At 72.0% G+C, this 55651-nt stretch carries 53 protein-coding genes, 2 pseudogenes and 1 riboswitch (1 of these 56 running past the window's edge); of the genes and pseudogenes, 22 read left to right on the plus strand and 33 right to left on the minus strand.

Translation table 11 applies throughout. From position 1 onward, the window contains the following. Both OG753_RS10050 and OG753_RS10055 read right to left on the minus strand, forming a co-directional pair. A protein-coding gene (locus OG753_RS10050) for an amidohydrolase (protein ID WP_405788160.1) crosses the window boundary here: on the minus strand, nt 1-1391 show its 5' portion. 238 nt of this gene lie to the left of the window's left edge; only the first 1391 of its 1629 coding nucleotides appear in the window; the start codon lies at nt 1389-1391; its stop codon lies off the left edge, out of view. 51 nt (nt 1392-1442) lie between these two features. Then, nucleotides 1443-1883, minus strand: a complete 441-nt coding sequence (locus OG753_RS10055; protein ID WP_030011705.1) for an Lrp/AsnC family transcriptional regulator — start codon at nt 1881-1883, stop codon at nt 1443-1445. 217 nt (nt 1884-2100) lie between these two features. On the opposite strand from OG753_RS10055, the gene OG753_RS10060 reads away from it, so the two are divergent. Continuing rightward, on the plus strand, nt 2101-2574 hold the full coding sequence (locus OG753_RS10060; RefSeq protein WP_327261471.1) for a hypothetical protein: 474 nt from the start codon (nt 2101-2103) through the stop codon (nt 2572-2574). Between the two features lie 64 nt (nt 2575-2638). Here the strand turns inward: OG753_RS10060 and OG753_RS10065 are convergent, their stop codons facing one another. From OG753_RS10065 to OG753_RS10095, 7 genes are all read right to left on the minus strand, one after another. After that, nucleotides 2639-3730: a phosphotransferase family protein gene (locus OG753_RS10065; RefSeq protein WP_405788161.1), complete on the minus strand. Its 1092-nt coding sequence runs from the start codon at nt 3728-3730 to the stop codon at nt 2639-2641. A gap of 43 nt (nt 3731-3773) precedes the next feature. Next, nucleotides 3774-4907 carry a hypothetical protein gene (locus OG753_RS10070; protein ID WP_405788162.1) on the minus strand — a complete coding sequence of 378 codons (1134 nt, stop codon included), beginning with the start codon at nt 4905-4907 and terminating at the stop codon, nt 3774-3776. Nucleotides 4908-6652: 1745 nt separating this feature from the next. Then, nucleotides 6653-7825: an acyl-CoA dehydrogenase gene (locus tag OG753_RS10075; RefSeq protein ID WP_327261474.1), complete on the minus strand. Its 1173-nt coding sequence runs from the start codon at nt 7823-7825 to the stop codon at nt 6653-6655. A gap of 147 nt (nt 7826-7972) precedes the next feature. Beyond that, nucleotides 7973-8662, minus strand: a complete 690-nt coding sequence (locus OG753_RS10080; RefSeq protein WP_327261475.1) for a TetR/AcrR family transcriptional regulator — start codon at nt 8660-8662, stop codon at nt 7973-7975. A 149-nt stretch (nt 8663-8811) separates the two neighbouring features. Continuing rightward, entirely contained in the window at nt 8812-8964 is a 153-nt protein-coding gene (locus tag OG753_RS10085; RefSeq protein WP_327261476.1) for an SCO1431 family membrane protein, read from the minus strand. A 211-nt stretch (nt 8965-9175) separates the two neighbouring features. Continuing rightward, a complete protein-coding gene (locus OG753_RS10090; RefSeq protein WP_327261477.1) occupies nt 9176-9607 on the minus strand; it encodes an SPW repeat protein in 432 nt (143 codons plus the stop codon). A gap of 98 nt (nt 9608-9705) precedes the next feature. Then, entirely contained in the window at nt 9706-11085 is a 1380-nt protein-coding gene (locus tag OG753_RS10095) for a peptidase C39 family protein (protein ID WP_405788165.1), read from the minus strand. Between the two features lie 119 nt (nt 11086-11204). On the opposite strand from OG753_RS10095, the gene OG753_RS10100 reads away from it, so the two are divergent. Together OG753_RS10100 and OG753_RS10105 are read left to right on the plus strand one after the other, a co-directional pair. Next, entirely contained in the window at nt 11205-11837 is a 633-nt protein-coding gene (locus OG753_RS10100; RefSeq protein ID WP_327261479.1) for a hypothetical protein, read from the plus strand. Nucleotides 11838-12217: 380 nt separating this feature from the next. Further along, the gene (locus OG753_RS10105) at nt 12218-14137 is read left to right on the plus strand and encodes an AAA family ATPase (protein WP_327261480.1); all 1920 of its coding nucleotides are present in this window, start codon (nt 12218-12220) and stop codon (nt 14135-14137) included. A gap of 70 nt (nt 14138-14207) precedes the next feature. Here the strand turns inward: OG753_RS10105 and OG753_RS10110 are convergent, their stop codons facing one another. The 10 genes from OG753_RS10110 to ribD all read right to left on the minus strand — a co-directional run bounded on the left by OG753_RS10110 (nt 14208) and on the right by ribD (nt 22862). Next, nucleotides 14208-15251: a hemolysin family protein gene (locus OG753_RS10110; RefSeq protein WP_405788166.1), complete on the minus strand. Its 1044-nt coding sequence runs from the start codon at nt 15249-15251 to the stop codon at nt 14208-14210. Beyond that, nucleotides 15248-16654 (minus strand): hemolysin family protein, encoded by a 1407-nt coding sequence (locus tag OG753_RS10115; RefSeq protein WP_405788167.1) that lies wholly within the window; start codon nt 16652-16654, stop codon nt 15248-15250. The genes OG753_RS10110 and OG753_RS10115 overlap by 4 nt, the downstream gene beginning before the upstream one ends. A 200-nt stretch (nt 16655-16854) precedes the next feature. Next, nucleotides 16855-17319, minus strand: a complete 465-nt coding sequence (locus OG753_RS10120; protein ID WP_401284365.1) for a PH domain-containing protein — start codon at nt 17317-17319, stop codon at nt 16855-16857. Nucleotides 17320-17385: 66 nt separating this feature from the next. Then, a complete protein-coding gene (gene hisG, locus OG753_RS10125; RefSeq protein ID WP_327261484.1) occupies nt 17386-18234 on the minus strand; it encodes an ATP phosphoribosyltransferase in 849 nt (282 codons plus the stop codon). A 56-nt stretch (nt 18235-18290) separates the two neighbouring features. After that, nucleotides 18291-18572 carry a phosphoribosyl-ATP diphosphatase gene (locus tag OG753_RS10130; RefSeq protein WP_327261486.1) on the minus strand — a complete coding sequence of 94 codons (282 nt, stop codon included), beginning with the start codon at nt 18570-18572 and terminating at the stop codon, nt 18291-18293. Between the two features lie 35 nt (nt 18573-18607). Then, nucleotides 18608-19093 carry a 6,7-dimethyl-8-ribityllumazine synthase gene (ribH, locus tag OG753_RS10135; protein WP_007262951.1) on the minus strand — a complete coding sequence of 162 codons (486 nt, stop codon included), beginning with the start codon at nt 19091-19093 and terminating at the stop codon, nt 18608-18610. 69 nt (nt 19094-19162) lie between these two features. Further along, on the minus strand, nt 19163-20452 hold the full coding sequence (locus OG753_RS10140) for a bifunctional 3,4-dihydroxy-2-butanone-4-phosphate synthase/GTP cyclohydrolase II (protein ID WP_405788168.1): 1290 nt from the start codon (nt 20450-20452) through the stop codon (nt 19163-19165). Beyond that, complete coding sequence (locus OG753_RS10145) at nt 20449-21102, minus strand: nicotinamide riboside transporter PnuC (protein WP_405788169.1); 654 nt, start codon at nt 21100-21102, stop codon at nt 20449-20451. Before OG753_RS10145 ends, OG753_RS10140 begins: the two co-directional genes overlap by 4 nt. Then, the gene (locus tag OG753_RS10150; RefSeq protein WP_327261489.1) at nt 21099-21722 is read right to left on the minus strand and encodes a riboflavin synthase; all 624 of its coding nucleotides are present in this window, start codon (nt 21720-21722) and stop codon (nt 21099-21101) included. Before OG753_RS10150 ends, OG753_RS10145 begins: the two co-directional genes overlap by 4 nt. Then, the gene (gene ribD / locus OG753_RS10155) at nt 21723-22862 is read right to left on the minus strand and encodes a bifunctional diaminohydroxyphosphoribosylaminopyrimidine deaminase/5-amino-6-(5-phosphoribosylamino)uracil reductase RibD (protein ID WP_405788171.1); all 1140 of its coding nucleotides are present in this window, start codon (nt 22860-22862) and stop codon (nt 21723-21725) included. 148 nt (nt 22863-23010) lie between these two features. Continuing rightward, a riboswitch (FMN riboswitch) is annotated at nt 23011-23141 on the minus strand. 287 nt (nt 23142-23428) lie between these two features. Here ribD and OG753_RS10160 point away from each other — a divergent pair. From OG753_RS10160 to OG753_RS10170, 3 genes are all read left to right on the plus strand, one after another. After that, nucleotides 23429-25795, plus strand: coding sequence for a chitinase C-terminal domain-containing protein (locus OG753_RS10160; protein ID WP_405788172.1), 2367 nt, complete (start codon nt 23429-23431; stop codon nt 25793-25795). Nucleotides 25796-25897: 102 nt separating this feature from the next. After that, the gene (locus OG753_RS10165; RefSeq protein WP_405788174.1) at nt 25898-26797 is read left to right on the plus strand and encodes an RNA polymerase sigma-70 factor; all 900 of its coding nucleotides are present in this window, start codon (nt 25898-25900) and stop codon (nt 26795-26797) included. A gap of 49 nt (nt 26798-26846) precedes the next feature. Next, nucleotides 26847-27605, plus strand: a complete 759-nt coding sequence (locus OG753_RS10170; RefSeq protein ID WP_405788176.1) for an SDR family oxidoreductase — start codon at nt 26847-26849, stop codon at nt 27603-27605. Nucleotides 27606-27634: 29 nt separating this feature from the next. On the opposite strand, the gene OG753_RS10175 is transcribed toward OG753_RS10170, so the two are convergent. Continuing rightward, nucleotides 27635-28786, minus strand: coding sequence for an ROK family transcriptional regulator (locus OG753_RS10175; protein WP_327261495.1), 1152 nt, complete (start codon nt 28784-28786; stop codon nt 27635-27637). Nucleotides 28787-28839: 53 nt separating this feature from the next. On the opposite strand from OG753_RS10175, the gene OG753_RS10180 reads away from it, so the two are divergent. The 4 genes and pseudogenes from OG753_RS10180 to OG753_RS10195 all read left to right on the plus strand — a co-directional run bounded on the left by OG753_RS10180 (nt 28840) and on the right by OG753_RS10195 (nt 32688). Next, nucleotides 28840-30087: an MFS transporter gene (locus tag OG753_RS10180; protein ID WP_405788178.1), complete on the plus strand. Its 1248-nt coding sequence runs from the start codon at nt 28840-28842 to the stop codon at nt 30085-30087. Nucleotides 30088-30187: 100 nt separating this feature from the next. Next, nucleotides 30188-31582, plus strand: coding sequence for a uracil-xanthine permease family protein (locus OG753_RS10185; RefSeq protein WP_383196162.1), 1395 nt, complete (start codon nt 30188-30190; stop codon nt 31580-31582). Nucleotides 31583-31657: 75 nt separating this feature from the next. After that, a pseudogene (locus OG753_RS10190) lies at nt 31658-32290 on the plus strand (DUF5995 family protein); the annotation flags it as partial. A 113-nt stretch (nt 32291-32403) separates the two neighbouring features. After that, on the plus strand, nt 32404-32688 hold the full coding sequence (locus OG753_RS10195; RefSeq protein ID WP_405788180.1) for a hypothetical protein: 285 nt from the start codon (nt 32404-32406) through the stop codon (nt 32686-32688). A 105-nt stretch (nt 32689-32793) separates the two neighbouring features. Here OG753_RS10195 and OG753_RS10200 read toward each other — a convergent pair whose 3' ends face one another. From OG753_RS10200 to OG753_RS10215, 4 genes are all read right to left on the minus strand, one after another. After that, complete coding sequence (locus OG753_RS10200; protein ID WP_327261499.1) at nt 32794-34491, minus strand: NAD(P)/FAD-dependent oxidoreductase; 1698 nt, start codon at nt 34489-34491, stop codon at nt 32794-32796. A gap of 42 nt (nt 34492-34533) precedes the next feature. Then, complete coding sequence (locus OG753_RS10205) at nt 34534-35334, minus strand: carbon-nitrogen hydrolase family protein (protein WP_327261500.1); 801 nt, start codon at nt 35332-35334, stop codon at nt 34534-34536. Nucleotides 35335-35500: 166 nt separating this feature from the next. Next, nucleotides 35501-35899, minus strand: coding sequence for a hypothetical protein (locus OG753_RS10210; RefSeq protein WP_405788183.1), 399 nt, complete (start codon nt 35897-35899; stop codon nt 35501-35503). An 85-nt stretch (nt 35900-35984) separates the two neighbouring features. Then, nucleotides 35985-36119 carry a hypothetical protein gene (locus OG753_RS10215; RefSeq protein WP_405788184.1) on the minus strand — a complete coding sequence of 45 codons (135 nt, stop codon included), beginning with the start codon at nt 36117-36119 and terminating at the stop codon, nt 35985-35987. A gap of 175 nt (nt 36120-36294) precedes the next feature. Between OG753_RS10215 and OG753_RS10220 the strand changes: the two genes are divergently transcribed. After that, nucleotides 36295-36999, plus strand: coding sequence for a GNAT family N-acetyltransferase (locus tag OG753_RS10220; RefSeq protein WP_327261502.1), 705 nt, complete (start codon nt 36295-36297; stop codon nt 36997-36999). Nucleotides 37000-37013: 14 nt separating this feature from the next. Here OG753_RS10220 and OG753_RS10225 read toward each other — a convergent pair whose 3' ends face one another. Then, on the minus strand, nt 37014-37469 hold the full coding sequence (locus OG753_RS10225) for an Lrp/AsnC family transcriptional regulator (RefSeq protein ID WP_030027017.1): 456 nt from the start codon (nt 37467-37469) through the stop codon (nt 37014-37016). Between the two features lie 10 nt (nt 37470-37479). Beyond that, nucleotides 37480-38970, minus strand: coding sequence for an amino acid permease (locus OG753_RS10230; protein WP_327261503.1), 1491 nt, complete (start codon nt 38968-38970; stop codon nt 37480-37482). Nucleotides 38971-39408: 438 nt separating this feature from the next. Between OG753_RS10230 and OG753_RS10235 the strand changes: the two are divergent. The 7 genes and pseudogenes from OG753_RS10235 to OG753_RS10265 all read left to right on the plus strand — a co-directional run. Then, nucleotides 39409-39552 (plus strand): annotated as a pseudogene (locus OG753_RS10235) (short-chain dehydrogenase); the annotation flags it as partial. A gap of 175 nt (nt 39553-39727) precedes the next feature. Next, nucleotides 39728-40741, plus strand: a complete 1014-nt coding sequence (locus tag OG753_RS10240; protein WP_327266693.1) for a GDSL-type esterase/lipase family protein — start codon at nt 39728-39730, stop codon at nt 40739-40741. 116 nt (nt 40742-40857) lie between these two features. Further along, a complete protein-coding gene (locus OG753_RS10245) occupies nt 40858-41883 on the plus strand; it encodes an SCO0930 family lipoprotein (RefSeq protein WP_401686145.1) in 1026 nt (341 codons plus the stop codon). Between the two features lie 119 nt (nt 41884-42002). Then, nucleotides 42003-42779 (plus strand): LytTR family DNA-binding domain-containing protein, encoded by a 777-nt coding sequence (locus tag OG753_RS10250; protein ID WP_327261506.1) that lies wholly within the window; start codon nt 42003-42005, stop codon nt 42777-42779. A gap of 196 nt (nt 42780-42975) precedes the next feature. Further along, nucleotides 42976-43251: a hypothetical protein gene (locus tag OG753_RS10255; protein ID WP_327261507.1), complete on the plus strand. Its 276-nt coding sequence runs from the start codon at nt 42976-42978 to the stop codon at nt 43249-43251. 125 nt (nt 43252-43376) lie between these two features. Beyond that, complete coding sequence (locus OG753_RS10260; protein WP_327261508.1) at nt 43377-45107, plus strand: cation acetate symporter; 1731 nt, start codon at nt 43377-43379, stop codon at nt 45105-45107. Then, a complete protein-coding gene (locus OG753_RS10265) occupies nt 45104-46345 on the plus strand; it encodes a sensor histidine kinase (RefSeq protein WP_405788186.1) in 1242 nt (413 codons plus the stop codon). Before OG753_RS10260 ends, OG753_RS10265 begins: the two co-directional genes overlap by 4 nt. Before the next feature lie 118 nt (nt 46346-46463). Here the strand turns inward: OG753_RS10265 and OG753_RS10270 are convergent, their stop codons facing one another. Both OG753_RS10270 and OG753_RS10275 read right to left on the minus strand, forming a co-directional pair. Beyond that, entirely contained in the window at nt 46464-47906 is a 1443-nt protein-coding gene (locus tag OG753_RS10270; protein WP_405788187.1) for a GuaB1 family IMP dehydrogenase-related protein, read from the minus strand. 291 nt (nt 47907-48197) lie between these two features. Beyond that, on the minus strand, nt 48198-49427 hold the full coding sequence (locus OG753_RS10275; RefSeq protein WP_405788188.1) for an IS701 family transposase: 1230 nt from the start codon (nt 49425-49427) through the stop codon (nt 48198-48200). A 378-nt stretch (nt 49428-49805) separates the two neighbouring features. Here OG753_RS10275 and OG753_RS10280 point away from each other — a divergent pair, with 378 nt between their 5' ends. From OG753_RS10280 to OG753_RS10290, 3 genes are all read left to right on the plus strand, one after another. Continuing rightward, nucleotides 49806-50315, plus strand: a complete 510-nt coding sequence (locus OG753_RS10280) for a hypothetical protein (protein WP_405788189.1) — start codon at nt 49806-49808, stop codon at nt 50313-50315. Nucleotides 50316-50390: 75 nt separating this feature from the next. Beyond that, complete coding sequence (locus OG753_RS10285) at nt 50391-50720, plus strand: antibiotic biosynthesis monooxygenase family protein (RefSeq protein WP_327261513.1); 330 nt, start codon at nt 50391-50393, stop codon at nt 50718-50720. Continuing rightward, nucleotides 50717-51184 (plus strand): group II truncated hemoglobin, encoded by a 468-nt coding sequence (locus tag OG753_RS10290; protein ID WP_383204066.1) that lies wholly within the window; start codon nt 50717-50719, stop codon nt 51182-51184. The genes OG753_RS10285 and OG753_RS10290 overlap by 4 nt, the downstream gene beginning before the upstream one ends. 86 nt (nt 51185-51270) lie before the next feature. Here OG753_RS10290 and OG753_RS10295 read toward each other — a convergent pair whose 3' ends face one another. The 5 genes from OG753_RS10295 to rpe form a co-directional block, all read right to left on the minus strand. Further along, nucleotides 51271-51720: a barstar family protein gene (locus OG753_RS10295; protein ID WP_405788191.1), complete on the minus strand. Its 450-nt coding sequence runs from the start codon at nt 51718-51720 to the stop codon at nt 51271-51273. Beyond that, entirely contained in the window at nt 51717-52163 is a 447-nt protein-coding gene (locus OG753_RS10300) for a ribonuclease domain-containing protein (protein WP_405788192.1), read from the minus strand. The genes OG753_RS10295 and OG753_RS10300 overlap by 4 nt, the downstream gene beginning before the upstream one ends. 49 nt (nt 52164-52212) lie before the next feature. Then, nucleotides 52213-52434 carry a CarD family transcriptional regulator gene (locus OG753_RS10305; RefSeq protein ID WP_189740325.1) on the minus strand — a complete coding sequence of 74 codons (222 nt, stop codon included), beginning with the start codon at nt 52432-52434 and terminating at the stop codon, nt 52213-52215. Between the two features lie 124 nt (nt 52435-52558). Further along, entirely contained in the window at nt 52559-53572 is a 1014-nt protein-coding gene (locus OG753_RS10310) for a sugar-binding transcriptional regulator (protein ID WP_030388458.1), read from the minus strand. A gap of 124 nt (nt 53573-53696) precedes the next feature. After that, nucleotides 53697-54383, minus strand: a complete 687-nt coding sequence (gene rpe / locus OG753_RS10315; protein ID WP_327261517.1) for a ribulose-phosphate 3-epimerase — start codon at nt 54381-54383, stop codon at nt 53697-53699. A 96-nt stretch (nt 54384-54479) separates the two neighbouring features. Between rpe and OG753_RS10320 the strand changes: the two genes are divergently transcribed. After that, nucleotides 54480-55136 carry a hypothetical protein gene (locus OG753_RS10320; protein ID WP_405788195.1) on the plus strand — a complete coding sequence of 219 codons (657 nt, stop codon included), beginning with the start codon at nt 54480-54482 and terminating at the stop codon, nt 55134-55136. The last annotated feature ends 515 nt before the right edge of the window (nt 55137-55651 follow it).

Raw genomic sequence — 55651 nt, forward strand, 5'->3', positions numbered from 1 at the left:
CAGCCGCCCCGCGTGTGGGCGGTGAAGGCGGCCCGTACGGAGATCCGGTGCTCGGGCGTCCGGTGGAAGGCGGCCGCGCGGACCGTGCCCCACGGGTCGAGCGGGGTGACCGGCGCGTCCGAGCCGAAGGCCAGCGGGACACCGGCCTTGAGCATGGCCGCGTACGGGTTCAGGGTGCGGGCGCGCTCGACGCCGAGCCGGTCCGCGTACATGCCGTCCTCGCCGCCCCAGGCCGCGTCGAACGCGGGCTGCACGGAGGCGGTGAGCCCGAGCTCCGCGAAGGCGGCGATGGTGGCGGGGGTCATCATCTCCGCGTGCTCCACACGGTGCCGGGCGGCGCGGACGCGGGCCAGGCCCACCTTCTCCGCGGCCGCCCGGACCCCCTCGACGACGGCGGTGACCGCGGCGTCGCCGATGGCGTGGAAACCGGCCTGCAGGCCCTCCTCCGTGCAGGCGGCCACGTGTTCGGTGACGGCGTGCACGTCGAGGTACTCGGTACCGGTGTGCGCGGCGTCCGCATACGGGGCGTGGAGGCAGGCGGTGTGCGAGCCGAGGGCGCCGTCGACGAACAGGTCGCCGGCCGCTCCGACGGCCCCGAGCTCCCTGGCCAGTGCGAGGTCCCGGTCGGCCCAGTACCCGAAGACGCGCGGCCCGGGCCGCTCGGCGGCCAGGGTCAGCAGCCCCGTGAAGTCCTCGGCGGAGGAGATCTCGGGCCCGCCGCACTCGTGCACGGAGCCGATGCCGAGGGAGGCGGCCCGGTCGAGGGCGGCCCGCTGGGCCTCGGTCCGCTGGGCGGGGGTGACCGCGGCCAGCGCGGCCCGCCGCACGGCGTGGTGGTCGTCGGCGGTCAGCGGCCGGTCGCCGTCGGGCCGTACGCCGGGTACGAGGGCGAGCAGGGCTGTCGTGACCACGGCCGAGTGCACGTCGACGCGGCTGAGGTAGAGCGGGCGGCCGCCGGTGGCCTCGTCGAGCTCGGCGCGGTGCGGCGCGCGGCGCTCGGGCCAGCGGGCCGCGTCCCAGCCGTGCCCGAGGAGCACCCGGTCGGCCGGCCTGCTCGCGGCGTACGCCCGTACGAGGTCCAGCGCGGCGGACAGGGAACGCGCTCCGGTGAGGTCCAGCCCGGTCAGGGCCAGGCCCGCGGAGGTGGTGTGGACGTGGGCGTCGGTGAAGGCGGGCGTGACGAGAGCCCCGCCGAGGTCGACGACCTCGTCCACGCCCTGCGCGAAGGCGTCGGCAGCGCCCTCGGAACCCACCCAGGCGATACGGCCGCGCTCGACCACCATCGCGGTGGCGAAGGGGTCGGCGGGGCTGTGGACCTCGCCCCCGCGGAGGAGGACGGTCCTGGTCGGTGCTCCGGCGGCATCGGCGGAGTGGGCGGTGCGGTCAGTCATGCCGACCAGTGTCCCGCGTCGCCCGCCCCGGCCCGACCACCGGGTCCCCGCTCAGACGCGGGGCGGGCGGGCCTCGTAGGGGGTGGAGAGGACGACCGTCGTGCGCGTCGAGACGTGGGCGAGGGCGCGGAGCCGGCCCAGGAGGTCTTCCAGCTCCAGGGGGGTGGCGACGCGCACCTTCAGGATGTAGTTCTCGTCGCCCGCGACGCTGTGGCAGGCCTCGATCTCGGGAACCCCGGCGAGCCGGTCGGCGATGTCGTCCGGGGCGCTCGGGTCGAAGGGCTTCACCGAGATGAACGCGGTCAGCGGCAGGCCGACGGCCTCCGGATCGACCACGGCCGCGTAGCCGCGGATCACCCCGCGCTGCTCCAGACGTCGTACTCGCTGATGGACTGCCGACGTGGACAGTCCCGTGGCCTTGCCCAGATCCGTGTAGCTCATCCGCCCGTCCCGCACGAGCAGATCAACGATCTGGCGGTCCAGCTCCTCCATTGCGCTCATAGCCGCTCAACTTACGGCCCAAGGGCGCTTCAGGCCCAGTGCTGTCCGCCCACTGGAGGCATCTGCGCCAGGCATGTGACCAAGGCCACAGGGGTATGCAGGTGGAGGCCTGTCTGTTGTGGTTACTCGTGACGCTCGACGGGAATTGGTTGCTGTGGCCGAGGCCGAAGAACCTGCCCGCCCGGCCCATCCAAGGGGGAGTACATCCATGCTGAATACCAAGCGCGCCGGTCGCACCGAACCGGAGCCCCTGGAACTGCACGATCACGGGAACGGCACGTACCCGGACGACGGCGCGGACGGCGAGTACCTCGACGAAGCCGAGGGGTTCGAGATCCACCACGCGATCTGCCCCGACTGCGGCCAGTCGATCGCCCTCGTCGCGGACGAGGAGTACCTGCCGCAGCACGCCCTGTGCCTGACCCCGTGGAACCCCTTCGGCCTCACCGTCTGTGCGGGCACCGGGCGGCCCGCCACCGACGCGCTGCCCACCGTCGGCATGATCCAGCCGGTGGAGGCGCAGGAGCCGGAACCGGTCGTCCTGTCGGCCCTGCCCCAGGGTCTGGACTGGCGGACGCAGCCCTTCTCGCACGTCGGCGGCCCCGGCTCGCGCCCCGTCCGCGTGGTGAGCCCCGTGCTGCCGCGACCGCAGACGCAGCAGCAGCACGCCCAGGCGGCCTGACGGCCGCCTGGCGCCCGGCTCCCCTACCGCTGCACCGGCTCCCCTGCTCCCTCTCCCTGCTCCCCTACCAGTACGTCCCCTGCACCATGGCGGCCAGGCTGGCGTGGTGCAGGATCAGGCTGTCCGGATCCGCCGGGACCTCGACCTCACCGAAGTGCGCCTGCCGGTAGGCGATGCGCAGCATCACGATCCCGTGGCGCAGGGCCGCGTAGAGGGTGTGGAACTCCATGTCCTGCGGGGTGTGCCCGGTGAGTTCGGCGTACCGGCGCTCCAGGTCCTCGCGGCGCAGGAAGTCCGGCAGGCCGGGCTGGCCGAAGCCGACGGTGAGGTCCTGGAAGAACCGGTGCAGGTAGACGGTCCAGCCCAGGTCCACCTCGCGCGGCGCGTACGCCGCCATCTCCCAGTCCAGCACGGCCACCGGCGTGAACCCGTCGTAGATGACATTGCCGATGCGGGCGTCCCCCCAATTGAGGACGGCGGGGCCCTCCTCCCGCGGCCACAGCTCCTCCAGGCGGGCGAACGCCCGCTCGATGAGCGGGGAGGGCGCGAGTCCGCCCACCACCCAGGAGTAGTAGGCGCGTTGGGAGTCCACGTGCCGGCGCAGGGGTGTGCCCTCGCCCTCCGGAAGGAGGAACTCGGCCTCCTTGGCCGGGAACTGGTCGTGCAGGCGCGCGAGCAGCGAGATGCTTGCTTCCTGCAGGACGGCGCGCTCGGCGTCGGTGGCGGCGTGCAGCCAGTTGCCCTCGTAGGTGTAGGGCATCACGTCGGGCGGGACCCGGCCCTCCGCACGGGCCATCACGAAGAACGGTGCCCCCAGCGGCCCCGGGTCCGCCTCCAGCCACTGCACGCGCGGAACGGGCAGGTCCGTGTGCTCGGCGACCAGGCTCATCACGCGGTGCTGGCGCGGCATGTCGTACGTCGGGAAGACGGTGTAGGCGGCCGGGTCGGCGGCGAGCCGCAGCGCGCAGGCGCGGAGCGGGGTGTCGGGGTGTTCTATGTCGAAGAGCAGGGTCTCGCTCGACATCCCGTTGGACCCGGGGACGGAGACGTTGGTGACCTTCGCGCCGGGGAGCCTGGTGTCCAGCCAGGCGGCGAGACGGCGGCCGAGCTCCTCGGGCTCCCGGGTGGAGGTACGCGGACGTGGTGCAGTGGCCATGGGGTGAGCCCCTTTCGTACTGGTCCTGACCGGCTTGACCGGCCTACTGGGCGACGGAGGAGTAGTCGGCGAAGCCGCTCGGGTCGTGGCGGCCGAAGCTGCCGTGCTCGAAGATGCCGTGGCCGATCTGCCCGTCGAGGGTGAAGCGGGCCGAGTGGTCGGTCACCCCGAAGGCGGCCATCGGATGGGCCGCGGGGTCGGAGAGGTCGTAGACGCGACGGTCGGTCCAGCCCCGGCCCTGCCAGGTGCCGTGCTGCCAGTCACCGGCGGGCGGGTAGCCGGCGCCGACGGCGAGCGGGGAGGAGTTGAGGATCTCCACTCCCAGTTCCAGGGGCTTGCGGGAGGGGTCGGTGAGGTGGATGACCGCGCTCTCGGGGTGACGGCCGCCGGGCCGGTAGCGGATCTCGGTGTACGGCCAGCCGAGTTGGACGTCGCCCCGGCCGCTGCCGTCGGGAAAGACCTGCACGGCTTCGTTCAGAGTGCGGTGGCCGTCGGCGTCCTCCTGGGCGATGACCATGAGGAAGCGGTCCTCGAAACGGACCGGGACCCACAGCCAGTGGAAGCCCTCGGGGCGGTGTTCCTCGGCCGCGCGCCCGCCCTCCTCGCCGGGAATCGGCCGCACGCCCCAACTCCGGTCGCGGGTACCGGTCCACTCCCCCGGCGCGAGGGCGAACTCCTCACCCTTGGCCCGTATGGTGCCGGCGACCTGGCCGGCCTGGACGAAGCGGCGCCCTTCCAGCATGAGGCGGTCACCGCGCCGCTGGATGTGGTGCGGCTCCCAGACGGCAGGGAACTCGGCGGTCCAGGTGATGTCGTACGAGAGCCCGTGCGGGTCTGCCGGATCGGGGGCGCAGCGCAGCGTGAGCTTCTTGAGCGGCACGTCGACGGTGATGGACAGGGGCCCGACCGAGAGGTTCATCCGGTCGTCGGTGAGTGCGTCGGAGGCCCGGACGGCGAGGAGCTCGTCGCCGGTGCGGAGGGTGGCGTAGGCGTCGATGACCCCGGCGTTGGGGTAGACGCCGAGGCCGAGGATCAGGACGGCGCGGCCGGCGTGGTCGAAGACGTGGAAGATGCAGCGGTCGTAGGCGTTCCGGTCACCGCTGACGAGGTGCTTCATCGACAAGGGTGCCTGGTGGATGGGGTATTCGTCGAGGGCGACGGGCCGGTCGACGGGCATGGCGGACCTCCGGGACGTACGGCTCGGGCGAGCAGGGTGACGAGCTGCGGGGCGGGCTGCGGGGCGGGCTGCGGGGGGCGGCTCAAGCGGATATGACGGTACGTCAGAAATGGGGCCCGGGGCCAGACTTCTGGCACGCGTTGACAGGACGGCGCGGTGTGCCGGGGCGGGAGCGGGCGGGCGGGCGGCGGAGGGCGGGCGGCGACGGAGGGCGCGGCAGGGGCTCCGGCGGGCGGGATCTTGCTTGACCGGTATCAGAGATGCGTATGGGGGTTTCCCGTCAGTCTCATCGTCTCTCCGGTTCGGGCCGGTCCCTCAAGGGCGCTCCTCCTTCGTCGTCGCGTCGCTGCGCGATGGCCTGCGGCCACCCTTGACCGACCGTCCCGCCCCGGACATACGAAGACTGCCGGGAAGCCCCCAAAGGAACGGGCCGGGCATTCCTTTTAGGGACGGGGTGGTCGGAGATGCCCTGCCCGGTCGGGCGTGAAAGGGCACCTTCCCGAGGCGGGGCCCATGCCGCGCACCGGCCGGGTCGGTGGGCGCGTCCAATCGCTACGCGCTCCTCGTCTCTCAGCGTCTCCAGACCGTCTTGGGCTGGACATAGGCCGCCCACGGCCTCGGTTCCTCTGGCGAGGTGCGTCCGGCGACCGTCTGTGGCCGGTCATAAGCCGCCCACGATGCTCAAGCGCTCCTCATCGAGGGCGTCTCGACGCTGCCTGGGGTGGAAAGACGCCTGACAGCGGCTATTTCGTCGTGGAGTGGGGTCAGCGAGAGCGGACCGCTCGAATCGCCGACCGTTTGCCCCAATTACCCCTGTTTGGGGATGGGTTTGTGGTGTCACTTGTGCACTGACCTGGATCCACGACGGAATAGACGAGGCATCAGGCCCTGCCGGCCGCCGGTCGCAGTCCAGGAGAGGCGCGTAGCGATCTGAGGCGGCTTATGCCGGGCTCCAGACGGTCGTCGGACGCAGTTCGTGAGGTGAACCGGGACCATGGGCGGCCTATGTCCGGCCCAGGACGGGCTGGAGACGCTAGGGGATGAGGAGCGCGTAGCGATTTGATGCGCCCACCGACCCGGGCCCTGGGTCTGGATGGGCCCCGCCTCGGGAAGAGGCTCACCCCCGACCGGGCAGGGCTTCTCCGGCCGCCCCGTCCTTGGAAGCTCGGACCGGCTCGTTCTTTTGGGGGCTTCCCGACAGTCTTCGTATGTCCGGGGCGGGACGGTCGGTCAAGGGTGGCCGAAGGCCATCGCGAAGCGACGCGACGAAGGAGCGCCCTTGAGGGGCCGGCCCGACACGGAGAGACGATGAGACTGACGGGAAACCCCCATACGCATCTCCGATGCCGGTCAAGCAAGATCCCGCCCCCCGGAGCCCCTGCCGCGCCTCACCGCCGCGCTCCGCCCGCCCCCGCCCCCACCCCGCCCCCCGGCGACATCTCGAACGGATAGCCGCACCCCGGGGGCGATTACCCGGCCCTTCGGTTCCGCGTTGGCCGGGTATGACCATGCTTCAGTCTTCAACGGGCCGAAGGCGTCGCCCGGTGACGCCGGGTTTCGAAGAATCGGTTCAGCGTCCGCGTGAGCAGCCGCAGCAGGCTCCCGATCCGCCGATCTATCGCGATCTGCTGGCGCGATGGGCGGACGCCGGCCGGACTCTGCCCGGCCGGCGTGACCCGGAGTGGTCGCGGCTCACGTCCTCCCCGGTGTGGCCCACCAGCAGCAGCGGGCTGTACTGACCGAGGTCAGCGCGTCTCCGGGCCCGCCAGGTGGCGGGCGATGACCATGCGCTGGATCTGGTTGGTGCCCTCGACGATCTGGAGCACCTTCGCCTCGCGCATCAGCCGCTCGACGGGGAAGTCCGCCGTGTAGCCGTAGCCGCCCAGGACCTGCACCGCGTCCGTGGTGACCGACATCGCCGCGTCCGTGCAGAACAGCTTCGCCATGGCCGCCTGGCGGGAGAACGGCTTGCCCGCGTCGCGCAGCCGCGCCGCCGCGAGGTACAGCGCCCGGCCCGCCTCGATCTTGGTGGCCATGTCGGCCAGCATGAAGCGCAGCCCCTGGAAGTCCGCGATCGGGTGTCCGAACTGCTTGCGGTCCAGGGCGTACGCCAGTGCCTCGTCCAGCGCGGCCTGGGCCACGCCGATGGCGCAGGCCGCGATGCCCAGCCGACCGGCGTCCAGGGCGGCCAGGGCGATGGTGAAGCCCTGCCCCTCCTCGCCGATGCGGCGGGCGTCGGGGACGCGTACGCCGTCGAAGTGCAGCTGGGCGGTGGGCGAGCCCTTCATGCCCATCTTCTTCTCGGGCACGGCCGAGGTCAGGCCCTCCACGTCCCCGGGGACCAGGAAGGCCGTGATGCCCTTGGGGCCCGCGGCGCCGGTGCGCGCGAGGACGGTGTAGAAGTCGGCGACTCCGCCGTGGGTGATCCAGGCCTTGGTGCCGGTGATGATCCAGTCGTCGCCGTCGCGCACCGCCTTGGTGGTGAGCGAGGCCGCGTCCGAGCCGGCGGCCGGCTCGGAGAGGCAGTAGGCGCCCAGGAGGCCGCCGCCGAGCATCTCGGGCAGGTGGGCGCTCTGCTGCTCCTTGGTGCCGTAGCCGGCGAGGCCGTGGCAGGCGAGGGAGTGCACGCTGACTCCGAGCCCGACGGTCAGGCGGGCCGCGGCGAGCTCCTCCAGGACCTGGAGGTAGACCTCGTAGGGCTGCTCACCGCCGCCGAATTCCCCGGGGTACGGGAGACCGAGCAGTCCGGCCTCCGAGAGCAGGGTGAAGACCTCCCGCGGGAAGCGGCCGGAGTCCTCCTCCTCGGCTGCCTTGGGGCGGATCTCCCGCTGCGCGATCTCGCGTACGAGGGCGAGGAGGTCCCGGGACTCCTCGGTGGGCAGCTGTCGGTCCACCGTCTGCGGGGCGCGGTCTGTCATGGCGGCGCTCTCCTCCCTGGTCGGGCACGGCGGCGACGCGTGAGGTGTGGGACGCGGCGCCGGGTCTCGGTTCTCCCACAGCCGATGTTGCCCTCCCGGATCACGGAAGGGGCTGTTCAGAGGCTGCGGCGGCTTGAGTATGCCCGATCAGGGGCTTCCCGTCACCGGGGCAAGATCACCGAGCTGACCGAACGGTCCTTCGGGAACGGGAGGTGCCGGACACTCCGGGACGAACTCCTCGATCACCATCAGTGTCGCGCGCAGCTGGCGCACCAGCAGGGCCCCGAGCACGGCACGGTCGGGCTGGTCCGGGGCATCCAGTGCGCCGATCCAGTCCAGGGTGGCCCCCTCGACGCCGGAGAGCCAGCCGACGAGGGCGAGCCGGGCGAGGGGAGGGAGGGCCCGGTGCCCGTACGCGCCCTCGGCGATGGTGGCGACGAGCTCCTCGCGGACGGCGTCGCGGATGGCGAGCACCTCGGCGTCGGATCCGACGCCGCCGGTGACGATCGTGCGGTAGGCGGCGCGGTGGTGCTCGGCGTAGTACAGGTATCCGTCGATGGTGCGGCGGACGCGCTCGGCGTTGGGGAGGTCGGTGTCGCCGCCGGCCCGGGCGACGAGCTCGGCGACGGAGTCCTCGACGATGGCGAGGTAGTAGCCGCGTTTGTTGGTGAAGTAGTAGTAGATCAGCCCTTTGGCGACGCCCGCGTGTTTGGCGATGTCGTCCATGGAGAGCGCGTCGTACGAGGTGTCGGCGAACAATTTGCGCCCGGTCGCTATGAGTTCGGCCTTGCGCACCTGGGATCGAACGGTCGCTCCGCGCTGTTGACTATTATTCAAATTCGACCCTAGCCTCGAACTGCCACAGGAAGCCCGCAGTATGGCAGACCTGGGTGCCGCGCTGCCGGTGGTGGTCGGCCTGGGCCTCGGTGGTGATCGTCAGCGACGGGCTGCGGCCGGGGGCCTCGCGGCCTGCGGCCGGGAGGGTCTCAGAGCCAGCCGACCTGGGTGACGAACATGGCGACGACGACCACGAGGGTCCAGCCGAGCACGTGCTCCAGCCAGGCGGAGTCGTCCTTGGGGCCTCCGGTGCGGACGAGGTTCCGGGGGGCGGCGGTCGGGGCGGCGCTGTCGGCAGTCATGGCGTCCAATGTGCCAGCGTTCGCGGCTTTCGCGGTAGGGACGTCATGGGTGGCATGCGTCACGCAAACGCAGACATAAATGGACAGGTCCGGACGGCATGCGGCCGGGCCCCGGCCTCTTCGGCAGGGACCCGGCGCGCTCCTCGTCCGGTGCCCGGTGTCCGGCGCGGATGCCCGGCACCCCCGGTCCGGCGTTCTCTCCGACGCCCGGTCAGACGCGGGTCTCGCGGTTCCGGCCCGCCATGCCCGCCATCGCGAGGCCGAGGCACAGTGCGACGCCTCCGGCGATCACGTTGCTGACCACCGTTCGGGTCGTGTCCATCTCTCCGGCGATGGCCCACGGGGCGATGATCGTCCACGCACCGAGGGCGACCGCCGTCCACGCCATCGCGTGGGTGCGCTCGTAGGCGGAACCCAGACCGCTCATGCACAGGCAGAAGGCGAGGCCGGCGATCAGGTTGTTGATGGCCAGCGGGGTGAGGCCGCTGAATCCTGCGATCCACGGCGAGGCAGCCAGGTACAGGCCCGTGATCAGGGCGAGTGCTTCGACGGCCTGCGCGGCGGGAGTCGTGGTCACCCGCTCGAACCGAGTGCGCATCTCGGCGAGGTCCGGGTGGTGCTCGATGCTGGGATGGGTGGTCATGGCGGGCCGCCTCCTACTGAGAAGCCTTTATGTGCCATTTACCCCACTATGTTCCGCTTACCCGTGCCGCTTGGTCAACGGGCAAATTCGCGGCCCCCTCACAACACCCCCACCGCCCGCAGCGCGCGGACCTGCGCCCGGCTCGGGAGGGCCGGGGCGTAGAGGTAACAGACGCCCCCGGAACCCGAGGTGACCTTTCCGGAGACTCCCACCCGCTGGGTGCGCAGCCAGATGTTCTCCCATTCGGAGCGCCGGTAGACGCGGCGCACGGCGGGGTTGTCGGGCGAGTTGGGGTCGTTGGCGATCACGTCCCCGGCGGCGGTGAAGCCGATGACGGTCATCAGGTGGCCTGCGGTGCCGTAGCCCGCGCCCGTGAGCTCGTCCGGACGGAAGGACTGGGAGGTGATCACCGGGATGCCGGCCCGGACCAGGGTCTCCAGGTCGGTCAGGGAGGTGAGGCGGGTGACGACTCCGGCCAGATCGCGGTAGGTGCCGGCGTAGGCGGCGTTGAAGGGCCAGTTGCCGCAGCCCTTGTAGGCGGCGTCGTACGTGGAACGGGCCGCGTGGCAGATCTGCGGGTCGGCGTAATCCGGGTTCACCCAGGTCAGCGCGGTGGCGTCGGCCCTGCCGCCCCAGTACTCGATGATCATCTGGGAGGAGGTGGGGCTGCACCAGGCCTCGCCGCCGTTGTCGTACTCGGGGTACTGGCCCGCGTGGACCTCCTGCGAGTAGCGCGGGACCTTCAGCTCGTGGGCGGTGCGGGCGGAGGGGGTGGAGGCGGGGACGGTGAAGCGGTCCGGGACGTCGGAGACCATGGCGCCCGCGAGGCGGACGGTGGGTCCGCGCTCGGCGCCGGGCCTGCGGTGGAGGGTGAACCGCAGCTGCCAGGCCGCGAGCCGCAGGCCGGCGGTCGCGGCTCCCGCGTCGAGGGCCAGGGTGTCGGTCCAGACGGTGGACCGTCCGTCGGACTGGCCGTCCACCGAGGTGCGGCGGATGTCGCCGTCGCCGGAGGCCCAGCGGCCCATCACGTACCAGGGGGTGGCCGTGCCGTCGGTGTAGGTGCCTCGCAGTTCGATCTGGATCCAGGTGCCGGCCGGGGTGCGGGCGTTCCAGGAGGCGATGGCCTCGGTGGCCGGGACGGTGGAGTGGTGCACCGGGGAGGTCCAGGTGGCGTACTCCCAGGTGCTCTTCTTCCCGGTGTGCGGGTCGGCGTACTCGGTGCGGCCGACGGCCGCGGCGATCTCCAGGCCGGGGCGGGAGCCGCCGACGGCGATCGTGCCGCGGTGGGTGCCGGCGAGCCAGTGGGCGTAGGAGTACCAGAAGCGGTTGTCGACGGTGCGGCCCGGGGCCCGCGGGGCGGGAGGGGTGGGCGGGGTGGCTGCCGAGGCGCTGCCGCCGGAGACGGTGGCGGCGGTGGCCGCGGTGGCGACCGCGAGCGCGGCGACGAGTACGGCCCTGCGCGGCGTGGCTTCGGTCATCGCGTGTTCCCCCAGGGTGGGTCGGCACTTCGGTGGCGCTCGGGTGGCATCACCCTTCCAGTTCCCGGCGGCGGCGACCCGAAGCCGCGGGTCGTGTCGGGCTTGTCTAGGCTGGTCGGGTGGAGCCGCAGCAGTCGCTTGAGTCACTCGCGCGGGAGCTCGCGGCCCTGCCGCCCTCCCTCGGTCCGGTGCGCCTGATCGGGATCGACGGGCACGCCGGGTCCGGGAAGAGCACCTTCGCGGGGCGGCTCGCCGAGGTGCTGGGGGCACCCGTCCTTCACCTCGATGACGTGGCGACCCATGAGGAGCTGTTCGGCTGGGAGCAGCGGCTGCGCGCGCAGGTGCTGGAGCCGCTCGCCGCGGGACGGCCCGCGCACTGGGCCCCGTACGACTGGGTGGCGCGCCGGTTCGGGCCGGAGCGGGTGCTGGACCCGGCACCGGTGCTGCTGGTCGAGGGCGTCGGGGCCGGACGGCGGGCGCTGCGCCCCCGTCTGGCGCGGCTGCTGTGGATGGAGACGCCCTGCGAGCAGTCCTGGCAACGGGGGCGAAACCGGGACGGGCGTGAACTTTCCGACTTCTGGGACGGATGGGAGCGCGCGGAGCGCGCGCACTTCTCCAATGACCCTTCGCGCCCCTTCGCCGACACCCTGGTACGCCAGAGCGGTACGGGATACGAGTGGTCTTCCGGGGCCCGAGCGACGGCAGGAACCTCCCCTTTCATCACCGGGAGTGACGACCTCCCCCGGGCCTGAACGCCCCCTCGCATCACCTCCGCCGGGCCTCGACCGGACCCGCTTGACCCGGGGCCCGCGGCGGCCTTACGTTCTCAATGCGAGGCCTTTACAGGCCGCCGCGGATCCGAAGCCCCCGGTTGTTCCCCCGTGATCGGGGGCTTCGTTCTGCCCGCGAACCCCCTCCACGGCGGCTTCGCGCGGGGCCGGTCCACCCCGAATCTTCACCCTGAGTCACCGAGCGGCCCGGGGGCGCACGCCGGAACAGGCCTTGTCGCGCCCTACGTAAGGTGCGTGACCGCAGGTACGATGCAGCCCTGATTTCATCGGCGCAGTGGGCAACTCATGTGCTCGTCACGGAGGTTGCCGCGCACCACGGGGGCAGGCTTGTGGGGGACGTGATGGATTTCGGCACGCCGGGCAGCATGCACGCCCCGGCCGAACTCGCCTGGCTGCGCGGGGTCGACGCCTGCACCATGGGCGCCTATCCGCAGGCCGAGGAGGAGTTCCGGGCGGCCGTACGACTCGACCCCTCCATGGCCGACGCATGGCTGGGACTGCACGCGCTCCGGGTCGACACCGGCAACGCGTTACTCCGGATGTACGCCCACCGGGACCGGTTCGGCGAGCAGCGCGCCCGGCACGGGCGGACGCTGAACTCCTGGTACTGGCTGGGCTGGTGGGTGCAGCCGGTTCTGGAGAGCCGGCGCGATCTGCTCCTCGCCCACGCCTCGCACTGGCTCGACGGCCGCCATGTGCCCGAGCTGGACCAGGCATTGGCCGCGCTGCCGCCGGTGGACACCGACGCCCAGGTACGGTTCCTGCACGCCTGCCGGGCCTATCTGGTCAAGGACTGGGAGCAGCTGGTCCGCCAGACCGAGCCGCTGGTGAACGATCCGCTGCTGGGCATCGAGGCCGGGCTGTTCGGCGGGATGGCGCGGGTCCGGCTGGAGATGTACGGGCAGGCGGAGCCGATGCTGGCGGCGGCGCTGATGCGCTGTCGCAGCGAGCAGCCCCAGCGCAAGGAGCTGCGGTACTGGCTGGCGCGGGCCCGGGAGGGCACCGGGCGCACCGCGGCGGCCCTGCCGCTGTACCGGGCGGTGCACCGGGTGGATCCCGCGTTCATGGACACCGCGGCCCGGCTGACGGCCATCGAGGACGGCGACGACACGGACGGCATGGCCGATCTGGCGGGCCTGGCCGGGTATGCCGGGTACGGGGCCCTCGGCGGGCACGGCCCGTCCCCCGCGGGCGGGGACTTCGCGGCGGTCGCGCTGGGCGGCGGGCCCGTCCAGGACATCGCGGCGGACGGCCAGGTGGAGCCCGATCCGCTGACTCCGCCCACTCCCCCGGCGGGACGGGTGGAGGGCGCGCGGCGCAAGGTGCCCGTACCGCCGCAGGGCACGCCCGAGGGGTTGCCGGCCGGGCCGGCGGACCCTGCGGCGCTCGCCGATGCTCTGGCGGAGCTGGAGCGGATGGTGGGCCTGGAGCCGGTGAAGCGGCAGGTGAAGGCGCTGTCCGCGCAGTTGCACATGGCGCGGCTGAGGGCCGGGCAGGGACTGCCGGTGCAGCCGCCGAAGCGGCACTTCGTGTTCTCCGGGCCCTCCGGTACGGGCAAGACGACGGTGGCGCGGATCCTGGGCCGGGTCTTCTACGCGCTGGGCCTGCTGGGCGGCGACCATCTGGTGGAGGCCCAGCGGGCGGACCTCGTGGGCGAGTTCCTCGGGCAGACCGCGGTGAAGGCGAACGAGCTGATCGATTCGGCGATCGGCGGGGTGCTGTTCGTGGACGAGGCGTATTCGCTGTCGAACTCGGGCTACAGCAAGGGCGACGCGTACGGCGACGAGGCCCTGCAGGTGCTGCTGAAGCGGGCCGAGGACAACCGGGACCACCTGGTGGTGATCCTCGCGGGCTACCCGGCCGGGATGGACCGGCTGCTGGCCGCCAATCCGGGGCTGTCCTCGCGCTTCACCACCCGCGTGGACTTCCCCAGCTACCGGCCGCCGGAGCTGACCGCGATCGGCGGGGTGCTGGCGGACGCGAACGGGGACCACTGGGACGAGGAGGCGCTGGAGGAGCTGCGCAGCATCAGCGCTCATGTGGTGGAGCAGGGCTGGATCGACGAGCTCGGCAACGGGCGTTTCCTGCGGACCCTGTACGAGAAGAGCTGCGCGTACCGGGATCTGCGGCTGGCGGGCTTCGCCGGTGAGCCGTCGCGGGACGACCTGGCCACCCTCCGGCTGCCGGACCTGATGCAGGCGTACGGGGAGGTCCTGTCGGGCCGCGGACCCCAGGAACGCCCGGACCCGCCGACGCTGTAGCCCGGGGCCGCACCCCGATTGCCGGCGGGCCGGAAGCTCCCGGGGCTCGGCCCCGGGAGCTTCCGGCCGGCTAGGCGCCGCGGACGTACGAGCGGTGGGCCGGGTCGCGGACCTCGCCCACCAGCATTTCCAGGACGTCCTCCAGGGCGACCAGGCCGAGGACCCGGCCCCCCGCGTCCGCCACCTGCGCCAGGTGCGTGGCGTCCCGGCGCATGACGCCGAGGGCGTCGTCCAGCGGGACCGTGGCGCACAGAGTGGTCATCCGGCGCCAGACCCGCTGGGGTACGGCCCGCTCCCGGTCCTCCAGGTCCAGTACGTCCTTGACGTGCAGGTAGCCCATGAAGGCGCCGCTCTCCGCGCGGACGGGGAACCGGGAGTACCCGGTGCGCACCGTGAGCTGCTCGATCTGGCGCGGGGTCACCGAGGGGCCGACCGTGACCAGGCGGTCCGGGCCGAGGAGGACGTCGGTGACGGGGCGGCTGCCCAGTTCCAGTGCGTCCTCCAGACGCTCCTGCTCGACCGGTTCCAGGAGCCCGGCCTGCCGGGAGTCCTTGAGGAGGCGGCCCAGCTGGGCGGAGGTGTAGACGGCCTCGACCTCGTCCTTGGGCTCCACCTTGAAGAGCTTCAGGACGAGCGTGGCGCAGGCGCCGAGCGCGGTGGTGACCGGCCCGCACAGGCGGGCGAAGGCGACCAGGCCGGGGCTGAACCACAGGGCGGTCTTCTCGGGGGCGGCCATGGCCAGGTTCTTCGGCACCATCTCGCCGATGACCAGGTGCAGGAAGACCACGGCGCTGAGCGCGAAGGCGTAGCCCAGCGGGTGGATCAGCCCCTGCGGTACGTGGACGGCGTGGAAGACGGGTTCCAGCAGCCGGGCCACGGTGGGCTCGGCGACCGCGCCGAGGGTGAGCGAGCACATGGTGATGCCGAACTGCGCCGCGGCCATCATGCGGGGCAGGTTCTCCAGGCCGTGGAGCACCTGGCGGGCCCGTTTGGACTCGGCCGCGAGGGGCTCGATCTGGCTGCGGCGTACGGAGACGAGCGCGAACTCGGCGCCGACGAAGAAACCGTTGGCGAGGACCAGGAGCAGGGCGAAGAGGAGCTGGAGCGCGTTCATCGGGCGGCGCCTTCCAGCTCGGCCCGCTGCGGTTCGAGCACGGCAGCGCCGTCGGCCGCCGAGGCGGGCCGGTGGGCAGCGGCCGCGGGCACCGCCGTCAGCCGGACCAGCCGGACGCGTTCCGCGCGGTTGCGGCCGACGCGGCGGACGGAGAGCTTCCAGCCGGGCAGCTCCGCACGGTCCCCGGGGGCGGGGATCCGGCCGAGGAGGTCGGCGACGAGCCCGGCGACGGTCTCGTACGGTCCTTCGGGCACTTCCAGGCCTATCCGGCGCAGGGTCTGCACGCGGCAGCTGCCGTCGGCCTCCCAGGAGGGGCGGCCGTCCTCGGCCGCGACAGCGGCCAGTTCGGGGGTCTCGTCCTCGGCGAAGTCGTGCTCGTCGCGGACCTCGCCGACGAGCTCCTCCACGATGTCCTCCAGCGTGACGACACCGGCGGTGCCGCCGTACTCGTCGACGACCACGGCCATCGGCTGCTCGCTGCGCAGGCGCTCCAGCAGCGGCTGCACCGGCAGGGAGCCGGGCACCAGCAGCGGGGCGACGCAGATCCGGCTCACGGAGGTGCGGTCGCGTTCCGACTCGGGCACGGCGAGGGCGTCCTTGAGGTGGACCACGCCGGTGATCTCGTCGATGCGGTCGCGGTAGACCGGGAAGCGGGACAGGCCGGTGGCTCGGGTCAGGTTGAGCACGTCGGCCGCGGTGGCCGTGTGCATCAGGGCGCTGACCTTCACCCGTGGGGTCATGACGTGCTGGGCCGTGAGATCGCCCAGCGAGAGGGTCCGTACGAAGAGGTCGGCGGTGTCCTGTTCCAGGGCGCCGGCCTGGGCCGAATGGCGGACCAGGGAGAGCAGTTCGCCGGGGGTCCGGGCGGAGGCCATCTCCTCGGTCGGTTCCACGCCGAGCGCCCGCACGAGGCGGTTGGCCACGGCGTTGAGCCCGGCGATGACCGGACGGAAGACGCGGGAGAAGGCGTGCTGGGGGCCGGCGACGAAGCGGGCGACCTGGAGCGGCCGGGAGACCGCCCAGTTCTTCGGTACGAGCTCGCCGACGACCATCTGGACGGCGGAGGCGAGCAGCATGCCGATGACGACGGCGACGCCGGGGACGGCTCCCTTCGGGAGGCCCGTCGCGGCGAGCGGCCCGGCCAGCAGTGCGGCGAGGGCCGGCTCGGCGAGCATGCCGACCACGAGGGAGGTGATGGTGATGCCGAGCTGGGTGCCGGAGAGCTGGAAGGACAGCTCCCGCAGGGCCTTGACCACCGTACGGGCACGGCGGTCGCCGTCGGCTGCGGCGCGCTCGGCCTCGGGTCGCTCCACGGTGACGAGGCCGAATTCGGCGGCCACGAAGAATCCGTTGGCGAGGATGAGGGCGAAGGCCGCCGCGAGCAGGAGTAGCGGGATGGTCATGCCGCCGCCTCCGGGGGGAGGGCGGCGCGGGTACTACCGGACGATCCGTCCATTGCTGGAGGGAGTCACTCCTCAAGTCGCAGGTGCCCACGGGCCACGAGGTCCCGGGGCCGGTGGGAGGGCGCACAGCTGCGCCCCGCCACCAGGGTAGTCATTGAGATCCCGGCCGCAACGGTACGCGGCGACGGGGATCGGCCGACTCAGTGGTCGTGTCCGCCCGTTCCGCGGGCCTCGGCCAGCGCGCGCAGGGCGCGGGCGTCGCCGATGGCCTGCTGCTTGGCGACGCCCGGCTGGATGCCGAGGGCGGGCAGGCTGGTGCCGTCGCTGAGGTCCAGGAACACCCACGGGTCGCCGGGGCGGAGGTTGACCCGCAGGATCTGGGCCCACTCCAGGCGCCGGGTGGTGGTCAGGTTGACGACCGTGACGCCGGTCTCGTCGGCGACGACCTTGGGGCGGCTGAGCAGGACGAGTACGGAGCTCAGCAGGACGGCGGTGAAGACGAAGCTGATCCGCTCGCCGGGGCTGAGCTTCTCCAGCAGCACGGCGATCGCCGTGATGGTGGTGAACATGGCGAGGCCGACGCCCAGCAGGACGACCCGGGTGCGGGTCGGCCGGAAAGTGACCGGCAGGGTGGGCGTGACGGGCTGGGCGGCGGACTCGGCCATGGTGCGTTGCCTTCTGGAGGTGGCGTGCGGGTCGGTGGGCGGCGTACCGGTGCGGTACGCCGGGACCTAGAGGCGGCAGGCGTGGATCGAGGTGGTGAGGATCGCGCGCGCGCCGAGCTCGTACAGGTCGTCCATGATCCGCTGGGCTTCCTTGGCGGGGACCATCGCGCGGACCGCGACCCAGCCCTCGTTGTGCAGCGGGGAGACGGTCGGCGACTCCAGGCCCGGGGTGAGGGCGACCGCGCGCTCCAGGTGCTCGGCGCGGCAGTCGTAGTCCATCATCACGTAGCTGCGGGCGACGAGGACGCCCTGCAGGCGGCGCAGGAACTGCTGGACCTGCGGGTCGTCGGCGTCGGCGCCGTTGCCGCGGATGACGACGGCCTCGGAGGTGAGGATCGGCTCGCCGATGACCTCGAGGCCCGCGTTGCGCAGGCTGGTGCCGGTCTCGACGACGTCCGCGATGATCTGGGCGACGCCGAGCTGGATGGCGGTCTCGACCGCGCCGTCGAGGTGCACGACGGACGCGTCGATGCCCTTCTCGGCGAGGTGCTTGGCGACGATTCCCTCGTACGAGGTCGCGATCGTCATGCCGCTGAAGTCCTCGGGGCCCTTCGCCGTGCCGGGGGTGGTGGCGTAGCGGAAGGTGGAGCGCCCGAAGTTCAGCGGGAGGATCTCCTCGGCGCTGGCGCCGGAGTCGAGCAGCAGGTCACGGCCGGTGATGCCGATGTCGAGCTTGCCCGAGGAGACGTAGATCGCGATGTCCTTGGGGCGGAGGTAGAAGAACTCCACCTCGTTCTCGGGGTCGACGACCACGAGCTCCTTGGACTCCTTGCGCATCCGGTAGCCGGCCTCATGGAGCATCGCCGACGCCGGTCCGGAGAGTGAACCCTTGTTGGGGACGGCGATGCGCAGCATGGGGCTTCCTTTGGTGCGTGGATTACGGGTTTACGGGCGGGTGTGCGTGCCGGGACTCAGAGGTGGGCGTAGACGTCGTCGAGGGAGATCCCGCGCGCCACCATCATCACCTGGACGTGGTAGAGCAGCTGTGAGATCTCCTCGGCGGCGGCTTCCTTGCCCTCGTACTCGGCGGCCATCCAGACCTCTGCGGCCTCCTCGACGACCTTCTTGCCGATGGCATGGACGCCCTTGTGGACGAGCTCGGCGGTGCGGGAGGTAGCGGGGTCGCCGTTGGCGGCCTTGTGCTGGAGCTCGGTGAAGAGCTCTTCGAAGGTCTTGGAGGGTTCGTTCGCCATGATGGTCCTCAGAATACGGGGTTCCCCGTCGCCACTCAGCGCCAGGGTTCGCTGACGGTCCGCAGGGTCATGGCCGTGGAGACGGCGGCGGTGACCGCTTCGTGCCCCTTGTCCTCGTTCGACCCCTCGAGGCCGGCGCGGTCCAGCGCCTGCTCGTCGTTGTCGCAGGTCAGTACTCCGAAGCCGACGGGGACTCCGGTGTCGATCGACACCTGTACCAGGCCCTGGGTGACGCCCTGGCAGACGTAGTCGAAGTGCGGGGTGCCGCCGCGGATGACCACTCCGAGGGCGACGATGGCATCGTAGCCGCGACCCGCCAGTACCTTCGCCACGACCGGGAGCTCGAAGCTTCCCGGGACCCGGAGCAGGGTGGGCTCGTCGATGCCCAGCTCGTGCAGGGCGCGCAGGGCGCCGTCGACCAGTCCGTCCATGACCTTCTCGTGCCACTGGGCCGCGATCACGGCGACTCGGAGGTCTCCGCAGTTCTTCACGCTCAGTTCGGGTGCGCCCTTGCCGCTCACAGCTCTGCTCCTCGGTGGTTCGTGGGTGTGCGTGGATGGTGGGGTGTACGTACGGGTGGTGGTGCGTGCCTACTGGTTGCCGCAGGCGGAGGTGGTCACGGGCCCTTCCAGCCAGGGCAGGTCGTGGCCCATCCGGTCGCGCTTGGTGCGCAGGTACCGCAGGTTGTGCTCGCCGGCCTCCATGGGCATCGGCTCGCGGCTGGTGACCGTGATGCCGTGCCGGACGAGGGCGTCGGACTTCTCGGGGTTGTTCGTCATGAGCCGGACGCTGTGCACGCCGAGGTCGGCGAGGATCTGGGCGCCGGCGCCGTAGTCACGGGCGTCGGCCGGCAGGCCGAGTTCCAGGTTTGCGTCGAGGGTGTCGCGGCCGCGCTCCTGGAGCTCGTACGCGCGCAGCTTGGACAGGAGTCCGATGCCGCGGCCCTCGTGGCCGCGGAGGTAGACGACGACGCCGCGGCCCTCGGTCTTGATGCGTTCCATCGAGGCGTGCAGCTGGGGGCCGCAGTCGCAGCGCTGGGAGGCGAAGATGTCGCCGGTCAGGCATTCGGAGTGCATGCGGACCAGGATGTCGGCGCCGTCGCCGATCTCCCCGTGGACGAGGGCGACGTGCTCGACACCGTCGACGGTGGAGCGGTAGCCGTACGCGGTGAAGTCGCCGAAGGCGGTCGGCAGGCTGACCTCGGCCTCGCGGCGGACGGTGGGCTCGGCGGAGCGGCGGTAGGCGATCAGGTCCTCGATGGAGATGATCGTCAGGCCGTGCTTGCGGGCGAAGGGGATCAGCTCGGGCAGGCGCAGCATGACGCCGTCCTCGCCGGCGATCTCCACGATGGCGCCGGCCGGGCGCAGGCCCGCGAGGCGGGCGAGGTCGACGGCGGCCTCGGTGTGGCCGTTGCGGACCAGGACGCCACCGGGCTTGGCGCGCAGCGGGAAGATGTGGCCGGGGCGGACGAAGTCGCCGGGCTCGGAGACGCCGTCGGCGAGCAGCCGCAGGGTGGTGGCGCGGTCGGCGGCCGAGATTCCGGTGGAGACGCCGTGGGCGGCGCTCGCATCGACGGAGACGGTGAAGGCGGTCTGCATCGACTCGGTGTTGTTCTGGACCATCTGGGGGAGTTCGAGCCGGTCCAGCTCGGGGCCCTCCATGGGGGCGCAGATCAAGCCGCGGCACTCGCTCATCATGAAGGCGATGATCTCGGGGGTGGCCTTCTCGGCGGCGATGACGAGGTCGCCCTCGTTCTCGCGGTCCTCGTCGTCGACGACGACGACGGGGCGGCCCGCCGCGATGTCGCGGATGGCCTGCTCGACGGGGTCGAGGCGGAAGGTCTCTTCGGGGATGTCGGGCACGGGCTTGAGGCTGGTCATGCCGTTGCTCCTTCCAGGGCCGGGGCGGGGTTGGTGCGAGAGCGCTGGTACCAGTCGTAGGCGCCCCACAGCACGAGGGCGAAGTACACGACGTAGACGAGGCCGGAGAAGGCCAGGCCGTTGTTGAAGGCGAGGGGGACGCCGACCAGGTCGACGAGGAGCCAGGCGAACCAGAACTCGACGAGGCCGCGGGCCTGGGCGATCATCGCGACGATGGTGCCGACGAAGATGTACGCGTCGGCCCAGGGGCTCCACGACAGGTCCGGGTAGAGCGTGAAGAGGCCGCCGACGGCGAGGGTGCCGAGGGCTGCGCCGGCCAGGAGCAGTCCGCGCTCCTTCCAGGTGGCGGTGCGCACGGCGATGGAGCCGTCCTGGGCCTTCTGGCGGCCGAGCTGCCAGGCGCGCCAGCCCCAGACGGCCACGCCGATGACGAGGAGCTGCTTGCCGACACCACCGGCGAGGTGGGCGGAGGCGTAGGCGGCGATGAGGATCAGGCCGGAGAGGAGCTGGGCGGGCCAGGTCCATATGGAGCGGCGCCAGCCGAGGGCGAGCGCGGCCAGGCCCATCAGGTTGCCGATCATGTCGGACCAGATGACCTTCTGGCCGAAGACGGTGAAGGCCTCCGCGTTGAGCCAGGTCAGGGCGGTCACCGGGCTTCTCCCGTCGCGTGCAGCGGGTCCACTCCGGCGGCCAGGAGGCGCTCGACGTACTTCGCGAGGACGTCGACCTCCAGGTTGACCGGGTCGCCGCTCTGCTTGATGCCGAGCGTGGTCAGCGCCAGCGTGGTGGGGATGAGGCTGATGGTGAACCAGTCGGCGGCGGCCTCGACCACGGTGAGGCTGACGCCGTCGACCGTGATGGAGCCCTTCTCGACCACGTAGCGGGAGAGGTTCTGCGGGAGGGCGACCTTGACGATCTCCCAGTGCTCGGAGGGGGTCCGGGAGATGATCTCGCCGGTGCCGTCCACGTGCCCCTGGACGAGGTGACCGCCGAGGCGTCCGCCGAGGGCCATGGGGCGCTCCAGGTTGACCCGGGAGCCGGCGCTCAGGGCACCGAGGCTGGAGCGGTTGAGGGTCTCCTGCATGACGTCGGCGGTGAACTCGCCGTCCGCGGTCTCCACGACGGTGAGGCAGACGCCGTTGACCGCGATGGAGTCGCCGTGCTTGGCGTCCTCGGTGACGAGGGGGCCGCGCAGCCGGAAGCGGGAGGCTTCCTCGAGCTGCTCCACAGCGGTGACCTCGCCCAGTTCTTCGACGATTCCGGTGAACACTCAGTGCTCCTTCGTGGCGGGGGTGACGGGGACGGGGACTGCGGTGATGCGGAGATCGGGGCCGATGCGGACGGCCTCGGTGATGTCGAGGCGCACTGCACCGGAGATGTTCTTGATGCCGGCGTCGGCGAGGGCCGCGGGGCCCGCGCCGAGCAGGGCCGGGGCGAGGTAGCCGATGACGCGGTCGACGGCGCCGGCCTTGAGGAAGGCGCCGGCCAGTGTGGGCCCGCCCTCCAGCAGGACGGAGCGCACGCCGCTCAGGTTCAGGTGGGTGAGCAGGTCCTGGACGGCGATGCGGCCGTCGTACAGGGGCAGCCGGAGCAGTTCGACGCCGGTCAGGTGCCGGGTGTCGGCGTCCTCGCCGACGACGAGCAGGGTGGGGGCGGCGTCGTCGAGGATGCGGGCGCCCGCCGGGATCGTGGCGCGGGTGTCGAGGGCGATCCGCAGGGGCTGCGTGGCGCCTTCGTGGCCGCGCACGGCGAGGTGCGGGTCGTCGGCGCGCAGGGTGCCGCCGCCGACCAGGACGGCGTCGCTCTCGGCGCGCAGCCGGTGGACGTCGGCGCGGGACGCGGCGGAGGTGATCCAGCGGCTGCTGCCGTCCGCGGCGGCGCTGCGGCCGTCGAGGGTGGCGGCGTACTTCCAGGTGACGTGCGGCCGGCCCAGACGTACGGAGGTCAGCCAGGCGGCGTTGCCGGTCTCGGCCTCGTCCGCGAGGAGTCCGCCCTCGGTGTCGATCCCGGCCGCGCGCAGGGTGGCGGCGCCGCCGCTGGCCTGCGGGTTCGGGTCGGAGACGGCGTGGACCACGCGGGCGATGCCGGCGGCTGCGAGGGCCTGGGCGCAGGGCCCCGTACGGCCGGTGTGGTTGCAGGGTTCGAGGGTGACGTAGGCGGTGCCGCCGCGGGCGGCAGGGCCCGCTGCGCGCAGGGCGTGGATCTCGGCGTGCGGGCCGCCTGCCCGTTGGTGCCAGCCCTCGCCGACGATCGTTCCGCAGGCGTCGGTGATGACGCAGCCGACGACCGGATTGGGACTGGTGGAGCCGAGTCCACGGGCCGCGAGCTCGATGGCCCGTCGCATGGCACGGGTGTCCGCGTCGGGTGCTGCGTGCGCGGCGTGTGTCGCCACCGGGTCCTCCTGCCTCATCGGGCACGGACTCCGGGGCCTGTCGAATACGACAGATGAAGCGGTACAGCGCACAGGGGACGCCGAGGCCGGAAAAACGGTTCGACCTGGCATATCCACAGGGATATGCCGACGAACCGCCGACGGCGGCGTACCGGTGACTGGCCCGCCGCGCACTGCCTCCCATCCGGACTTTAACCGTCGGTCCAGGAATCTCACCTGGTCAACCGGCCGCTGGCTGCGGACGGGTCGCGGACTATAACCGCCGGTTCGGAATTACACCGACCCCGGAGTGCGCTGCTACTGGTACTCCAGCCAGTCTGCCACGGGCGATCCACCGCCATGCGGGTGATGTGGTGTGGCCTGGCTCACAGCGTGTCGCCGCCCGGTGCGGACTTTGTCAAGTGGGGCCGGGTTGGTCCAGACCTATTGACGAGGTGGTCTAGTCCTCTTAACGTTCCCTTCATCTTCCCGGGAACAGCCCGTCAGATGTGCGCACGTCACGGGCCAACACGCTTCAGCACCAGTCCTGTTGCTTCATGTTGTGTCCAGTTGTGTCCTGCATCCTCCCCTCCCCAGGAGGCACAATGCTGTCCCCCACACGTACGAGAGCGATGCTCCTGGCATCCGGCGCCGCAATCGCCGGACTCCTGGTGGGCGGGCTCTCGGCGGGCGTCTCGCACGCGGCCGACAACGAGGGCTGTCGCCCCGACGGGCTGTACAAGACCGCCGGTGTCGACGTCCCGTACTGCTCGGTCTACGACTCCGAAGGCCGCGAGAAGATGGGCGCCGACCACCAGCGCCGCGTCATCGGATACTTCACCGGCTGGCGCACCGGCAAGGACGGCGCCCCCGCCTACCTCGCCAACAACATCCCGTGGTCCAAGGTCACCCACCTGAACTACGCCTTCGCCCACGTGGGCGCCGACAACAAGATCTCCGTCGGCTCGGACGGCGTGAACAACGCCGCCACCGGGATGACCTGGCCCGGCGTCGCCGGCGCCGAGATGGACCCGGCCCTCCCCTACAAGGGCCACTTCAACCAGCTGACGAAGTTCAAGAAGCAGTACCCGGACGTCAAGACGCTGATCTCGGTCGGCGGCTGGGCCGAGACCGGCGGCTACTTCGGTGACGACGGCAACCGGGTCGCCTCCGGCGGCTTCTACTCGATGGCCACCAACGCCGACGGCTCCGTCAACCAGGCCGGCATCGACACCTTCGCCGACTCCTCGGTCGAGTTCATCCGCACGTACGGGTTCAACGGCGTCGACATCGACTACGAGTACCCGACCACCATGAAGGACGCCGGCAACCCGCTGGACTGGCAGCTGGCCAACGCCCGCCGCGCCGGCCTGGTCAAGGGCTACGCGGCCCTGATGAAGTCGCTGCGCGAGAAGCTCGACCGCGCGGGCGCCGCCGACGGCAAGCACTACCTGCTCTCCGTCGCCGCCCCCTCCTCCGGCTACCTGCTGCGCGGCATGGAGACGTTCCAGGTCCAGCAGTACCTGGACTACGTCAACATCATGTCCTACGACCTGCACGGCGCCTGGAACGAGTACGTCGGGCCCAACGCCTCGCTCTTCGACGACGGCAAGGACGGCGAACTCGCCGCCGCCGGCGTCTACTCCACCTCCCAGTACGGCGGCATCGGCTACCTCAACACCGACTGGGCGTACCACTACTTCCGCGGCTCGATGCCCGGCGGCCGCATCAACATCGGCCTGCCCTACTACACCCGCGGCTTCAAGAACGTGCAGGGCGGCACCGACGGGCTGTGGGGCAAGGCCCCCGCGACCACCTGCCCGGCCGGCGCCGGCCTGACCAAGTGCGGCGACGGCGCGGTCGGCATCGACAACCTGTGGCACGACAAGGACACCAACGGGGCCGAGTCCCCGGCGGGCTCCAACCCGATGTGGCACGCCAAGAACCTGGAGAAGGGTGTCGTGGGCGACTACGTCACCAAGTACGGCTTCCCGGCGAACACCACGCTGACCGGCACCTACGTCCGCAAGTACGACTCCACCCTGGTGGCGCCGTGGCTGTGGAACGCACAGAAGAAGGTCTTCCTCTCCACCGAGGACGAGCAGTCGGTGGCCGCCAAGGCCGACTACGTGGTGAACAAGGGCATCGGCGGCACGATGGTCTGGGAACTCGCGGGCGACTACTCGTACAACGCGGCCAAGGGCCAGTACGAGGTGGGCGACACCCTCACCGACACGATGTACCAGAAGTTCAAGTCGGCCTCCCCCTACGGCGCGAAGAAGGCGGGCACGACCGCCCTGCCGACCCAGGCCGTTGACATCAGGACCGAGTTCACCGAGTTCAAGCTGGGCGACTCCAACTACCCGCTCACCCCGAAGCTGAAGATCACCAACAACACGAACGCCACGCTGCCCGGCGGCACCGAGTTCCGGTTCGACTACGGCACCTCGGCCCCGAACAACGCCTCGGACCAGTCCGGCTTCGGCACGACCGTGATCAGCAGCGGCCACACCGGCAACAACGTCGGCGGTCTCAAGGGCGACTTCCAGCGGGTCTCCCTGAAGCTCCCGGCCTGGCAGACCCTGGCCCCGGGCGCCTCCGTCGACCTGGCCTTCAACTACTACCTGCCGGTCTCCACGCCCTCCAACTGGACGGTGACCATCTCCGGCACCACCTACGCCCTCGCCGGGGACCTGGCCCGCGGTACGACGCTGGTTCAGCCCGGCGGCGGCACCCAGCCCCCGACCACTCCCCCCACCACCCCGCCGACCACTCCCCCCACGACCCCGCCGCCGACCACGCCTCCGGGCGGGACCTGCACGAACCCGGCGTACGTCGCGGGCACGGTCTACAACAGCGGCAACGTCGTCTCCCACAAGGGCCGCAACTGGAAGGCCCAGTGGTGGACGCAGAACGAGGAACCCGGCACCACCGGTGAATGGGGTGTCTGGAAGGACCAGGGCGCCTGCTGACCCCCGGCACCCCGATCCATGAGTGAACGTGAGGACCCGGTGGCCCGGCGGCCACCGGGTCCTCGCACGTTCCGCCCGCACCCGGCCTCGTACGCTGCTGAGGTGATCACACACGTCACCGCGTCCGACGCGGACTTCGAGGAAAACCGTCCCCGGATGTTCGGCATCGCCTACCGCATGCTCGGATCCGCCGCGGAGGCCGAGGACACCGTGCAGGACGCGTACCTGCGCTGGGCGTCCGCGGACCGCGAGGGCATCGAGCACCCGGGGGCCTGGCTCGCCAAGGTCGTCACGAACCTGTGCCTCAACACCCTCACCTCGGCGCGCGTCCGGCGCGAGGCCTACGTCGGCCCCTGGCTCCCCGAACCCGTCCTCACCGGGGACGGCACCCTCGGCCCGCTGGAGTCCGCAGAGCAGCGGGACAGCGTGTCGATGGCCCTGCTGGTGCTGCTGGAACGGCTCGCGCCGGTCGAGCGGGCCGTCTACGTACTGCGCGAGGCCTTCGCCTACAGCCACCGGGAGATCGCCGGACTCCTGGACCTCACCGAGGCCAACTGCCGCCAGCTCTACCGGCGGGCGGCCGGCCGGGTGGCCGCGGAGCGGGCGGACGGGCCCGAGCGGCGCTTCGCCCCGGACCCCGAGCGCTGGCAGAGCCTCGTGGAAACCTTCATGACGGCGGCGCGCGGCGGGGACCTGGCCCGGCTGGAGGGGCTGCTGACGGCCGACGTCCGGTTCGTCTCCGACGGCGGCGGCGTGGTCAACGCGGCGCTGCGGCCGATCCTGGGGCGCGAGAAGGTGGCCCGGTTCGCGGTCGGGGTACTCCAGAAGTTCGCCGGGGACCTGCCGGTCAGCATCGCGGAGGTCAACGGATCACCGGCGCTGCTCTTCGGCGAGACGGCCGTCCTTCTGGTGGAATTCGAGAACGGGCTGGTCAGCGGCCTCAGCACGGTACTCAACCCGGAGAAGCTGGAATTCCTCCAGCATCAGCTGTCACATCCCTGAGGGCTGTCCGGTCTCCGCTGCTGAAGGAACCTCGGCGAAAGGCGGACCCATGAGCACCATCCTCGTCACCGGAGGCACCGGCACCCTCGGCGTGCTGGTCGTCGCGCGGCTCCGGCAAGCGGGCCACGAGGTCCGCGTGCTGAGCCGGCACGCCACGGAGTACCCGGTCGACCTCAGCGACGGGAGCGGGCTGGACGCGGCCATGGCGGGCGCGGAGGTGGTCGTGCACTGCGCGAGCAACACGCGCGGCACGGGCAAGGACGACGACACCGCCACCCGGAACCTCGTCGAGTCGGCCCGGAGGGCGGGGACCGTCACCAACATCGTCTACATCTCGATCGTCGGGGTGGATGTGGTGCCGCTCGGGTACTACCGGAGGAAGCTGCAGGTCGAGCGGCTGCTGGAGGGGTGCGGGCTGGGCGTGACCATCCTGCGCACGACGCAGTTCCACGACCTGGTGGCTCAGCTGGTGGACGCGGCGGCGAAGCTGCCGCTCGTGCCGGTACCGGTGCCCGGCGGGGTGCGGGTGCAGCCGATCGCCGTCGGGGAGGTCGCGGACCGCCTGGCGGAACTGGCGGTCCCGACCCCGTCGGGCCGGGTCCCGGACATGGGCGGCCCGGAGATCCACCTCCTGCCGGACCTGGCCCGCACCTACCTGGCGGCGACGGGCCGCCACCGCCGGGTGCTCCCCGTCCCCCTGGCGGGCAAGGCCTACGCGGGCTTCAAGCGGGGCGGCCACCTGGCCCCGTCCCATGCGGCGGGCCGGACCACCTTCGCGGAGTTCGCGGCGGGGCGGGGCGGGCGGTAGCGGGACGCGCCCATCCCCCCGGACACCTTCTATCCCCCGAACAGCACCGCCTGCGCGGCCTCCCGGGCCGCCAGTTCCGCCCCCGCCAGGACCGCAGGGTCGCCCAGGGTCGTGGCGCGGATCTCCGTCGGGACCGGGGTCAGTTTCGCCAGTCGCTCGGCGACGCGGGCCGCCAGGGCGGGGCCGCCCGCGCGTCCGAGTTCGCCCGCCAGGACCACGCAGCCCGGGTCCAGGATCGCCGCGGCCGCCGCCGCGCCCAGCGCGAGGCGTTCGGCCAGGGCTTCGAGGAACGGCTCGCCCGCGGCTCCGGCCACGGCCTGCTCCGCCGGGCCCGCGAAGCCGTGTGCGCGCGCCAGCGCGGTCACGGCCTCGCGGCCCACGAGTGCGTGGAATCCTCCGCCGCAGTCCGCGGCCGACGGGAGGCCGCCGGTGCCCGGCACCGGGAGGAAGCCGATCTCGCCCGCTCCGCCGGAGGCGCCCCGGCGCAGCCGGCCGTCCAGGACCACGGCCGCGCCCACGCCCGCGCCGAGCCACAGCAGGACGAAGGAGTCCAGGTCGCGGGCCACGCCCAGGCGTTGCTCGGCGAGTGCGGCCAGGTTGGTCTCGTTCTCGACGACGACCACGGCGGGCAGGCTCCGCTGCAGGGCGGTGACCAGGTCGCGGTGCCAGGCCGGCAGGCCGCTGGTGTCGCGGAGTTCGCCGGTGGCGGGGGCGACCAGGCCCGGGGCGCCTATGACGACGGTGTGCAGCTCGGCGGCGCCGGCTTCGCGCGCGGTGCGCAGCAGGGCGGCCACCGCGTCCTCGGGGGCGCCGACGGGCAGGGCGGCTTCGGCCAGGGGGCGGCCGAGGAGGTCGGTGACGACGGCGGTGACCCGGTCGGTGCGCACGTCGAGGGCGGCGAGGTGGGCGCGGTCGGCGACGATCCCGTACAGCTTGGCGTTGGGGCCGCGGCGTTGTTCGCCGGATTCTCCGGCGACTTCGATGAGTCCGGCGTCGATGAGCCGGTCGACGAGGTCGGCGACCGAGGGGCGGGAGAGCCCCGTCATGACTTTGAGCTGGTTGGCCGTCAATGGCCCGGATTCCTGGAGGAGTCGGAGCGCGAGGCGGTCGTTGATGGCCCGGGCCGTGCTGGGCGAGGCGGGGGACGGTACCGGGGTGGGGGCAGGAGTCACGGCGCCCATCCTAGGAGTCGGGCCCGTTATCTATCAGGCAGGGTCCCTGATAGTTTAATCCCATGACCGGGGACACCGACCTCAGCCCGGCGCGTCTGCGCCATGCCCGCTACGCCATCGCGGCCGTCTTCTGCACCCACGGCGCCGTCACCGGCTCCTTCGCCACCCGTATCCCCTGGATCCAGGAACACGCCCAGCTCAGCCCGGGCACCCTGGGCCTGGCGCTCGCCTTCCCCGCGCTGGGCGCGGCCCTCGCGATGCCGCTGGCCGGCCGGATCAACCACTGGCTCGGCGCCCGGACCGCGCTGCGGGTGCTGCTCACGCTGTGGACCCTCTCGCTGATCCTGCCGAGCCTCGCCCCGACCCTGCCCACCCTGTGCTTCGTCCTCTTCGTCTACGGAGCCACCGCCGGGATGTCGGACGTGGCGATGAACGCGCTGGGCGTGGAGACGGAGAACCGGCTGGGCCGCTCGATCATGTCCTCGCTGCACGGCATGTGGAGCGTGGGCGCCCTGCTCGGCTCGGCCGTCGGCACGGTCGCCGCGCACACCGGGGCCGACGCCCGGCTCCACCACCTGATCGCCGCCCTGGCCCTGACGGCGCTCGGACTGATCGCCGCACAGGGGGTGCTGGACCTGAGGAGCGACGAGGGCGCCACGGCGCCGCCGCACTTCGCGCTGCCTCCCAGGTCGGCGCTGCTGATCGGGGCCATCGGGTTCTGCGCGGTCTTCGCCGAGGGCGCGAGCCTGGACTGGTCGGCCGTCTACCTGCGGGACGTCCTGCACACGGACGCCGGTCTGGCGGCCGCCTCCACCACCGCGTTCGCGCTGACCATGGCCGTGGCCCGCCTCGTCGGCGACCGGGTGGTGGACCGGTTCGGGCCGGTGCGCACGGTCCGGGCCGGCGGAGTGCTGGCCACCCTGGGCGGGCTGCTCGTGGTCGGGGTCCGTCATCCGGCCGGTGCGCTGGCCGGGTTCGGGCTGATCGGGCTCGGGATCGCGGTGGTGGTCCCGCTGGCCTTCGCGGCTGCGGGGCGCAGCGGGCCGGCCCCGGCGCAGGCCATCGCCGGTGTCGCGACGATCACGTACACCTCGGGGCTGATCGCGCCGTCGGCGATCGGCGCGGTGGCGGACGCGACCTCGCTGGTGGTGTCCTTCGGGCTGGTCACCCTGCTGTCGTTCGCGCTGGTCGTGGGTGCCGCGGTACTGCGCCAGGGGCCCGCGGTGGGGCAGGCTGGGGGCGATCCCGGCGGGGCCACGGGGAAGCCCGGTTCCCCCGGCCTCGACGAACCTGCACAAACCCGGCCGTAATATGTCGACCGGCCGCAGCGGCACGTACCCCGTGCGCTGCGGCCTCGATGTGTGAGCGGCCGGATTCTCGCGGCAGCCGTCCGGAGAAGAGGAGTGGAACATGGGCCTCGGCGTGGGCTGGACCCTGCACGGAGACGGGCGGACTCCCGCCCCCGGCGCGGTGGTCCGGCCGGAGGAGCGGCTGTCGTGGCCGCGGACCGCCGGGCTGGGCGCCCAGCACGTCGTGGCGATGTTCGGCGCGAGTTTCGTCGCTCCGGTCCTGATGGGCCTGGACCCGAACCTGGCCATCATGATGTCCGGCATCGCGACGGTGATCTTCCTCCTCGCGACGCGCGGCCGGGTCCCCTCCTACCTGGGCTGCTCGCTGTCCTTCGTCGGGGTCGCGGCGGCGATCCGGGCCGCGGGCGGGGACAGCGCGGTGGTCACGGGCGCCGTCTTCGTCGTCGGCGTGGCCCTGTTCCTGGCCGGTCTGGCCGTCCAGCGGTTCGGCGCCCGCGTCATCCACGCGACGATGCCGCCGGTGGTGACGGGCGCGGTGGTGATGCTGATCGGCTTCAACCTGGCGCCGGTGACAGCGAGCACGTACTGGCCGCAGGACCAGTGGACGGCGCTGCTGACCATGCTGTTCACGGGAGCGGCCGTGGTCTGCCTGCGCGGCTTCTGGTCGCGCATCGCGATCTTCCTCGGGCTGCTCTTCGGGTACGGGATCTCCTGGATCTTCGACCTGGTCTTCGGCAAGATCCACTCGACGGTGGGCGGGGAGGCGGCCGTCGACCACTGGCGACTGGACCTCTCCGCGGTCGCCAAGGCCGACTGGATCGGACTCCCGTCCTTCCACGCGCCCGCCTTCGAGTGGTCGGCGATCCTGATCGCGCTGCCCGTGGTGATCGCGCTGATCGCCGAGAACGCCGGGCACATCAAGGCCGTCGGCGAGATGACCGGCGACCCGCTCGACGACAAGCTGGGTACGGCCATCGCGGCGGACGGCGCGGCATCCATGCTGTCCACGGCGGTCGGCGGTCCGCCGAACACCACCTACTCCGAGAACATCGGTGTGATGGCGGCGACCCGGGTCTACTCCACGGCGGCCTACTGGGCGGCCGCGGGCTTCGCGCTCCTGTTCGGGCTGTGCCCCAAGTTCGGCGCGATCGTCGCCGCGATCCCGGGCGGGGTGCTCGGCGGCATCACCGTCATCCTCTACGGGATGATCGGCCTGCTCGGCGCCCAGATCTGGATCAGCGGCGGGGTGGACCTGCGCAATCCGCTGAACCTGGTGCCGGCCGCGGCGGGCATCATCATCGGTGTCGGCGGCGTGACGCTGCAGATCACCGACACCTTCGAGCTGGGCGGCATCGCGCTGGGCACGATCGTGGTGATCACCGGCTACCACGCACTGCGGTTCCTCGCCCCCGCGCACCTCAAGCAGGAGCCCCTGCTCGACGAGGGCACCTCCGACTACGACGACTCGGGGGAGGGCGAGGACAAGCCCCGTTGACGGGGTTTCGCCCGAACCGGGGAAGCGTACGGCCAAGTTCCCCGGATCCGCGTCGGCGCCTGCGACTCTGCCCCCATGGAAGCGGTGCTGGCGCGGATGCGCGCCCTGGAGGAGCGGCTCCCGCCGCAGGACGGTGTCGCCGTCTTCAACCGGGTCTACCTGACGGTGACGGAGACCCTGCACCGGCGGATCGAGCACGGGGGGTTCCCGGCGCCCCGGCGGGCGGAGACCCTCAGCGTGCGGTTCGCGGAACGGTACCTGACGGCGGTGGAGGCGGACCGGGCACCGGCCTGCTGGCGCCCCCTGCTGCAGTACCGCCGCCACCCCGGGATCCGGCCGCTCCAGCACGCACTGGCCGGGATCAACGCGCACATCGGCCATGACCTGGCGCTCGCCGTGGTGGCCACGTGCGGTGAGCTGGACTGCGAACCCCGCGCCCTGGAGGCGGACTTCGACCGGGTCGGCGACACCCTGGTCTCGCTGGAGGAGCACATCCGGGAGGACCTGATGCCGGGCCCGGACCTGCTGGAGATCGCCGACCCGCTGACGCACCTGGTCGGCTCGTGGAGCCTGGAGCGCGCCCGGGCCGGGGCCTGGTCGGCGGCCCGGCTGCTGTGGACGCTGCGCCGGGTGCCGGAACTGGCCGAGGAGTTCACGGACTCCCTCGACTCGGGCGTGGGCCTGGTGGGCCGCTGTCTGCTGACCCCGGCGCCCGGGCCGCTGCCGTCCACGGTCCGGGGCCCGGCACCACGAACGCACGACGCCGCGCCGCCCCACGGCACCCCTTGGGGCCGGCGTCCCCTTTCACTACGCTCTGCTCAATGGCAGCAAGAATGAGTGAGCAGAACCGCACCGTCCCCGACTGGTTTCGTTCAGGTCCACAGCTTTACCGGTCATTGCTGGACCTTGCGGCATGGCACCCGGAGGCGACGGAGATCGCCACCTCCCCCACCGTCCCGAGCGACTTCGCCGCGGAGACGATGCTGGACTTCCTGTCCGACGAGCTGATGCGGACCGGCTTCACCGACGACTGGGCGGTGACGGCGCACGGGCAGGAGATCGAGGACCTGATCGATGTGTTCAACACGATCGCACAGCCCGGCTGACACCTCCATGGACCGGGAGCCGTGGCCGCGGCGGGCCCATGAGAACGGGCCGTCCCCGCGCTGCCCGCGCGGGAACGGCCCGTGGCCCTGGGTGCCCCGGAGGGGTCAGTCCTCGGGGAGTTCGACCGGGGCGATCTCGTCGTAGACGTCGCCCGGGCCCGGGTTGGTGGAGTCGGTGGTGCCGCCGAGGTGGTGCATGACGCCCCAGACGGCGTTGAGGGCGGTCTGGACCGCGCCCTCGGCCCAGCCGGCCGTCCAGGAGATGTCGTCACCGGCGAGGAAGATGCCGCGCTTGTCCTCGGGGAGGCGGTCCTGCATGAAGTGCGTGAACAGACGGCGCTGGTAGCGGTAGTGGCCGGGGAGGTTGGCCTTGAACGCGCCCATGAAGTAGGGCTCGTCCTCCCACGAGACGGTGACCGGGTTGCCGATGATGTGGCGGCGGATGTCGACCTTGGGGTAGATCTCGCCGAGGGACTTCAGCATGACCTCCATCCGCTCGTTCGCGGACAGCGGCAGCCACTTCAGGCTGTCGTCGCACCAGGTGTACGACAGGCAGATGACGGCCGGCTTGTCGGGGCCGTTGTCCAGCAGGTAGGTGCCGCGGGTCATGCGGTCGGTCAGCGTCATCGACATGACGTCGCGGCCGGTCTCCTCGTCCTTGTCCAGCCAGAACGGCCGGTCGACGGGGACGAACAGCTTGGACGACTCCATGTAGTGGGTGCGCTCGATCGCCGTCCAGTGGTCGATCGGGAACAGCGTGTCGTCGCACTCGATCTTCGACAGCAGCATCCACGACTGGGCCGTGAAGATCGCGGCCCGGTACGTGCGGATGTCGCCGGAGGAGTCGGTGACCGTGATGCGGTTGCCGGCCGTGCGGTGCAGGCGGGTGACCGCCGGGCGCGGGGTGCCGCCGTGCAGGGAGGACAGCGAGGTGCCCTGGGCCCAGTGCACGATCTTCTCCGGCTCGCGCTCCCACAGGCGCAGCGGCAGCTGCTGCGAGCCGCCGACGATGCCGCGGTGGTGGTCGTCGGCCTCGGTGTAGACGACGCGCAGGATCTCCAGGATGGAGTTCGGGAAGTCGGTGTCCCAGCCGCCCGTGCCGAAGCCGACCTGGCCGAAGATCTCGCGCTTGCGGAAGGACTTGAAGGCCTCGGACTTGCAGAGGAAGCCGTAGAAGGTCTCGTCGTCGAGCTTCTCGACGAGCTTGGCCCAGATCTCGCGGATGCGCGGGACGTCCCGCTCGCGCATCGCGGTGTTCATGTCGGAGAAGTCGGCGCCCTCGTCGAGGCAGGCGTTCCACGCGGCGGACACGTCGCGGTAGATCTGCGGGAGGTCCGCGATCGTCTCGGCGTAGTGCGACTCGCCCTTGAGGTCGACGACCGTCGAGGGGGTGGACTCGGCCAGCGGGTTCGGGAAGGGCTCCGTGACCAGGCCGACGAGGTCGATGTAGTGCTGCAGGGCCGTGGAGGAGGGCGGGAAGCGCATGGCGCCCATCTCGGCGGTGAGGCCCTCGGTCTCGGCGCCCTCGAAGCCGACGGTGCGCAGGCGGCCACCGATCTGGTCGGCCTCGTAGACGACGGGCTTCAGGCCCATCTTCATGAGCTCGTAGGCCGAGATGATCCCGGACAGCCCGCCGCCGATCACGGCGACCTCGGTTCCGAGCTCGGTCGCCGGTATCTGGCCGAGGCCCGCCGGGTGGGCGAGGAAGTCGTCGTACGCGTACGGGAAGTCCGGACCGAACATGGTGATCGGCGGCTGTCCGTCGCTGTGCGGGACGGCGGTGGTGGGCACCGTGGACGTCATGGGGGTACGTCTCCTTGCGGCAGGGCTGGGGGAAGAGAGGTCTTAGACGAGGGAGGCGTAGAGCCCGGGTCGCCGGTCGCGCAGGTACGGGTTGTTCTCGCGCGAGGCGGACAGCAGCTCGGGATCGGCCTCGCCGAACACCAGCTCCTCGCCGCGGCCGGCCCGGGTCCGGGTGACCCCGTCGGGGCTCGCCAGGCAGCTGAGTCCGACGAACTCGAACTCGCCTTCCGGACCGGTGCGGTTGACGTACGCGATGTACATCTGGTTCTCGAAGGCCCTTACGGGCACCAGCTGTTCGGCGACGAACTGGAACGGGTGCATCTGCGCGGTCGGCACCAGGAGGAGGTCGGTGCCGGCGAGCGCGTGCGCCCGGACGTTCTCGGGGAACTCCACGTCGTAGCAGATCATGATGCCGATGCGGAGGCCGTTCAGGTCCGCCTGGACGACGGGGACGTCGCCGGGGGTGAAGGCGTCCTGTTCGAAGCAGCCGAAGAGGTGGGTCTTGCGGTAGTTCGCCAGCGCCGCGCCGTCGGGGCCGATGAGCTGGGCGGCGTTGTAGACGACGCCGTCCGCGCTCTCCGGGTAGCCGTAGAGGACGGCGACCCCGTGGCGGCGGGCGATCTCGCCGATGGCCCGGGCGGCGGCGCCGTCGGCCGGTTCGGCGAGACCGGGGATGTCCTGGAGGTCCAGCGCGTAGCCGGTCAGGAACATCTCCGAGGTCACGAGCAGCCCGGCCCCGCTCTGTGCGGCGCGCGCCGCTGCCTCGTCGAGCGCCTTGAGGTTCTCGGCGGTGTCGCCGAGAACTCCGGAGCTCTGGAGGAGGGCGGTGCGCAGCGGGGGCATGGGCTACCTCTGTGACAGGCGGGGTGGGGGTCATAAAACGGTACGTTCGCCCGTTCGACCCGGACAAGCCGTGAGCGTTGCGCTCCGCGCATCGATTCGTTGCGTGTTCCACCAGTGGCGCGGCGATTCGTTGCGCGGGGTGCCGCGAAGGTCCCGGCGGGCCCTTTTACGAGCCCGTGCGGAAGGCCGGGTGGGCGGCCAGGAAGCCGAGGTCGTCGAGGATGTCGGGGGTGTGGTCGGAGACGACGCGGCCGCTCCAGGTGTCGACGAGGGCAGGGACGGTCAGGGCACCGTCGAAGTGGTGGCCGGTGGCCTCGTAGGCCAGCCGCAGCGCGGTGTACTCGGCCGCGCGGGGGTCCGCACCGAGGACGGTGGCGGTGATCGAGTCCGCGAGGCCCAGAGCGGTGAGGGCGGCGGTCACGCGCAGGGAGCGGGGACAGCCGGCGCAGAGGTAGAGGTGGTAGCGGTGCGGGACGGGTGAGAACCCGGCTCCGATGCGGCCGCGCGGGGCGGGCGCCGGGCCGGTGCGGGGCAGCACGGTGCGGGGCAGGACGGTGTGCGACATGACTCTCCTGGGGTGGAGGACAACACGGCTGGGCCCCGGGCGGCGCGGTGCGCGCCCGGTCCGGGTCACTCGTCGGTGGGAGGGGTCAGCCGCGCGGGCCGAATGCGCTGCACACCCGCAGGAGGTCGATGTGCAGGCGCCGGGTGAGCCACCGGCTGCGCAGGGCCCTGGGGTGCGGGTACGAGCGGGGGTGCGGTTGCGCCGTAGCGCCGGTGTTCACGTCCACCCACCCCCCGTCCTGTCCTCGGCCGCCCCCGACCGGTGCTGGTTAGGCTTCCCGGTGGCGGGCCGTGTCCGTCGTGGCCGTCCCCCGCAGTCTCGTGGCGGCGCCGGGGGCCGTCAAGAAGGCGGTCACGACCCGGACGCCGCCGCCCCACGGAAGGAGTTCCGCACCCATGTCCCCCGAGAGCGGCACGCTGTGCGGCAGTGAAGTACTCGACAACCCGGTCTGGGCCGCGCTGACCGGCCCGCACCGGGGTTTCGCCGAGTTCGGGCCCGCGGGTCTGGCGGCCCGCTACGTCCGGGACGCGTCGCCGTTCTCGGCCCTCGCCGATCCGGAGGACCCTCGGGCGTGGGCGGACCTGGCCGCGCTGGCCGGCCCCGGGGAGGAGGTCTGGGTGACCGGGCTGCCGACCCCGCCGCCGGGCTGGGAGGCGCTGGTGACGCTTCCGGGCGTACAGCTGGACGGCCGGGCGGTACGGGCGCAGGCCGCGCCGGAGGCGGTACGGCTCGGCCGCGGCGACGTGCCGGAGATGCTGGAGCTGGTGGGGCTGACCAGGCCGGGCCCGTTCCTGGACCGGACGGTCGAGCTGGGCACGTACCTCGGGATACGTCACGAGGGCCGGCTGGTGGCGATGGCCGGGGAGCGGATGCGGCCGGCGGGCTGGTCGGAGATCAGCGCGGTGTGCACGCACCCGGAGCACCGGGGCCGGGGCCTGGCGGCCCGGCTGATACGGGCGGTCGCGGCGGCGGCCCGCGAGCGCGGGGACAGCCCGTTCCTGCACGCGGCGGCGTCGAACACCGGCGCGGTGCGGCTCTACGAGTCGATGGGCTTCACCCTGCGCCGCAGCCCGCTCTTCCTGGGCCTGCGCACTCCGTAGGGGTGCCCTGCCGATCAGGCGGGTGCGCCGGAGGTGAAGCGGCGCAGCAGCGGGGAGAGGACGAGGACCGACTTGGTGCGTTCCACGAAGGGCTCGCCCGCGATGCGCTCCAGGACCCGCTCGAAGTGGCGCATGTCGGAGGCGAAGATCTGGACGAGGGCGTCCGCGTCGCCGGTGACGGTCGACGCGGACACCACCTCGGGGTATCTCTCCAGTCCTCGCCGGATGTCGTCCGGCGAGGTGTTGTGGCGGCAGTAGATCTCGATGAAGCCCTCGGTCTCCCAGCCCATGGCGGCCGGGTCGACGCGCACGGTGAAGCCGGTGATGGCACCTTCGGCGCGCAGCCGGTCCACGCGCCGCTTGACGGCGGGGGCGGAGAGCCCGACCTCGGAGCCGATGTCCGCGTAGGAGCGGCGGGCGTCTTCGGCGAGGGCGTGCACGATGCGTTCGTCGAGATCGTTCAGTCGCACGGGGGGTGAATCACTTCTGTTCAGCGGCCTCCGCGGCCGGGGTGGCCTCGGTGGCCACAGTGGCCAGGCTGGAGCGGCGCATGCCGTAGAAGAAGTAGATCACGAGCCCGACCGCCATCCAGCCACCGAAGACCGCCCAGGTGATTCCGGGGAGCTTCGTCATCAGGTAGCCGCAGAAGAGGAAGCCCAGGATCGGGGTGACCGGGAAGAGCGCGACCCGGAAGGTGCGGTTCATCTCGGGGCGGGTGTAGCGCAGGATGACGACGGCCACGTTGACCAGGCCGAAGGCGAAGAGCGTGCCGATGCTGGTGGCGTTCGCCAGCTCACCCAGCGGGATGAAGGCGGCGAGCAGTCCGCAGAAGAGGCAGACGATGATCGTGTTGATGCGCGGCGTGCCGGTCTTCGGGTCGACCTTGGCGAACGCCTTGGGCATCAGGCCGTCGCGGGACATGGCGAAGAGGATGCGGGTCTGGCCGTAGAGGACGGCGAAGACGACGCTGGCGATGGCGACGACGGCGCCCGCGGCAAGGATGACGCTCCAGAAGGAGTGTCCGGTGACGTCCTCCATGATCTTGGCCAGGGCCGCCTCGCTGCCCTCGAACTCCTGCCACGGCATGGCGCCGACGGCGACCAGGGCGACGAGGCAGTAGATCACGGTGACGATCAGCAGCGAGAGCATGATCGCGCGGGGCAGGTCCCTCTTCGGGTTCTTGGCCTCCTCGCCGGCGGTGGAGGCGGCGTCGAAGCCGATGTACGAGAAGAAGAGCATCGACGCGGCGGTGCTGATGGCGGTGATGCCGAGCGGGGCCAGCGGGGTGTAGTTGCCGGCCTTGATGCCCATGAAGCCGATGACGATGAAGATCGCCAGCGTCACGATCTTGACGCCGACCATGATCGAGTTGATCCGGGCGCTCTCCTTGGCCCCGCGGAGCAGGAAGACCATGCAGAGCATGACCACGACCAGGGCGGGCATGTTGATGTAGCCGCCCTCGCCCAGCGGGGCGGAGAAGCCCTCGGGGATGGTGAAGCCGAGGGTGCCGTCGAGCAGCTCGTTGAGGTACTCGCCCCAGCCGACGGCGACGGCCGCGACGGAGACGCCGTACTCCAGGACCAGGCACCAGCCGCAGACCCAGGCTATGAGCTCGCCCATGGTGGCGTAGGCGTAGGAGTACGAGGAGCCCGAGACGGGGATGGAGCCCGCGAGCTCGGCGTAGGAGAGCGCCGAGAACAGCGCGGTCAGGCCCGCGACGATGAACGCGATGAAGACGGCCGGGCCGGCGACGGGCGTGGCCGAGCCGAGGACGACGAAGATGCCGGTGCCCAGGGTCGCGCCGATGCTGATCATGGTCAGCTGCCACATGGTGAGCGACCGCTTGAGCGCGCCGCCCTCACCCTGGCCGCCCTCGGCGACCAGCTGCTCCACGGGCTTGCGGCGGAGCAGCGGGTTGGCGGGCCTGCGGGGCTCGGATACGAGCGGTGGCGCCTGGCCGTGGTCGAGCACGAGGGGACTCCTTGTCACTGCGGATCGGGGAGGTCGGGGGAGGCGTCGACCGCGACGATCCGGAGCAGGACAGAGCCCATCGGAAGAAGGGTCTGCACAGGGGGGACCGCCGAGCAGGCGATCCGCGCCACTCCACGTACAGCGAGTGAGCCTACGAGCTGAGTGATACCGCCCGTAATGCACCATCCTTGCACATTGGCGCACGATCGTTGCGCGGATCGGTCACTGACAGTCGTTTGTTGCGTAGGGATGATCGATCGCTGCGCAGGCCACTCCCGACTCCCTTTCTTGACACTTCGTCAGATCTGCCGCAGCGTGCCGCCGTGATCTGGACGTGCGGCCCCGCCCCCGGGGTGCTCCTCGCCCACGCGCCGGCCGCGGCACTCCGCGTCCGGGGCGGGCGAGGCCGGCCCGACGGCATTGGTGCGCTCCGCGGCGGTGGAACCGGGTCCGCGCGGGGTACTGGTGAACGCGGTGGCACCGGGGGTGGTGCGGACCCCGCGGGCCGCCGCCCCGCCGGGAACCGGGGGGCGGCGGCGCAGCGCGGAGAACGCCCCGCCGGGCCGGGTCGCCGAGACCTCGGACATGACGTCCGCCCTGCACTTCCCCGCTCCGCCGCTGTCCTCGTACGGGACGGGCAACCGCTCGCGGTGGACGGCGGGGCCGGCGAGCAGTTCCCGTACCCGACGATCGGAGGCGACCAGTGATACCACCGGGACCAGCGGGGCCCGAAGGACCGGAACGGCCCGCAGGGCTGCTGCGCCACCCCGACGAGCCGTCGCCGTGGCAGGACGCACGGCCCTTCCTGCGCGGGGTCGCCTGGCTGGACCAGGGGCGCCCGGTGCGCGCCGATCCGGCCGACACGATGCGGCTGCCCTGGGACACCGGCGAGCGCTCCACGCTGCCCATCGGGGTCCGGCTGGAGTTCACCACCGAGTCCGCGCGGGCCGTGGAGGTGCGCTACCGGGCGACCGTGCCCGGCCCCACCGACGCCCTGCGCGACCTCGCGCACGGCTTCGCGCTGTGGGACCGGCACGGGGTGGTCACCGAGGTGTTCACCGAACCGGCCGCGGAGGCTGTCGTACGCATCGAACTGGGCCGCGGAAGTGGCCCGTTCACCATCCACCCGCCCGAGACCCAGTCCCCGCTGATCCTCGGCCTGCGCGGGATCGGCGGCCCGCTCTCGCCTGCACCGACCGCCCCGCGCTGGGTGGTCCACGGCGACTCCATCACCGAGGGCTGGTGGTCCACCCGCCCCGCGCACGGCTGGCCCGCGGTCGCCGGCCGGGCACTCGGCTGGGACACCGTCAACCTCGGCTACGCGGGGGCCGCACGCGGTGAACTCACCACCGCGGAACAGCTCGCGGGCCTGCCCGCCGACGTCCTCACCCTCGCCTTCGGCACCAACTGCTGGTCCCGGGTGCCCTTTTCGGCACCCCTTCTGTACGAAACCACGCGCGCCTTCCTCGAACTGGTCCGGCAGGGGCACCCGAGGACCCCGATCCTGCTGGTGTCCCCCGTCCTGCGGCCCGACGCCGAGCGCACCCCCAACAAACTCGGTGCCACTCTCGGCGCCCTGCGGGACGCGATGGAGCGCGCCACCCGGGACCGGATCGCCGCCGGGGACGGCCGTCTGGCCGTGCTCCCGGGCCGTGACCTGCTCGGACCGGAGCACCTGGCCGACGGGCTGCACCCCAACGACGGCGGACACCAGGTGTTGGGCCTCGCTGTGGTCACGGCTCTGCAGCGCGCCGGGTTCGGTGTCGGGTGAGTGAAACACCCCACACCGGACCGGGTGAACAGATCTCTCCCATCGGAGCGTGTCCTGAGCACAGTTGGCGCCACCACGGTGGCGGACACCGGACACCACACGTGGGAGAGATCAAGATGGGCATCAAGCGCGGAACCACCCTGGCCGCGGCCGCGATCGTCGTCGTCCTCGCGGCGACGGCCTGCGGCCCCACGGACGACAAGGCCGCGGACACGACCAAGCCGGTCGGGGCCGCCGCAGCCGCTCAGGACAGCAAGGCCCCGCCCGCCGCCGACGGCGCCTACGGCTCCGACGGAGGCTACGGTGCCGCGGGAGGAGGCTCCGGAGCCGCGCCCGCCACGGACGCCAAGCCGGCCGGACAGCTCGCGATGGCCTCCAACGACAAGGTCGGGCCGGTCCTGACCGACAGCGCCGGCTTCACCCTCTACCGCTTCGACAAGGACACGGCCAAGCCGCCGAAGTCCAACTGCGACGGGGACTGCGAGAAGACCTGGCCGGTGGTCGCCGCCGGTGACGTCACCGCCGCCGCCGGCATGGACCCGGCGCTGCTGGGCGAGGTGGTGCGCACCGACGGCAGCAAGCAGCTGACGGTGGGCGGGTGGCCCGCGTACCGCTACAGCAAGGACACCAAGGCGGGCGACGTCAACGGCCAAGGCGTCGGCGGCGTGTGGTTCGCGCTCGCGGCGGACGGCAAGAAGGCCGCGAAGGGGGCGCCCACCGCGGCCCCGGCGCCCGCGGCCCCGGCCGAGGGCGAGGCTCCGGCGGGCGGCGCCGCCGAGGCCGACGGGAAGCTGTCGGTGGCCAAGGACCCCAAGCTGGGCGAGCACATCGTCGACGGCAAGGGCATGACCGTCTACCGGTTCAAGCCGGACACCCAGTGGCCGATGACCTCCAAGTGCGTGGGCGACTGCCTCGCCAAGTGGCCGGTCGTCGCACCGCTGGAGAAGGCCAACGACAAGGGGATCGTCGAGAAGAACTACACGGTGCTCAACCGCCCGGACGGCCAGAAGCAGCAGAGCGTCGACTGCTGGCCCGTCTACACCTTCAGCGGTGACAAGAAGCCCGGCGACATCAACGGCCAGGGCGTGGGCGGCACGTGGTACGCCGTGTCCCCCGACGGCAAGCTCATCACCGTCAAGTAGTCCCCGCACCTCCCTCCCCCCACCCGGTTCGCGCGGCCCCCGCCCACCTCCCCCCTGGGCAGGGGCCGCGCCCCGTTCTCCCGTTCCGCCCCGGGGAAGTCGTCCCTAGACTCGGCCGCATGCTGCGCGTACTGGCCGTCGACGACGAGAAGCCGCTCCTGGAGGAACTCCTCTACCTGCTGCGCTCGGACCCCCGGGTGCTCAGCGCGGAGGGCGCCTCGGACGCCACCGAGGCCCTGCGCCGGGTCACCCGGGCACTGGAGTCCGGTCCGGACGGGGCCGACGGCATCGACGTGGTCTTCCTGGACATTCACATGGCCGGGCTGACCGGGCTGGACATCGCCCGGCTGCTGGCCGGGTTCGCGCGGCCGCCGCTGATCGTGTTCGTCACCGCCCACGAGGGTTTCGCCGTACAGGCCTTCGACCTGAAGGCCGTGGACTATGTACTCAAGCCCGTGCGCCCGGAGCGGCTGGCCGAGGCCGTCCGGCGGGCCTGCGAACAGTCGGCCCGGTCCGAGGAGACCCCGGAGGCGCCGGCGCCGGTGGCCGCCGCCGACCGCGCCCCGGAACAGATCGCCGTCGAACTGGGCGGCGTCACCCGCTTCGTGGCGATCGCGGACATCTCCTACGTCGAGGCGCAGGGCGACTACGCCCGCCTGCACACCGACGAGGGCAGCCACCTGGTCCGGATCCCGGTGTCCACGCTGGAGGAGCGCTGGGCGGCGCGCGGTTTCGTACGCATCCACCGACGGCATCTGGTGGCCCTGGGCCGGATCGACGAGCTGCGGCTGGACGCCGGGACCACGAGCGTCCGGGTGGGGTCGGCGGAGCTCCAGGTGAGCCGCAGGCACGCGCGGGAGCTGCGGGACCTGCTCATGCGTCAGGCGACCGGCTGAGAACGGCCCGCCGCCCCCGGGCCGGACCGCTCGGGTCCGACCGTCCGGCGCTCCCCGGCGCCGTTCGTCGCCGTTCGTCGCCCGGCGAGGGGCGTCCGGCGATCCGCCGGAGCCGCCGGGCGCACCGCCGCCCCGTTCGGCCCGCCGGTGCCGTCGTCCCTGCGTATCGTGGATCTTCCGGCGCGGGAGGAGCGAGATGTCCGAGATCCAGGCGCTGGTCGACGCCCTGGGCGCGCTGCCCCGCGCCCGGCCCGGGGGGCCCGCGGAGGCCGAGGTGCTGCTGGCCCGGTTGCGCAGTGCGGCCGCCCGTTGGGCCGACGTCCTGGACGAGGCCCGCGAGGGGGTCCGCGAGCAGGTCCCGCCGCGCGCGGAGGCGGCCCTGACGCTGGCGTTCCGGCGCGCGGAGGAGTCGTACGTGGAGCTGGAGATCGCCCTGCGCGACTGCGCGGACCACCGCGATCCGGCCCTCTGACCTGCCTGTCCGGCTCCGTGGCCCGGGCCGGCCCCGTCGCCCCGGTGGGTCCGGATCGGCCCTGTCGCCGGGTCAGGGGGCGTGCGTAGACTCCGGACACCCTCCCCCAGCCGAAGGACCGACCGGTGAACCAGACGTACGCGCTGACCGCGGTCGCCGTCGTCGTCCTGGTCACGATCCTGGTCGGCGCGCTGGGCCTGCGGATATCCCGGACGACCTCCGACTTCTACGTCGCCTCGCGCACGGTGGGGCCCCGGCTGAACGCGGCCGCCATCAGCGGGGAGTACCTGTCCGCCGCGTCCTTCCTCGGAGTGGCGGGGCTGGTGCTGCTGCAGGGCCCGGAGATGCTCTGGTACCCGGTGGGGTACACCGCCGGGTACGTGGTGCTGCTCGTCCTCGTGGCGGCCCCCCTGCGCCGCTCGGGCGCGTACACGCTGCCCGACTTCGCCCAGGCGCGGCTGGAGTCGCTGGTGGTGCGCCGGATCGCGGTGCTGTTCGTGGTCGGGGTCGGCTGGCTGTACCTGCTGCCGCAGTTGCAGGGGGCCGGGCTGACGCTGGAGATCCTGACCGGCGCCCCGCACTGGGCCGGCGGGGTGGTCGTCGCGTGCGTGGTGACGGTGGCGGTCGCGGCGGGCGGGATGCGCTCCGTCACCTTCGTCCAGGCCTTCCAGTACTGGCTGAAGCTCACGGCCCTGCTGGTACCGGCCTTCTTCCTGCTCGCCGCCTGGGCCGGGGACGGCGCCCCGCGGGCCACGTTCGACGCGCCCGCCGTCTTCCGGGAACAGACCGCGGTGACGGTCGCGGAGGACGTGCGGCTGTCCGTGGCCGATCCGGTGACGGTGACGGTGACCGGGCAGGTGGACGGCCTGCGGTATGTGGCCGCGCCGCTGACCCTGGCCGCCGGTGAGCACTCCGTACAGGCCGGCGCGCGGCTGGAGTTCGCCCCGCACACGCCCGTTCCGGACAGCCGGACGGAGACCGGGCCCGGCGTGTCCACCTGGTCGGTGCCGCTGTCCGGCGGGCCGCACGAGCACCGTCTGTACGCCACCTACGGGCTGATCCTGGCGACCTTCCTCGGCACGATGGGCCTGCCGCACGTCGCGGTGCGCTTCTACACCAGCCCCGACGGGCGGAGCGCGCGGCGCACCACGCTGGTCGTGCTCGCGCTGGTCGGCTTCTTCTACCTGCTGCCGCCGGTGTACGGGGCGCTGGGCCGGATCTACGCCCCCGAGCTCGCCCTCACCGGCGACGCGGACGCGGCGGTGCTGGTGCTGCCCGAGCGGATGCTGGGCGGGCTGCTCGGCGAGCTGCTGGGCGCGCTGCTGGCCGGGGGCGCCTTCGCGGCGTTCCTGTCGACGGCCTCGGGACTGACCATGGCGGTGGCGGGGGTGCTGCACCAGGACGTGCTGCCCGCGCGCGGGGTGCGCAGTTTCCGCTCGGCGGCGGTCGTGGCGATCGCGGTGCCGCTGGCCGGGAGCGTGGCGGCCACGCAGGTGCCGGTGGCGGACGCGGTGGGCCTGGCCTTCGCCGTGTCGGCGTCCTCGTTCTGTCCGCTGCTGGTGCTCGGCATCTGGTGGCGCGGGCTGACCCCGCCGGGTGCGGTGGCCGGGCTGGTCACCGGCGGCGGGGCGGCGCTGGGCGCGGTCCTGGCGACCCGGGCCGGTCTGGCCCCGCCGGGGTGGACGCACACGCTGCTGGCGTGGCCCGCGGCGTGGTCGGTGCCGCTCGGCTTCCTGACGATGGTGGTGGTGTCCCTGGCCACGCGGTCGCGGATACCGGCGGGGACGGCGGCCACCCTGGCCCGGCTGCACCTGCCCGAGGTCGTGGCCGGGGAGCGGGCGGGGGGTCCGCGGTGAGCGGGATCGCACCGGCCGTACTGGCCGTGCTGACGGTGGCCGGTGCCGTCCTGCTGCTGGGCGCGGGCTGGGCGGCCGGCCGGTGGCACGCCCGTCACGGGGAGCGTACGGCCGGCCTGGACCTGGGGACCCCGGTGGAGCGGGCCACCTTCCACACCCTGCACACGGCTTCGCTGGCCGCTCCCCCGCTGCGGGCGGGGCTGACCGAGGACGCGGCCCGCAAGGCGGCCCGGCGGCTGCGCTCGCTGCTGGGCACGGACGCGCTGTGCCTCACCGACCGGGAGTCGGTGCTGGCCTGGGACGGCCCGGGCGCCGACCACCACCAGCGCCGGGCGATGGCCGGGGTGGCGGTGATGCTGGAGTCGGGGCGCAGCCAGAGCGTGCGGACCGGCTGCCAGCGGCCCGACTGTGCGCTGAAGTGGGCGGTAGTGGCCCCCCTCACCGGTGAGGACGGGGTGCTGGGCGCGCTGGTGGCGTACGGGTCGCGGGAGTCGGCGGTACTGGTGCGGGCGGCCACCGAGGTCGCTCGGTGGGTGTCCGTACAGCTGGAGCTGTCGGAGCTGGACCGGTCCCGGACGCGGCTGATGGAGGCGGAGATCAAAGCGCTGCGGGCGCAGATCTCCCCGCATTTCATCTTCAACTCCCTGGCGGCGATAGCCTCGTTCGTCCGGACCGATCCGGAGCGGGCCCGGGAACTGCTGCTGGAGTTCGCGGACTTCACCCGGTACTCGTTCCGGCGGCACGGTGATTTCACCACGCTCGCCGACGAGTTGCGGTCCGTCCAGCAGTACCTGGCGCTGGCCGGGGCCCGGTTCGGTGACCGGCTGAAGGTGACCCTGCAGGTGGCGCCGGAGGTGCTGCCGGTGGCGCTGCCCTTCCTGTGCCTGCAGCCCCTGGTGGAGAACGCGGTCAAGCACGGGCTGGAGGACTCCACCGAGGAGTGCCGGATCACGATCACGGCGCAGGACGCGGGCGCGGAGGCGGTGATCACGGTGGAGGACAACGGGATCGGGATGGACCCGGCCCTGCTGCGCCGGATCCTGGCCGGGGAGCGCGGCGGTTCCTCCGGTATCGGGCTGCCCAATGTCGACGAGCGGATCCGTCAGGTGTACGGGGACGAGTACGGCCCGGTGATGGAGACGGGCGTGGGGGCGGGCATGAAGGTCACCCTGCGCATCCCCAAGTACCGCGCGGGCGTGCACAGTTCTCCCTCGGCACACCGACCTCCCCGGCCCTGACGTTTCTGATCCACCGGCCGGCCGGTGGATCCGGCCCGGCCGCGCGCAGCGGCACCCGTACCACGCACGTGGCCCCCGGCCGTCCACCAGGGACGGCCGGGGGCCACGGGGAGAGCGACTAGCTCCAGCTGGCGTGCAGGGGCTTGCCCTCGGCGTAACCGGCGGCGGACTGGATGCCGACCACGGCCTTCTCCTCGAACTCCGCGAGGGAGCCGGCACCAGCGTAGGTGCACGAGGAGCGGACGCCCGCGATGATCGAGTCGATCAGGTCCTCGACGCCCGGGCGGGCCGGGTCGAGGAACATGCGCGAGGTGGAGATGCCCTCCTCGAACAGGCCCTTGCGGGCACGGTCGTAGGCCGACTCCTCGCTCGTGCGGTTCTGCACCGCGCGGGCGGAGGCCATGCCGAAGGACTCCTTGTACAGGCGCCCGTCGGCGGACTGCTGCAGGTCGCCCGGGGACTCGTACGTACCGGCGAACCAGGAGCCGATCATCACGTTGGACGCGCCGGCGGCCAGTGCCATCGCCACGTCGCGCGGGTGACGGACGCCTCCGTCGGCCCACACGTGCTTGCCGTACTTCTTCGCCTCGGCCGCGCACTCCAGCACCGCGGAGAACTGCGGGCGGCCCACGCCGGTCATCATGCGGGTGGTGCACATGGCGCCGGGGCCCACGCCGACCTTGATGATGTCGGCGCCGGCGTCGATGAGGTCCTTGACGCCCTCGGCGGCGACGATGTTGCCCGCCACGATCGGGACCTGCGGGTCCAGGGCGCGGATGGCCTTGATCGCGTTGATCATCGACTCCTGGTGGCCGTGCGCCGTGTCGATGACGAGCGTGTCCACGCCCGCGTCGAGCAGCTGCTTGGCCTTGGCCACGAAGTCGCCGTTGATGCCGACGGCGGCCGCGATGCGCAGCTTGCCGTCGGCGTCGGTGGCCGGGGTGTAGAGCGTCGCGCGCAGTGCGCCCTTACGGGTGAGGAGGCCGACGAGCCGGCCGTCCTTGTCGACCGCCGGGGCCAGCTTGCGGTGGCCGGCGTCGAGCTGGTTGAAGGCCTCGCGGGGGTCGATGTCGGCGTCGATGAGCAGCAGCTCCTTCGACATGACCTCGGAGAGCTGGGTGAAGCGGTCGACACCGGTCAGGTCGTGGTCCGTGACGACGCCGACGGGCCGGCCCTCGCCGTCGACGACGACACCGGCGCCGTGGGCGCGCTTGGGGAGCAGGGACAGCGCGTCCGCGACCGTCTGGGTGGGCGCCAGCGTGATCGGGGTGTCGAGCACGAGGTGGCGGGTCTTCACCCAGGAGATGACGTCGGTGACGATCTCGATCGGGATGTCCTGCGGGATGACGACGATGCCGCCGCGGCGGGCGACCGTCTCGGCCATCCGGCGGCCCGCGATGGCCGTCATGTTGGCCACGACGAGAGGAATGGTGGTGCCGGTGCCGTCGGGCGAGGACAGGTCGACACCCTGACGGGAACCGACCGCGGAGCGGCTCGGCACCATGAACACATCGTCGTACGTCAGGTCGTACGGCGGCTTCAGGTCATTGAGGAAACGCACGTGCTGAACATCCCAGTCGATCGAAGGATCCGTCTACGCCCCGGCAGGACAGCCGAGGAAACGCACGTACTTCATTCTCCCACGACCTGGCGTTCACGCCGCCCGGGCCGATCGTCCAGGACGGACCGGTCCGGATGGTCGTTTCCTACGGGACCTTGGTCCCGGCGGGCCCTCCCGGGCGGCGGACAGGGCGGCGGACAGGGCGGTGGACAGGGGCGGTGGACCAGGAGGTGCCGCCCTGCGCGCGGGGGCACCGGGCGTCGCACACGGTGACGCGGCGGGCGCCGGGCATCACCGCATGTACGCGGGGGGACGGGCCGCCGCGGCGGCCGACCGGACGGGGCCGGCGTACCCGTCGGGGGACCGCGGACGCGCGCCGAGCAGCTTCGCGGCGTGGGCCACGCTGGCGAGGGTGGCGTGGTGGTGCCAGCCGCGGAAGGAGCGGCCCTCGAAGTCCCGGATGCCGACGGGTTCGCAGGTCTCGGTGAAGTCGAGGGAGACGCGGTCGGCGAGTTTGGCGAGCAGGAAGAGCTGGGCGAGGGGCCGGTCGCCGATGTTGGTGATCCAGAACTCGGAGGGGAGCAGGGCGGCTTCGCTCCAGGCTCCGACGAGCAGCAGCGGGGTGGACGGCACGGGCACGGGGCGGTCCTCGCAGGGGGTGGCGAGGACCGGGGCCGAGGCCAGCTGGGTGACGGCGCCCTCGGCGCGGCCGTGCCGGGTCCATTCGACGACGCGGCGCCGGGAGCGCCGGGAGTCGATGAGCTCGCGGGCGGGGGCGGTGTGCGGTCCCGGTGCGCAGCGGCCCGCGCCGCTGAAGGAGACGGGCAGCGACCCGTCGACCTTGAAGACGAAGGGGATGTCCTGGCGGGTGAAGGACTCGATGCTCTGCGGGAGATCGCCGTGGGCGACCTCCATCACCACGGGCCGGCGCTGGAGTTGCCAGGTGGCGGCCATCCGCCGGACGGCGTGTACGGCGTCCTGGGCGGGGGTGAGGGAGCGGGCGGTGTCGGGGATGCCGGCGCGGCGGCGGAGGAGTTCGCCGGTCCAGGGCCCGGGGAGGGTGAGGGTCCATTCGACCGGGAAGCTGGCTTCGCTGGAGGCGAGCCAGACGCCGCTCGCCTGCTGGCAGTTGGCGGTGCGGCCGAGCTGGGGGACGAACTGCCGGCCGACGCCGACGGATCGGTCCCCGGCCTTCTCTATGACCATGGGCCGGAGCACCCAGGCAAGGGGGCGATGTGCGGTGCGTTCGAGGAGCTGGGCGAGGGAGCGGCGGACCGGGACCCAGTCCCAGGGGGACTTGCTGATGAACTGCTGGAGGCTCTGCTCGACGGAGCTGGCCCCACTTCCGGCGATGTTACGGATCGTCCGCTTCCCGGTGGTCCGCACCAGGCCGTTCAGATAGACGCGGGCCCAGTTTCGCTGGTCCCGCCGGGGTAAGGATTCGAAGAGAAGATCGATCAGGACATTGATCATTTCGGAGATCTCCGTCGTGGAATCCTCCGCCAGGACTGCGCGAGCCATCTGGGCCTCCCCCGCGACCAGCTAGATCCAATACCTGCTCGGCCGCGGCGAAAGGCCGCAGGCCCCGGCGGCGACTTCCCTGAGGTCGCCGACGGCACAGTAGATCGCGGAAATGAGGTGCGCGACAAGTACGAGTGGCGGGGAGGGCCGCGGCCGCTCGCCGGCGGAGCCCCGCCTTCCGGCACCGGAGGGGATGCCGACGACGGCCGGGCCCGGCTCTGCCGCAATTCCCGTCTCACGCGCCACGCGGACCCGTAGCGCGAACCCGTCGCGCAGCTCGGGAAACACTCCGGCGGATACGGCGGCGGCTTTCGATGGGCCGAGAGCGAACGCCGCGACCCTTGCGATCAAGACGGCAACGGATGCAACGTTGATTACATGATTACAGCCGAGCAGTTGCAACAGCTCCGCGCGTGGTTCGCCGAGCGCCTGCCGGTCGACGTCTACGAGTCCCTCGACTCGGTCACCGCCGACCGCGAGGAGATCACGGTCGTCGGTGTCATACCGGCGGACGAATCGGTCAAGGAGTTCCGCGAACGCACCCGCGAACAGCGCATCGAAGTGGCCCGCGAGGCCGAGGAGCTCTACCGCCGCAAGGTCGCCTGGGGCGTGCGGGCGGGCGAGGAGACGACCCTCTTCACCCATCTCGCCGTCCCGGTGATGACCCGCCTGCGCCAGTCCGAACGCCAGGTCCTCGACACCCTGGTCGCCGGCGGCGTGGCCCGCAGCCGGGCCGACGCCCTCGCCTGGTGCGTCCGGCTCGTCGGGCGCAACACAGACGAGTGGCTGACGGAACTGCGCGACTCCCTGGACCAGGTCCAGCGGGTCCGCGCCCAGGGCCCCGACGTCTCCGAAGGCACGGACTCCAGGAAGTCCGGATCCGAATGAGGCATCCGCCCCACGGCGACGTGTGATCGCGCAAGGCTGGCGACGACCTACACCCAGGGAGAGGCACGCACCCATATGACCACCACCGTCGAATACATCCGCTACCGGATCGCATGGGACGACCAGTCGGCCTTCGAGGACGCGTACGCCCGGGCGGCCGAGTCGCTGGCCGCTTCGCCCGAGTGCATCGACTACGAACTGGCCCGCTGCGAGGAGGAGAAGGAGCTCTACATCCTCCGGATCCGCTGGACCTCGATCGAGGACCACCTGGGCGGGTTCCGCAAAGGCGCGCAGTTCCCGGCCTTCTTCCACGCGATCCGTCCGTACGTGACGGCCATCGAGGAGATGCAGCACTACCTCGTGACGGGCGTCGCCGGCACGGGAAAGGCTTCCGGAGACAGATGAGCACCACACCCACCATCTACGAGTGGATGGGCGGGGCGGAGGCGATGAACCGCCTCACGGACGCCTTCTACGCCCACGCCATGCAGGACGAGATCCTGGCCCCTGTCTTCGCCGGCATGGACGCGGGCCACCCGCGGCACGTCGCGGTCTGGCTGTCGGAGGTCTTCGGCGGCCCTGCGGAATACACGGCCCACCACGGCGGCCACCGGCACATGGCCACCAAGCACCTGGGCCGGGCGATCACCGAGAAGCAGCGCCGCCGCTGGGTGGACCTGCTGATGGACACGGCCGACGAGGTCGGCCTCCCGACGGACCCGGAGTTCCGCGGAGTGTTCGCCTACTACATCGAGTGGGGCACCCGCATGGCCCTGATCTACTCGGGCCCCAACCCGCCCCCGGTCGACGCGGCCGACATCCCGGTCTGGTCCTGGGGCCAGACCCCACCCTGGATCCCGAAGGACTGACGGCCTCAGCCCCGCCGGCGTTTGAGGCGCTCCCTCAGCCCCGCCGGCGTTTGAGGCGCGGGGCCGGGGGCGGAGCACCGGATCATTCAGCCCCGCCGGTGCTTGAGGCGCGGGGCCTGGGGCGGAGCACCCGCAGCAGACCCGGCCCCGGGCCCGGCCCCACCCTCGGCCAGCACCACCGCCAGCTCCGGCCCGCCGCCGCCCACCTCGGCCCGCCAGAAGTCCACGGCCTCCTCCAGCACCTCCACGAACGTCTCCCACTCGCCCGGCCGCGCAGCGGCATACTCACGCCACGACGTCACCGCCACCAGCCGCCCCCCACCGGTCGACGGCAGCCACGACAGGTCCCGCAGCGCATCGGCCAGCGCGTCCCAGTTCCCGCCGACCCACTCCGGCAGCCGCAAGGCACCCCCGCACCGCCGCATCAGCTCGGCCTTGCCGCGTACCCCGTCCAGGTCCAGCCGTACGGTCGTCGTCCAGCCCGCGGCCTCGGCCGCTTCGAGCGCAGGGGCGAGCGGCTGCGGGTCCAGACTCATCGGAGAACCGCCTTGAAGGTGTCGTAGTGGTCGTCCGTGTAGAAGAACTCCCCACCCGCGCCCGTCACGATCCGCCGGGCCCCGCGGTCCCGCTCACCGGGCGTCCGCACGGTGTACTCGTGGTAGTAACCACGTTTCTGCCTGGGCAGGGCCTTCTCGAAGTTCCCGAAGACCGCGCCGTCCTGCCGGTACGGATACGGCCCGCCCTTGTCGATGAGTGCGAGCACGTCACGGGCCTGCTGCGGCAGCCCGTCGGGCCGTACGGTGGCCATCCCCTTCGCCCAGCCGGGCACGGCACCGGCGCTGGCGCCGGCACCCTCACTGGTGGCGGCGGCAGGCGCGGGTTTCTCCCCGCCACAGCCCGCCGCACCGACCAGCGCGACACAGAGGAACAGGGCCCCCAGCAAACGCAGCAACGATCGGGGCACGTTCCGAAAGATCATGCACCGATCGTGCCAAATATCCGATTCGCTCGCGAATCGCCCGGTGGCCTCAGAGAGCGGCCATCTTGGTGTAGGGGCTCAGGATTCGCTTCTGGACCGAACCGAAGTCGACGAGAACAGCGATCCCCTCCTCGATTCCGACGACACGGCCGAGGCCGTGCTCATCGTGAGTAACCCGGTCGCCGACGCTGAACTGCCGGATGGGCTGTTCCACGGGGGCCTTGAACGGGCTGGACGGCAAATGGCGGCGAGGTACTGCGGACTTTGTCATTGGAACCAGTATGCGCCCCGTGGGCCGCCGCGCGGTCCGCCGTTCGGATCTCAATTCCAGCACCATCCGCATCGGCGGCGACATCGAGGGGCCGCCGGGGGGCGTCATGCCCGGTCAGGCGGCATCAGTCGTCGGGGTCGGCCCGGTCCAGCGCCGGACGCAGCCCTGGGGCCGACTCGGTGAGCAGGTAGTCGGCGACCGCCGTGTCCGTGACGAGGCTGGTCACCAGACCCGACCTCAACACGGCGCCGATGGCGGAGGCCTTCCGTAGCCCGCCCGCGATCGCCACGACCTCGGGGATCCGCCGCAGCCGGTCCGCCTCCACGGTGATGCACCGTTCGCCCAGGTCCCGGCCGACCCGCCGGCCCTCGGCGTCGAAGAGATGGGCCGACATCTCGGCCGCGACGCCCAGCGAGGCGTAGTGGGCCCGCTCCTCGTCGGTCAGCATGTCGTGGACCGTGGAGATGCCCGGCTCCCAGGAGCCGATGGAGACGGCCGCGACCGTCACCTTGTCGAAGTACTCGAAGGCGCGCGCGATCCCCGTCTGGCTGCGCAGCGCGGCCGCCGTGGCCGGATCGGGCAGCAGCATCGGCGCGTAGATCGGGTGCGCGTCGCCGCCCGAGACCTGGGCGGCCCGGCGTACGGCCTCGACCGAGCCGCGTTCGGCGGTGCCCGCGTCGTAGACGCCGGTCAGCTGTACGACGGTGCACTGCGGCAGCCGGTGCAGGGACGCGGCCATGTGAATGGTCGACCGCCCCCACGCCAGGCCCAGTACGTCGCCTTCGTTGACCAGTTCGCCCAGCAGGTCGGCGGCGACCGCACCCAGGTTCTCCGGGTCGGGCGCGTCCTCGGTGGCGTCGGCCGGCGACTCCACGACGACGGCGTGCCGGAGCCCGTACCGGGCCCGGAGCGCGTCCGACCGCTCGGCGTCGAGTTCGGCCGGCACCCGGATCTCGATCCGTACGAGGTCGCGTTCGAGGGCGGTCTCCAGGACCCGGGCCACCTTGAAGCGGCTCACGCCGAACTCCTCCGCGATCTGGATCTTGGACTTGCCCTCCAGGTAGAAGCGGCGGGCCATGGCCGCCGCCTGCACCAGCTCCGCGGGTCCCATCCGCAGGGCTGACCGTCCCGCCGACATTGCAGACACCGCGCTCTCCTCACTGCTGTTCACACTCTCGACTCGCCGTTCATCCTGTCAGATCCGACGGCCGTTGATCAGCCTGGACAGCTCCCGTTCACCGAGCTGTTCATCAACCCTTGGTTCAGTGGTCGCAAGCCCACGGCGCGGCTGCGATCGCCGCACCCGCTTGGTCACGCAGCGTGCGCACGGCGGTGGACGGATCGACCGCCCCGTAGACCGCGCTGCCCGCCACGAAGACGTCCGCGCCGGCCTCGGCGCAGCGTTCGATGGTCGAGGCCGAGACCCCACCGTCCACCTGGAGCCACAGCTCCAGACCGTGCTTCGAGATCAGCTCACGGGTACGGCGGATCTTCGGGAGCATGATGTCGAGAAAGGGCTGGCCGCCGAAGCCGGGCTCGACGGTCATGATCAGCAGCATGTCGAGCTCGGGAAGGATGTCCTCGTACTGTTCGATGGGCGTCGCGGGCTTGAGCGCCATCGAGGCTCGGGCCCCCTTGGCCCGGATCTCCCGCGCGAGCCGCACGGGCGCGGCGGCGGCCTCGGCGTGGAAGGTGACGGAGCCGGCACCGGCCTCCACGTACTGCGGGGCCCAGCGGTCCGGGTTCTCGATCATCAGGTGGAGGTCCAGCGGGATGTCCGTGGCCCTGCTCAGGGATTCCACGATCGGCATACCGAGGGTGAGGTTCGGGACGAAGTGGTTGTCCATGACATCGACATGCAGCCAGTCGGCTCCCTCGACGGCCTTCGCCTCCTCGGCGAGTCGGGCGAAGTCGGCGGACAGGATGCTGGGATAAATCTGAGCGGCCATGCCCCAAGCCTGCCATGCCTGCGGCCTGTTCCGGCCACGACCCCGCAAGTCACAGCTCACGTAGCAGTGCTTAAATGATCACGGGGAACATTTAACTTGTTCTTCGAGATCGGCTTCGGTGCGGTCCTGTCCATGACGTTGGCTTCGCGCCGGCGCCCGGAGCGCCACCCCCGGGCGGGCCGCACGGCACCCGTCCGAACCTCAGGAGCAGACACCGTTCCCTCCCGCACCGACTCCCCCTGGCGCAATCCGGACTTCCGCACCCTCTTCGGCGCCGCCACCCTCAGCCGGCTCGGCACCAACACCGGCCACGTGGCCGTCCCCCTGCTCGCCCTCACCGCCCTCGACGCGAGCCCCACCCAGTTCGGCACCCCCGCCGCGCTCTCCACCCTCGCCTTCCTGCTGATCGGCCTGCCCGCCGGAGCCGGGGTCGATCGCCTGCGCACCGGCCGCGCCCTCATCACCGCCGACCTCGCCCGGGCAGCGCTCTTCGCCTCCTTACCGCTCGCGCGGTGGCTCGACGCCCTCACGCCGGGGCAGCCGTACGCCGCGGTCCTGCTGGGCGGCGTCGCCGCGCGGTCCTACCGGGCGGCGACGCCGCGTCTTCTCCGACGTCGGGTCCCAGAGCATCCTGCCGCAGCTCATCGGCCGGGAGGGCCGGTGCGCGCGAACACCGCGACGGCAGCCCTCAAGGCCTCTCCCCCTTCCGGGGCGCGGCAGGGTTGCGGAGTGAGGGGCGGGGCGGCGCGATAGGCGCGGGGTGTCTCGGGGGTGGCAGGATCCGAGCAGTCGGGAGTCAGAGATGCGTATGGGGGTTTCCCGTCAGTCTCATCGTCTCTCCGTGTCGGGCCGGCCCCTCAAGGGCGCTCCTTCGTCGCGTCGCTTCGCGATGGCCTGCGGCCACCCTTGACCGACCGTCCCGCCCCGGACATACGAAGACTGCCGGGAAGCCCCCAAAAGAACGAGCCGGTCCGAGCTTCCAAGGACGGGGCGGCCGGAGAAGCCCTGCCCGGTCGGGGGTGAGGCCTCTTCCCGAGGCGGGGCCCATGCCACACACCGGCCGGGTCGGGGGAAGCGCGTCCAATCGCTACGCGCTCCGCACGTCTCAGCGTCTCCAGCCCGTCCTGGGCTGGACATAGGCCGCCCATGGTCCCGGTCTGTCTCGCGAGGTGCGTCCGACGACCGTCTGGGGCTCGGCATAAGCCGCCTCAGATCGCTACGCGCTTCTCCAGGACCGCGACCGACGGCCGGCAGGGGCTGATGCCTCT

The organism is Streptomyces sp. NBC_00029 (assembly GCF_045160505.1).
Lineage (GTDB): Bacteria > Actinomycetota > Actinomycetes > Streptomycetales > Streptomycetaceae > Streptomyces.

What these genes read in the sequence shown, in the direction of transcription:
- OG753_RS10105 (WP_327261480.1), top strand. Translation starts at nt 12,218, where the DNA reads ATGGATTTCGGCACGCCGGGCAGCATGCACGCCCCGGCCGAACTCGCC.
- OG753_RS10300 (WP_405788192.1), bottom strand. Translation starts at nt 52,163, where the DNA reads ATGATCTTTCGGAACGTGCCCCGATCGTTGCTGCGTTTGCTGGGGGCC.
- OG753_RS10070 (WP_405788162.1), bottom strand. Translation starts at nt 4,907, where the DNA reads ATGCCCGTCGACCGGCCCGTCGCCCTCGACGAATACCCCATCCACCAG.
- OG753_RS10175 (WP_327261495.1), bottom strand. Translation starts at nt 28,786, where the DNA reads ATGGGCGCCGTGACTCCTGCCCCCACCCCGGTACCGTCCCCCGCCTCG.
- OG753_RS10130 (WP_327261486.1), bottom strand. Translation starts at nt 18,572, where the DNA reads ATGGCGAACGAACCCTCCAAGACCTTCGAAGAGCTCTTCACCGAGCTC.
- OG753_RS10250 (WP_327261506.1), top strand. Translation starts at nt 42,003, where the DNA reads ATGCTGCGCGTACTGGCCGTCGACGACGAGAAGCCGCTCCTGGAGGAA.
- OG753_RS10090 (WP_327261477.1), bottom strand. Translation starts at nt 9,607, where the DNA reads ATGACCACCCATCCCAGCATCGAGCACCACCCGGACCTCGCCGAGATG.
- OG753_RS10120 (WP_401284365.1), bottom strand. Translation starts at nt 17,319, where the DNA reads ATGGCCGAGTCCGCCGCCCAGCCCGTCACGCCCACCCTGCCGGTCACT.
- OG753_RS10140 (WP_405788168.1), bottom strand. Translation starts at nt 20,452, where the DNA reads ATGACCAGCCTCAAGCCCGTGCCCGACATCCCCGAAGAGACCTTCCGC.
- OG753_RS10170 (WP_405788176.1), top strand. Translation starts at nt 26,847, where the DNA reads ATGAGCACCATCCTCGTCACCGGAGGCACCGGCACCCTCGGCGTGCTG.
- OG753_RS10075 (WP_327261474.1), bottom strand. Translation starts at nt 7,825, where the DNA reads ATGACAGACCGCGCCCCGCAGACGGTGGACCGACAGCTGCCCACCGAG.
- OG753_RS10060 (WP_327261471.1), top strand. Translation starts at nt 2,101, where the DNA reads ATGCTGAATACCAAGCGCGCCGGTCGCACCGAACCGGAGCCCCTGGAA.
- OG753_RS10195 (WP_405788180.1), top strand. Translation starts at nt 32,404, where the DNA reads ATGGCAGCAAGAATGAGTGAGCAGAACCGCACCGTCCCCGACTGGTTT.
- OG753_RS10185 (WP_383196162.1), top strand. Translation starts at nt 30,188, where the DNA reads ATGGGCCTCGGCGTGGGCTGGACCCTGCACGGAGACGGGCGGACTCCC.
- OG753_RS10295 (WP_405788191.1), bottom strand. Translation starts at nt 51,720, where the DNA reads ATGAGTCTGGACCCGCAGCCGCTCGCCCCTGCGCTCGAAGCGGCCGAG.
- OG753_RS10255 (WP_327261507.1), top strand. Translation starts at nt 42,976, where the DNA reads ATGTCCGAGATCCAGGCGCTGGTCGACGCCCTGGGCGCGCTGCCCCGC.
- OG753_RS10180 (WP_405788178.1), top strand. Translation starts at nt 28,840, where the DNA reads ATGACCGGGGACACCGACCTCAGCCCGGCGCGTCTGCGCCATGCCCGC.
- OG753_RS10280 (WP_405788189.1), top strand. Translation starts at nt 49,806, where the DNA reads ATGATTACAGCCGAGCAGTTGCAACAGCTCCGCGCGTGGTTCGCCGAG.
- hisG (WP_327261484.1), bottom strand. Translation starts at nt 18,234, where the DNA reads ATGCTGCGCATCGCCGTCCCCAACAAGGGTTCACTCTCCGGACCGGCG.
- rpe (WP_327261517.1), bottom strand. Translation starts at nt 54,383, where the DNA reads ATGGCCGCTCAGATTTATCCCAGCATCCTGTCCGCCGACTTCGCCCGA.
- OG753_RS10115 (WP_405788167.1), bottom strand. Translation starts at nt 16,654, where the DNA reads ATGACCATCCCGCTACTCCTGCTCGCGGCGGCCTTCGCCCTCATCCTC.
- OG753_RS10095 (WP_405788165.1), bottom strand. Translation starts at nt 11,085, where the DNA reads ATGACCGAAGCCACGCCGCGCAGGGCCGTACTCGTCGCCGCGCTCGCG.
- OG753_RS10055 (WP_030011705.1), bottom strand. Translation starts at nt 1,883, where the DNA reads ATGGAGGAGCTGGACCGCCAGATCGTTGATCTGCTCGTGCGGGACGGG.
- OG753_RS10285 (WP_327261513.1), top strand. Translation starts at nt 50,391, where the DNA reads ATGACCACCACCGTCGAATACATCCGCTACCGGATCGCATGGGACGAC.
- OG753_RS10305 (WP_189740325.1), bottom strand. Translation starts at nt 52,434, where the DNA reads ATGACAAAGTCCGCAGTACCTCGCCGCCATTTGCCGTCCAGCCCGTTC.
- ribD (WP_405788171.1), bottom strand. Translation starts at nt 22,862, where the DNA reads ATGAGGCAGGAGGACCCGGTGGCGACACACGCCGCGCACGCAGCACCC.
- OG753_RS10160 (WP_405788172.1), top strand. Translation starts at nt 23,429, where the DNA reads ATGCTGTCCCCCACACGTACGAGAGCGATGCTCCTGGCATCCGGCGCC.
- OG753_RS10290 (WP_383204066.1), top strand. Translation starts at nt 50,717, where the DNA reads ATGAGCACCACACCCACCATCTACGAGTGGATGGGCGGGGCGGAGGCG.
- OG753_RS10200 (WP_327261499.1), bottom strand. Translation starts at nt 34,491, where the DNA reads ATGACGTCCACGGTGCCCACCACCGCCGTCCCGCACAGCGACGGACAG.
- OG753_RS10065 (WP_405788161.1), bottom strand. Translation starts at nt 3,730, where the DNA reads ATGGCCACTGCACCACGTCCGCGTACCTCCACCCGGGAGCCCGAGGAG.
- OG753_RS10245 (WP_401686145.1), top strand. Translation starts at nt 40,858, where the DNA reads ATGGGCATCAAGCGCGGAACCACCCTGGCCGCGGCCGCGATCGTCGTC.
- OG753_RS10310 (WP_030388458.1), bottom strand. Translation starts at nt 53,572, where the DNA reads ATGTCGGCGGGACGGTCAGCCCTGCGGATGGGACCCGCGGAGCTGGTG.
- OG753_RS10085 (WP_327261476.1), bottom strand. Translation starts at nt 8,964, where the DNA reads ATGACTGCCGACAGCGCCGCCCCGACCGCCGCCCCCCGGAACCTCGTC.
- OG753_RS10205 (WP_327261500.1), bottom strand. Translation starts at nt 35,334, where the DNA reads ATGCCCCCGCTGCGCACCGCCCTCCTCCAGAGCTCCGGAGTTCTCGGC.
- OG753_RS10275 (WP_405788188.1), bottom strand. Translation starts at nt 49,427, where the DNA reads ATGGCTCGCGCAGTCCTGGCGGAGGATTCCACGACGGAGATCTCCGAA.
- OG753_RS10220 (WP_327261502.1), top strand. Translation starts at nt 36,295, where the DNA reads ATGTCCCCCGAGAGCGGCACGCTGTGCGGCAGTGAAGTACTCGACAAC.
- OG753_RS10110 (WP_405788166.1), bottom strand. Translation starts at nt 15,251, where the DNA reads ATGAACGCGCTCCAGCTCCTCTTCGCCCTGCTCCTGGTCCTCGCCAAC.
- OG753_RS10210 (WP_405788183.1), bottom strand. Translation starts at nt 35,899, where the DNA reads ATGTCGCACACCGTCCTGCCCCGCACCGTGCTGCCCCGCACCGGCCCG.